General features: G+C 64.8%; 29 protein-coding genes. 10 read left to right on the plus strand and 19 right to left on the minus strand.

From position 1 onward, the window contains the following. The first annotated feature begins 315 nt into the window (after window positions 1–315). On the plus strand, window positions 316–1,071 hold the full coding sequence (locus D2E24_RS09035; RefSeq protein WP_125969017.1) for an SIR2 family NAD-dependent protein deacylase: 756 nt from the start codon (window positions 316–318) through the stop codon (window positions 1,069–1,071). Window positions 1,072–1,453: 382 nt separating this feature from the next. Here the strand turns inward: D2E24_RS09035 and ilvA are convergent, their stop codons facing one another. The 5 genes from ilvA to D2E24_RS09060 all read right to left on the minus strand — a co-directional run bounded on the left by ilvA (window position 1,454) and on the right by D2E24_RS09060 (window position 8,024). Continuing rightward, window positions 1,454–2,719 (minus strand): threonine ammonia-lyase, encoded by a 1,266-nt coding sequence (ilvA, locus tag D2E24_RS09040; RefSeq protein WP_125969018.1) that lies wholly within the window; start codon window positions 2,717–2,719, stop codon window positions 1,454–1,456. Window positions 2,720–2,842: 123 nt separating this feature from the next. Further along, entirely contained in the window at window positions 2,843–4,669 is a 1,827-nt protein-coding gene (locus tag D2E24_RS09045; RefSeq protein ID WP_125969019.1) for an alpha-glucosidase, read from the minus strand. Between the two features lie 210 nt (window positions 4,670–4,879). Next, window positions 4,880–5,749, minus strand: coding sequence for a carbohydrate ABC transporter permease (locus D2E24_RS09050; protein WP_125969020.1), 870 nt, complete (start codon window positions 5,747–5,749; stop codon window positions 4,880–4,882). A 2-nt stretch (window positions 5,750–5,751) separates the two neighbouring features. Then, complete coding sequence (locus D2E24_RS09055; RefSeq protein ID WP_125969021.1) at window positions 5,752–6,675, minus strand: carbohydrate ABC transporter permease; 924 nt, start codon at window positions 6,673–6,675, stop codon at window positions 5,752–5,754. 11 nt (window positions 6,676–6,686) lie between these two features. Beyond that, the gene (locus D2E24_RS09060) at window positions 6,687–8,024 is read right to left on the minus strand and encodes an ABC transporter substrate-binding protein (protein WP_125969022.1); all 1,338 of its coding nucleotides are present in this window, start codon (window positions 8,022–8,024) and stop codon (window positions 6,687–6,689) included. 338 nt (window positions 8,025–8,362) lie between these two features. On the opposite strand from D2E24_RS09060, the gene D2E24_RS09065 reads away from it, so the two are divergent. Beyond that, window positions 8,363–9,562, plus strand: a complete 1,200-nt coding sequence (locus D2E24_RS09065) for an ROK family transcriptional regulator (protein ID WP_164521079.1) — start codon at window positions 8,363–8,365, stop codon at window positions 9,560–9,562. A 118-nt stretch (window positions 9,563–9,680) separates the two neighbouring features. On the opposite strand, the gene D2E24_RS09070 is transcribed toward D2E24_RS09065, so the two are convergent. Continuing rightward, window positions 9,681–11,909 (minus strand): alpha-galactosidase, encoded by a 2,229-nt coding sequence (locus D2E24_RS09070; RefSeq protein ID WP_125969023.1) that lies wholly within the window; start codon window positions 11,907–11,909, stop codon window positions 9,681–9,683. 168 nt (window positions 11,910–12,077) lie between these two features. Beyond that, window positions 12,078–12,509 carry a nucleoside deaminase gene (locus D2E24_RS09075; RefSeq protein WP_125969044.1) on the minus strand — a complete coding sequence of 144 codons (432 nt, stop codon included), beginning with the start codon at window positions 12,507–12,509 and terminating at the stop codon, window positions 12,078–12,080. A gap of 184 nt (window positions 12,510–12,693) precedes the next feature. Between D2E24_RS09075 and D2E24_RS09080 the strand changes: the two genes are divergently transcribed. Next, complete coding sequence (locus D2E24_RS09080; RefSeq protein ID WP_125969024.1) at window positions 12,694–14,769, plus strand: Na+/H+ antiporter; 2,076 nt, start codon at window positions 12,694–12,696, stop codon at window positions 14,767–14,769. A gap of 112 nt (window positions 14,770–14,881) precedes the next feature. Here the strand turns inward: D2E24_RS09080 and D2E24_RS09085 are convergent, their stop codons facing one another. Both D2E24_RS09085 and D2E24_RS09090 read right to left on the minus strand, forming a co-directional pair. Further along, complete coding sequence (locus tag D2E24_RS09085) at window positions 14,882–15,712, minus strand: alpha/beta hydrolase (RefSeq protein WP_125969025.1); 831 nt, start codon at window positions 15,710–15,712, stop codon at window positions 14,882–14,884. A 1,040-nt stretch (window positions 15,713–16,752) separates the two neighbouring features. Continuing rightward, window positions 16,753–17,547, minus strand: coding sequence for a rhomboid family intramembrane serine protease (locus tag D2E24_RS09090; RefSeq protein ID WP_125969026.1), 795 nt, complete (start codon window positions 17,545–17,547; stop codon window positions 16,753–16,755). 199 nt (window positions 17,548–17,746) lie between these two features. On the opposite strand from D2E24_RS09090, the gene D2E24_RS09095 reads away from it, so the two are divergent. Beyond that, window positions 17,747–17,980: a hypothetical protein gene (locus tag D2E24_RS09095; protein WP_125969027.1), complete on the plus strand. Its 234-nt coding sequence runs from the start codon at window positions 17,747–17,749 to the stop codon at window positions 17,978–17,980. Window positions 17,981–18,467: 487 nt separating this feature from the next. Here D2E24_RS09095 and D2E24_RS09100 read toward each other — a convergent pair whose 3' ends face one another. Beyond that, complete coding sequence (locus D2E24_RS09100; protein WP_125969028.1) at window positions 18,468–20,924, minus strand: glycogen/starch/alpha-glucan phosphorylase; 2,457 nt, start codon at window positions 20,922–20,924, stop codon at window positions 18,468–18,470. A 408-nt stretch (window positions 20,925–21,332) separates the two neighbouring features. Here D2E24_RS09100 and D2E24_RS09105 point away from each other — a divergent pair, with 408 nt between their 5' ends. Next, window positions 21,333–21,740 carry a sterol carrier family protein gene (locus tag D2E24_RS09105; protein ID WP_125969029.1) on the plus strand — a complete coding sequence of 136 codons (408 nt, stop codon included), beginning with the start codon at window positions 21,333–21,335 and terminating at the stop codon, window positions 21,738–21,740. A gap of 186 nt (window positions 21,741–21,926) precedes the next feature. Here the strand turns inward: D2E24_RS09105 and D2E24_RS09110 are convergent, their stop codons facing one another. Beyond that, window positions 21,927–22,334: a DUF3073 domain-containing protein gene (locus D2E24_RS09110; RefSeq protein ID WP_125969030.1), complete on the minus strand. Its 408-nt coding sequence runs from the start codon at window positions 22,332–22,334 to the stop codon at window positions 21,927–21,929. 157 nt (window positions 22,335–22,491) lie between these two features. Between D2E24_RS09110 and trpS the strand changes: the two genes are divergently transcribed. After that, window positions 22,492–23,592: a tryptophan--tRNA ligase gene (gene trpS, locus D2E24_RS09115; RefSeq protein WP_125969031.1), complete on the plus strand. Its 1,101-nt coding sequence runs from the start codon at window positions 22,492–22,494 to the stop codon at window positions 23,590–23,592. Window positions 23,593–23,759: 167 nt separating this feature from the next. Continuing rightward, window positions 23,760–24,689, plus strand: coding sequence for a hypothetical protein (locus D2E24_RS09120; RefSeq protein ID WP_125969032.1), 930 nt, complete (start codon window positions 23,760–23,762; stop codon window positions 24,687–24,689). A gap of 702 nt (window positions 24,690–25,391) precedes the next feature. Here D2E24_RS09120 and D2E24_RS09125 read toward each other — a convergent pair. After that, window positions 25,392–27,257 (minus strand): threonine/serine exporter family protein, encoded by a 1,866-nt coding sequence (locus tag D2E24_RS09125; protein ID WP_125969033.1) that lies wholly within the window; start codon window positions 27,255–27,257, stop codon window positions 25,392–25,394. A 21-nt stretch (window positions 27,258–27,278) separates the two neighbouring features. Here D2E24_RS09125 and D2E24_RS10375 point away from each other — a divergent pair, with 21 nt between their 5' ends. Together D2E24_RS10375 and D2E24_RS09130 are read left to right on the plus strand one after the other, a co-directional pair. Next, window positions 27,279–27,452, plus strand: a complete 174-nt coding sequence (locus tag D2E24_RS10375; RefSeq protein ID WP_164521080.1) for a hypothetical protein — start codon at window positions 27,279–27,281, stop codon at window positions 27,450–27,452. Between the two features lie 166 nt (window positions 27,453–27,618). Then, on the plus strand, window positions 27,619–30,375 hold the full coding sequence (locus D2E24_RS09130) for a phosphoenolpyruvate carboxylase (RefSeq protein WP_125969034.1): 2,757 nt from the start codon (window positions 27,619–27,621) through the stop codon (window positions 30,373–30,375). Between the two features lie 311 nt (window positions 30,376–30,686). Here D2E24_RS09130 and D2E24_RS09135 read toward each other — a convergent pair whose 3' ends face one another. Together D2E24_RS09135 and ahpC are read right to left on the minus strand one after the other, a co-directional pair. Continuing rightward, window positions 30,687–32,456: an FAD-dependent oxidoreductase gene (locus D2E24_RS09135; RefSeq protein WP_420897490.1), complete on the minus strand. Its 1,770-nt coding sequence runs from the start codon at window positions 32,454–32,456 to the stop codon at window positions 30,687–30,689. Between the two features lie 12 nt (window positions 32,457–32,468). Further along, complete coding sequence (gene ahpC, locus D2E24_RS09140) at window positions 32,469–33,032, minus strand: alkyl hydroperoxide reductase subunit C (RefSeq protein WP_125969036.1); 564 nt, start codon at window positions 33,030–33,032, stop codon at window positions 32,469–32,471. Window positions 33,033–33,389: 357 nt separating this feature from the next. Between ahpC and D2E24_RS09145 the strand changes: the two genes are divergently transcribed. Beyond that, the gene (locus tag D2E24_RS09145; RefSeq protein ID WP_164521081.1) at window positions 33,390–34,019 is read left to right on the plus strand and encodes a carbonic anhydrase; all 630 of its coding nucleotides are present in this window, start codon (window positions 33,390–33,392) and stop codon (window positions 34,017–34,019) included. Window positions 34,020–34,078: 59 nt separating this feature from the next. On the opposite strand, the gene D2E24_RS09150 is transcribed toward D2E24_RS09145, so the two are convergent. The 5 genes from D2E24_RS09150 to D2E24_RS09170 form a co-directional block, all read right to left on the minus strand. Then, complete coding sequence (locus D2E24_RS09150; protein WP_125969038.1) at window positions 34,079–35,218, minus strand: ATP-binding protein; 1,140 nt, start codon at window positions 35,216–35,218, stop codon at window positions 34,079–34,081. A gap of 434 nt (window positions 35,219–35,652) precedes the next feature. Next, window positions 35,653–36,780, minus strand: coding sequence for a glycoside hydrolase family 172 protein (locus tag D2E24_RS09155; RefSeq protein ID WP_125969039.1), 1,128 nt, complete (start codon window positions 36,778–36,780; stop codon window positions 35,653–35,655). A 116-nt stretch (window positions 36,781–36,896) separates the two neighbouring features. Beyond that, entirely contained in the window at window positions 36,897–37,775 is an 879-nt protein-coding gene (locus tag D2E24_RS09160; protein ID WP_125969040.1) for a carbohydrate ABC transporter permease, read from the minus strand. Window positions 37,776–37,827: 52 nt separating this feature from the next. Beyond that, a complete protein-coding gene (locus D2E24_RS09165; protein WP_206430960.1) occupies window positions 37,828–38,769 on the minus strand; it encodes a carbohydrate ABC transporter permease in 942 nt (313 codons plus the stop codon). Between the two features lie 145 nt (window positions 38,770–38,914). Next, a complete protein-coding gene (locus D2E24_RS09170; protein ID WP_125969042.1) occupies window positions 38,915–40,219 on the minus strand; it encodes an ABC transporter substrate-binding protein in 1,305 nt (434 codons plus the stop codon). Window positions 40,220–40,582: the final 363 nt, after the last annotated feature.

The raw sequence follows: 40,582 nt of genomic DNA on the forward strand, positions 1-40,582 counted from the left end.
CTTGAGTTCTCAAACCACCACCACGTCAGCAGGGCGACACTCTAATCAAGGAGAAGAACCCCGCCGCGCTGAGCGGCAACAGATGAGTAATTTACACACCCCCGGCCCCCAACGCAAATCGGGCCCGTAGAACAGGGCCAAAACCGTTGAAAACACAAGCATCCATCGGCGTGTCGCACACAGCGAAAATCGGCGAATGAGAAGACCCGGCAGACCGAAGAGAACAGGATACGCCGGCAACATCGCCTATAGAGAAACGTAAGGAATGCAGGAGGGACGGCGTTCCGGACGGATACGGCGGGTATACCTGTGCATATGACGAAGAAGATCGCAGTACTCACCGGCGCGGGCATCTCCACGTCCGCAGGCATCCCCGACTTCCGCGGCCCCGACGGCGTGTGGACCAAGCATCCCGAACAGATGAGCGTCTACGACATCGACGCGTTCCTGCACGACCAGGAGGAACGCGAATACTCGTGGCGCTGGCAGAAGGAATCCCCCGTGTGGAACGCGAGGCCGGGCGCCGCCCACGCCGCACTCGTCCGCCTCGAACAGGCCGGCATGCTCACGCTCCTCGCCACGCAGAACTTCGACGCCCTGCACGAGAAGGCCGGCAACACGGCCGACGTCATCGTCAACCTGCACGGCACCATCGGCACGTCGCACTGCATGCGATGCCACGCGCGCTACGATACGGCCGACATCATGGCCGCGCTCGACGAGACCCCCGACCCGCACTGCCGCAGGCGGCTGCCGTACCGAAACGACATGCCGTGCGGCGGCATCATCAAAACCGACGTCGTGTACTTCGGCGAGATGCTGCCCGATGGCGCGATGGAGACGTCGATCGAACGCGTGCGCGAAGCCGACGAATTCTGGGTCATCGGGTCCACGCTCGAAGTGTTCCCCGCCGCGTCGCTCGCACCCGTCGCCGCCGACGCGGGCGTGCCGATCACCATCATGAACATGGGCCGCACCCAATACGACCGTCTCGCGACCCGGCTCATCCACGACGACATCGCCGTCGCCCTCCCGCAGCTCGTCGACGAAACGATCGCCGCCGCACAGTAGGGGAGTCGCCCAACCACACGAGACGAAGCGACGCAACCGGCAACGGTCGAAACCAAAACAGAAGACAACGCGCGAACAATCGAACTCCGCGCCCCAGCAGTGATGCAGCCAAACGGAAAGCGACGCGAAAAAACGAGCGAAGGGACGGGATATCCCGTTCCCGACCGTAGGCTTGGCCGAACGGCCTTGAGTGTGTCGGGAATGGGATATCCCGTCCCTTCGCGGACGTTGCACCCGTCGTATCGGATGCAATCATCCCGCCCGCAGACAACACACAATCGGCGCGCCGGAACGACAACGAGGTGCCGCAACCGGGGACGGGCTGCGGCACCTCGTGGAACGTCAGCGGACGTCGCAATCAGCGCACAAGACGGAAAACGCGTCAGTAGATGCGCTTGGGCTGGAAGCCCTCCTCGCGCAGGGCGGCGAGGATGCGGTCGATGTGGTCGGGGCCGTTCGTCTCGATGGTCACGCCCAGCGACACCGCGTTCGTGTACACGCCCGACGCCTTGAACTGGTCGTGGTCGAGCGCGATCACGTTCGCGCGCTCGCGCGCCAGCAGCGACGCGACCTTGACCAGCTGGCCCGGCGTATCCGGCAGCTCCACCTCGAAGTTCATGATGCGGCCGCGCGCAATCATACCCTTCTGGATCACCGCGCCCATCGTCACCGTGTCGATGTTGCCGCCCGACATGATCGGCACCACCACATGCTCGCCGCCGGCCGATGCGAACTTGCGCGAACGCAGGTTCAGATGCTCCAATGCGGCCAGCGCCACCGCGCCCGCCGCCTCGACGACCAGCTTGTGCTTCTCCAGCATGAGCAGGATCATCTCGTTGATGTCACGCTCCGACACCATCACCAGATCGTCCAGGAACTCGTTGAGCAGCGCGAACGTCAGATCGCCCGGACGCTTGACCGCGACGCCCTCCGCGGACGTGACGACCTGATCGGCGGGCACGACGCGGCCTGCCGCGAACGAATTGCGGAACGCGGGGCTGCCCTCCGGGATCGCGCCGATCACGCGCACCTCGGGACGGAACGTCTTGACCGCGAGCGCCACGCCGGCGCCCAGTCCGCCGCCGCCGAGGGGGACGACGATGTCGGTCACATCGGGCAGGTCCTCGAGGATCTCGAGGCCGATGGTACCCTGGCCGCACAGGACCTCGTAGTCGTCGAACGGCGGAACGTACACCATGCCCTGTTCCTCGCTGAGCTTGGCGGCGTAGGCGGCGGCCTCGTCGAACACGTCGCCGTGGAGGACCACGTCGGCGCCGTACGCCTTGGTGGCGTCGACCTTGAGCGGCGGGGTGATCTGCGGCATGCAGATCGTGGCCTTGGCGCCGCGTTCGCGGGCCGCGTAGGCGACGCCCTGCGCGTGATTGCCGGCGGATGCGGTGACGATGCCGCGGGCGAGCTCCTCGTCGCTCAGGGACGCGATCTTGTTGTAGGCGCCGCGGATCTTGAACGAGCCGGTGACCTGCAGGTTCTCGGGTTTGAGGAGCACGGTGTGGCCGGTCATCTCGCTGAGCGCCGGCGACTCGATGAGCTGCGTGTGGCGTGCGGTCCCCTTCAACCGCTCGGCGGCCTTCTCCAGTTCGGCCGCATGGTCACGCTGCAATGCTTTGAGGACGTCTTTCTGTTCCATGCCTGGTAATTGTAAGGGGACATCCCACCGGGCGGGCGGGATGTCCCCTATCTTGGACGGCCTGTCAAGGGCCGGGCCGGCGGGCGGCGACCCTCAGATGTCGTCCGCCGGTACCGTCGTCGCCTACAGGCGGATGACGACCGCCTGCCACGGTGCGAGCTCGTGGCGGGCGAGCGAGGCGGCGACGGCGGCGTCATCGTAATTGGCGATGACCACGGCCGGTTCGATGCCGTCGGCGAGCGCGTCGACCATCGCGGCGGATTCTGCCGGCACGTCGATGGTGCGGCCGGACAGGTTGACGAGCGTCAGCAGACGCTCGCCGTCGAGTTCGCGGACGAATGTGTACGCGTGCTCGTCGTCGGCGTCGACGAGCGTCCAGGAGCCGGCGGAGACGACCGGGTTCTCGTGGCGCAGGGCGATGAGTCGCTTGTAGAACGAGTACACGGAGTCGGGGTCGTCGAATTCGCCGGCGGCGTTGATGGACGCGCAGTTGGGGTTGACGGTCAGCCACGGTTCGGTGGCGGCGTCGGGGGCGGTGAAGCCGGCGTACTTGGATGCGTCCCACTGCATCGGGGTGCGGGCGTTGTCGCGGCTGATGAGTTCCAGCGATGCCATCATCGACTCGGCGGACTGGATCTTCGCTTCCTCGACGCGCTGGCGGAACGCGTTGATGGATTCGAGGTCCTCGTACTGGTCGAGCGTCTTGAAGTGAGCGTTGGTCATGCCGAGTTCTTCGCCCTGGTAGACGTACGGGGTGCCGCGGTGCATGTGCAGGAGCAGACCGAACGCCTTGGCGGAGCGCACGCGGGCCTCTTCGGTGGTGTCGTCGCCCCAGCGGGATACGACGCGCGGCTGGTCGTGGTTGCAGAAGAACAGGCTGGCCCAGCCGGCGTCCTTGACCGCGGCCTGCTGGTTCGCCAGCGTGCCGCGCAGCCACGGCACACGGAACGGGACCAGATCCCACTTGGAGCGGCCTTCGCCTTCGCCCATGTGGTCGAACAGGAACAGCATATCGAGCTCCTTGTTCGCCGGGTTGGTGATGTGCTCGTTGCGCTCCGGGGTGATGCCGGGCGCTTCGCCGACCGTCAGGAAGCCGTCGCGGCCTTCGAACACTTCGCGGCGCATCTCGGCGAGGAACTCGTCCTGACGCGGACCGTCGGCGCAGAACGGGTTCGGGTTCGAGTAGCCCTCCTCGCCCACGGGCAGGTCGGCGAGTTCGGAGTCGATCTCGCCGGGCAGGCGGCCGGCGGCGTCGGTGCGCTTGGAGATGAGCGTGATCACGTCCATGCGGAAGCCGTCGATGCCGCGATCGAGCCACCAGTTCATCATGTCGTAGACCGCGCGGCGCACGGCCGGGTTCTCCCAGTTGAGGTCGGGCTGCTTCTTCGAGAACTGATGCAGGTAGTATTCGCCGCGCTCCGGGCAATACTCCCATGCGGAGCCGCCGAAGTAGGAGCCCCACTCGTTCGGTTCGGCGCCGGGCTCGCCGGGGGTCTTGCCCGGGCGGGCGGGACGCCACCAGTACCAGTCGGCGTGTTCGTCGTCCTTGTTCTTGGACGCCTCGAACCAGGCGTGCTCGTCGGACGTGTGGTTGACGACGAGGTCCATGACGATCTTCAGGCCGCGCTTGTGCGCTTCGGCGAGCAGTTCGTCCATGTCGTCGAGCGTGCCGAACAGCGGGTCGATGTCCTGATAGTCGGAGATGTCGTAGCCGTTGTCGTCCTGCGGGGACTTGTAGACCGGGCTGAGCCACAGCACGTCGACACCCAGGTCGGCCAGATAGTCGAGGCGGGACGTGATGCCCTTGAGGTCGCCGAAGCCGTCGCCGTTCGTGTCCTGGAACGAGCGCGGGTAGATCTGGTAGACGACGGCGTTGGCCCACCACGGGTTCGGGGTGGCTCCGTTGGTGCGCACGGAATCCGGCAGGTCGGTCCGGTTGAAAGCAGTCATCGTTGGCTCCTATACGTTGTGCGGTTGTGTGGTTTGGTGGTTTGGTTGTGCGCCCCAGCGTACCGGCGCGCGCTTTACTTTCCCATTCGCCCGATGCGCGGGTGTGGCGGAAAGAAATAGGGCCGGCGGGGGAGTCATCCCCGCCGGCCCCGGCCGGATCGATGCCATGTGGCAGAAGGCAAGCCCATCGGGCTTCCCGTTACTCCGCCCTTACTTCACCGCGCCGCGCATCACGCCGCCGATCACCCACTTCTGGGCGAAGACGTAGACGATGAGCACGGGGGCCATGGCCATCAGGTAGCTGGAGAACGCCATCGGATAGTTCGACGTGAACTGGCTCTGGAACACGTACTGGGCCAGCGGGATCGTCTGGTTCGACTGGTCGGTGAGCGTGATGAGCGGCAGCAGGAAGTCGTTCCACGCCCACAGGGCGGTCAGGATCGCGATGGTCGCGTTGATCGGTCCCATCAGCGGGAAGATGATCGTCCAGAAGATGCGCCACGTGCCGGCGCCGTCGATGCGCGCGGCCTCCTCCAGCGACACCGGGATCGAGCGGATGAAGCCGATCGCGATGAACAGGTTCGTGCCCAGGCCCAGGATCGTGTACAGCACGATCAGGCCGACCTGGTTGTCCAGATGCAGCGAGCCCATCTCCTTGGCGATCGGCAGCATGATCACCGTGAACGGGACGAACATCATCGCGAGGAAGAAGTAGTACAGGAAGCGGAAGAAGCGCTTGTCCATGTTGCGGGCCACCGCGTACGCGACGAACGTGTTCGTCAGCAGCGTCAGCACGATCGCGGCCACGGTGATGATCGCCGAGTTGAGCGCGGCCTTCGGATAGTTGACCTTGTTCCACGCGTCGACGAAGTTGCCCCACTGCCAGGAGGACGGCAGGGCGAATCCGCCGGCCTCGGCGGGCGTCTTGAGCGCGGTGACGATCGTGAAGTACAGCGGGACGAGCACCGTCAGCGACAGCACCGCCACGACGGCGGTCAGCCACCAGTTGACGGTGTGGTCCTTGCGGATCTTTCCGGACGCGGCCGAATCGAGCGGCCGGGAATCAGTGGTATGCGACATGATCAGACCTTTTCCTTATCGCCGAAGAACTTGAGCTGGACGAACGCGAGAACCGCGAGGACGATGAAGAACGTGACCGCGTTGGCCATCTGGTACGAGTATTCGCCGTTGCCCAGGCCGTTCTTGAAGATCAGGTAGGAGACGGTCTCCGTCTTGGAGTCGGGGCCGCCGCCGGTGAGCGCGACGATCTGGTCGAACGCGCCCAGCGAGTTCTTCAGGCTGAGCACCATGTTGATCGTGAAGAACGGGCCGATCAGCGGGAACGTGATCTGCCAGAAGTTCTGCCACGCGTTCACGCCGTCGATCGCGGCCGCCTCGTACACCTCGGTGTCGATGGTCTGCAGGCCGGCCAGGTACAGCAGCGTCGAATACGCGGTGCCCTGCCAGACCGACAGGAACACGATCGGGATCCACGCCAGATCGGGGTTGGAGATCAGCGACGTCGACAGCCAGTCGATGCCCAGCGCCTGGCCGAGCGCCGGCAGCGGCGTCATGAAGATGTACTTGAACACGTAGCCGATGACCAGCACCGACAGGGTGTACGGGATGAAGAAGATCGCACGGAACGCGTTCTTGAACGCGATGCGCGAGTTGAGCAGCACCGCCAGCACCATGCCGATCATGTTCGTGCCGATGGTGATGAGCACCGCGATGAAGATCGTGAACAGGTAGGCGTGGCCCACGCGCGAATCCTGGAACATCGCGATGTAGTTCTTGATCCCGATGAAATCCCACGAGCCGTAGCCCTGCGAGTTGGTCAGCGAGTAGAACGCGCCCTGCAGGAACGGCCAGTACAGGAACACGCACACGAGGATCGCGGCGGGCACGGTCATCCAGTAGAACGCCGGATCGACCTTGCGCGACGAGTAGCGGGACACCTTCCGCTTGGAGGACCGGCCGCGGCCGGCATCGTTGGCGTTTGTCATGGTTGCCTCCCTCACTTCCGGAAGTTCCTGGCTTCGATCTTGTCGTATTCGGTCTGCATGCTGTCGAGGAACCGGCCGGTGTCGCCGCTCGTGATCAGCGTCTGCAGGAAGCCGGCGATGTTGATGCTCGACGGCACGTAATGGTCGCAGAAGTCGGTCAGTCGGCCGGCCTGATAGAAGTCGAGCACGCCTTCGAGCGCATCGTTGCCCACGTACGTCTCCTTGTACGGGGAGAACGAGGACTGCGCCTTCGAATAGTCCTTGACGTTCTCGTCGTTCATCAGGAAGTCGACGAACTCGCGGGCCTCGTCATAGTGCTTCGTATGCGCGCCGATGGTGAGCATCACGTCGTCGCCGGCGGTCAGCAGCTGCTCGTCGGCGTCGTCGGTGGCCGGCATCTGCGCGAACCGCAGCTTGATGTCCTCGTCGATGAGCCGCACCTGCGGGATCGCGTACGTGCCCAGCGGCAGGATCGCGGCCTTGCCGGCGGCGAAGTCCTGCGTCGCCTGCTGGTAGGTGACGGCCGGGTTCGCCTGCACGTAGTTCTGGTAGATCTCGACCAGCTGGTCGCTGACCGTCGTCCACAGGTCGTCGAACGTCTTGGAGCCGTCCTTGAGCGACACGTACTCGCTTTCCGGCACGAGCGTCGAGTTGAGCGACGACAGCGGCGCCTGCAGGGTCCACGGGTCGGCGGTCGACGCCTCGACCGGGGTGATGCCCTTGCTCTTGAAGCGTTCCAGCAGTTCGATGAACTCGCTCCACGTGGTCGGCGGGTTGTACGGATCCTCGCCGGCCGCCTCCCACACGTCCACGTTGATGATGTAGCCGGACGCGTTGCCCGAATACGGGATCGCGTACAGGCGCTTCTTCGCCGGATCGGTGGTCTGCACCAGGCTCTTGGCGATGTTCACCATGCCCGGGTTAAGCTCGTCGACGATCGGGTCGTCGGTGAAGTCGTGGAACACGCCCGCCTCGGCCAGCAGGCCGAACGTGATCGCGCCGTTGACGGTGATGACGTCGGGTTCGCGGTTCTTCACCAGTCGCGTGCGCAGATCGGTGTCGGCGTCGGACGAGTTGTTGACGTTCACCTTGATGTTCTGATGGGTCTTCTCGAACTCGCGGGCCTTGGCGGTGAACCAGGCCGCGGCCTCGGACTTGTACTGGAAGAAATCCAGCGTGACGGTGCCGGCCGTGTCGGCACCGCAACCGGCCAGGCCCAGACCGACGGCGAGCGCGCAGCAGGCGGCGGACGCGCGCGTCAGCAGCGACTTCAGCCGCGGGCCGCGCGGACCGCGCAGGCGATGCGCGGCGCCCGGATCATGCCGGTCGATGGGGGAATCGCATTTCATTCGTTGACTCCTTAACTCTCGATGGGCCGCGGCTTCAGCGCCGCGGACGCACATCCGACGATAGGATCGGCCGGTTTTCATTCCAAGTCGTGCGGGCCTCGAATGCCAAGGAAAATAAAACTGGGGTATTTTGGAATGCAGGGCAACAAAAACCGCGCCGGAGCCACGGGTTGCGCACGGAAATCCCCATCAGATGCGATCCGTCACGGCTTCCGCCCGGCTCCCGCTCGACGATGGGCGGCGGCGCGCCGCATCCCCGCGCGGGGTCGCGATGCGCGCGCCCCGGCGACGATCCGACGGCGACACGACGACAGTACGACGATGATACGAGGTGAGGCATGGCCATGGAATTCCCGCAGTGGTTCACGGGATCGGAATACATGCATCGGGTCGCGCGCGCAATCGCCAAGCACGGGCCGATCGCGCGCACCACGCTCGCGCAGATGCTCGGCCTGTCGCAGGGCGCGCTCTCGCGCATCACCAGCGACCTGATCTACGCGGGCGTCATCGAGGAGCTGCCCGCCGACGCCGTCGCCCGCGGACCGCTGCCGCAGCGGTTCGTCCCCAAGGAGGGTTCGGAGCGGCGAGGCCGGCCGCAGACCGCGCTGCGGCTGTGCGCCGACGCGCGCACGTTCGTCGGCGTCAAGGCGCACGGCGGGTCGGCGATCGCGGCCGTCGTCAACGCGCACGGCGAGGTCGTGTCCGACTGCCACGAGGCGGCGTTCCCCGACCGCACGCCGCAGCAGGTCACGGCGACCATCGCGCGGCTCGTCGACGAATGCCAGCGCGACCTCGCCTCCGGTCCGCTGCCGCCGCCCACCGCGATCGGCATCGCCGTGGGCGGGCACGTCGAACAGGACTCCATCGTCACGTTCGCGCCGTTCCTGCGCTGGGACGAGCCGATCGACCTGCACGAACTGGTCGAGGAGGCGACCGGACTGCCGTGCGGCGTGTACAACGACATCGACTCGCTGCTCGTCGACGCCAGCTGGTTCGGCCCGGGCGTCGGACTGGAGGCGTTCGCGGTGCTCACCATCGGCGTGGGCATCGGCTATTCGCTCGCCGTGCGCGGCGAGCCGGTCAACTATCCGGACAAGAGCTACGGGCTGCTCGGCCACGTGCTCATCGACCCGGAGGGGCCGCGCTGCACCGCCGGCCACACCGGCTGCGCGCAGTGCCTGATCGACGATTCGATCGCCGACCAGTATTCGCGCATGGTCGGCCACGCGTGCACGTTCGACGATTTCGTCGCCGACGCGCGCGCCGGCCTGCCGCAGGCGTCGCGCCTGACCGACCTCACCTGCTTCCGGCTCGGCTCGCTGATCGCCACAGTCGCCAACATCGCGATGCCGACGACCGTGATGATCGCCGGCGAATCCGCGTTCCTCGCCAGGATGAGCATCGACTCGATCCGAGACGGCATCAACCGCTACCGGCACAACCAGGCCGCGCCGGTGCGGTTCACCGTCGCCGACCACGACTGGAAGCTGTGGGCCAAGGCCGCCGCGTCGCGCGTCATCACCCGCTACATCGGCTGAGCGGCGGCAGGGCGTCCGACGGCACGCCACCGCCATACGACGAATCGGGCCGACCCACGGATGGGCCGGCCCGATGGCTACAGGCGGGCGGAACCGGCCCGCCGACGCCGATGCGTCGTCACACGCGCTCGACGGCGAACAGGACCGCCTGCGCCGGATGCAGGGCCGGCGGACGCACGCCGTAGGCGCTGAGCGCCGCGCCCGGCAGGGTGACGCCGTCGGCGGTCCACCAGCCGAGTTCGGACTGGCCGCAGGCGATGCCGGACGGTTCCAGATCGACGTTGACCGACAGCGGGCGCACCCGGTACAGGGCGGTCGCGTCGAGGCCGGGCAGACGCACCGGGGCGGCCGGGTAGGTGGGCGACGTGGTCAGCTGCGTGAACCGGTAGACGGCGGTGGAGCCGTCGGCGGCGACCATGCCGTCGAGACGCACCGACGGGTCGGCCGCATCGCCGTGCACGCAGGTCGCGCCGGCGAACATCGCACGCTGCTCCTTGAACGCGGCGGTCCAGTCGGCGAGCTTGGCGAGCGCGTCGGCCGGCTCCTTGAGCAGGTTCCATTCGATGCCCATATGGCCGAAGAACGCGGTGGCCATGCGCATCTCCTGACTGGTGGCACGGTGCGTGGAGTGCGCAGGGCTGGCGCCCACATGCTCGCCCATCATGAACGGCGGGACGAGCAGCGACGTGTAGCGCTGGATGTCGGCGCGTTCGACCGGGTCGACGCAGTCGGACACCCAGATGCGGTCGGCGACCTCGAGGATGCCCAGGTCGACGCGGCCGCCGCCCGACGAGCAGCTTTCGATCTCCAGTCCCGGGTGCGCGGCCTTGAGGTCGGTGAAGATGCGGTAGACGGCGAGGGTCTGCGCGTGCACGGCGGGACGGCCGGAGCGCGGCGACACGGCTTCGGTGACGAGCTTGTTGTGGTCCCACTTGATGTAGTCGATGCCCAGTTCGCCGACGAGGCGGTCCATCGCGCCGTAGACGTGGTCGTAGGCGTCCGGGTTGGTCAGGTCGACGACCTGCTGGGTGCGCCCCTGCATCGGCAGGCGGTTCGCGGTGGGCTTGAGCACCCAGTCGGGGTGGGCGCGGAACGTGTCGGAGTCGGGGTTGATCATCTCCGGCTCGAACCACAGGCCGAACTCCATGCCCTTGCCGTGCACGTAGTCGGCGAGCGCCTTGAGGCTCTTGTCGCCGTCGGGCCACACGTCCTGGGAGATCCACCAGTCGCCGAGGCCGGACGTGTCGTCGCGGCGGGAGCCGAACCATCCGTCGTCGACGACGAAGCGTTCGACGCCGGCGTCGGCGGCCTTGTCGGCGAGCGCGGTGAGCGTGTCGTAGTCGTGGTCGAAGTAGACGGCCTCCCACGTGTTGAGGATCAGCGGGCGCGGCTTGGCGACGAGTTCGGGGTGCACGCCGCGCAGGTAGCCGTGGAATCGTGCGGCGACCTCGTTGAGGCCCGTGCCGTATGCGCCGTACACCCACGGGGTGGTGTAGTCGTCGCCGTCGGCGAGTTCGATCTCGCCGCCCATGAGGATCTCGCCGCCGCCGATGAGGCCCTGCGTGTACGGCAGGCGTTCGGCGGACAGGACGCTGTTGCCGCTCCAGCCGACGTGCACGGAGTACACGTCGCCGCGGGTGAAGCCGAAGCCGGGTTCGCCGGCGGACAGCAGCAGCGACGCGTCGAAGTCGGGGCGGCCGGTCATGGAGAGCTTCTCGAAGCGGCCGATGGTGAGCGGCTGGCGCTGCGGGTTGCGTTCGCGCAGGTGATGGCCGGTGGTGGTGAGGATCTCGACGCAGTCGGCGGGGACGGGGAAGCCGAGTTCGATGCGGCCGATCTCCAGCGCGCCGGCTTCCGGCGTGAGGTTGCGGACGGTGAGCCGCTGGCGGACGAGTCCGGATGCGGTCAGTTCGCCGCGCCACGTGATGCCGACGCCCTGTTCGGCGTCTTCGGCGGCGACGACGATCGCCGGGGCTGCGTTGTCGTTGCCGTCTTCGCCGTTCTCGATGGTCATGTCGGTGACGGTGAAGCCGCACATCAGTTCGACGCCGCCACGGCGCACCTCGAACCGGGGTGCGCCGATCCACGATTCCGCCTGCGTGGGCACGATGCTCGGCCACGGCGTGAAGTCGAGCGAACCGGACACGCGCTGGGGGCGCAGCGCGTCGTACAAGCCGATCGCGGCGGCCGGGTCGGCGAGCGGACGGCCCCAGTGGACCAGTCGGGGCAGCTCGCCGCCGGGGGACACGAGCGCGAACGCGACGCCCGCTTCGGGCCGTTCGGCGTAGGCGCAGGTCAGCTCGATGCCGTATGCGGAGGTTCCGGAGAAGAGTTCGATGCGCGTCATTGCACGTCCTTTGCTGGTCGGTCGGATGTTGCGATGTTCCGATCGTACGACGATGCGGTTTCCTTGCCATCATGCGGAGTGTTCGCGCATCTTGGAAAGAAAATGAAAATCATGCGGCGGGCGGGCCGTATCCGCGGCGGGCGGGACGGTCAGCGACGGGCTGACCGGTCAGCGACGGGCGGCGAAGAAATCGGTCAGGACGCGCGCGCAGTCGACCTCGCGCACCCCGCCATGCACCTCCGGCACGTGACCGACGTGCGGGTCGCGCGGAATATCCCATACGGAGCCGCACGCGCCCAGCTTCGCATCCCACGCGCCGAACACGATGCGTCCGACGTGCGTCTGCACGCACGCGCCCGCGCACATCGGGCACGGCTCCAACGTGACCACGAGCGTGCAGTCGGCCAGATTCCAGCCGTCCATGCGTTCGGCGGCCCGACGCATCGCCAGTACCTCCGCGTGCGCCAGCGGGTCGGAGTGCGTCTCGCGACGGTTGCGGCCCTCGCCCACGATGCGCCCGCGCGCGTCGACCACCACCGCGCCGACCGGCACCTCGCCGTCGGCCGCGGCCTCGCCGGCCAGCTCCAGCGCACGGGACATCGCCCGGCCGACCGCGTCATCCATCATGTCGATCATCATGCGGCCAGTGTATCCCGGCACGGCCATACGCGACCCGCCATCCGCGAAACGTAACATGTCGGAGTGTGGACGGCTGATAGGCTGAAAACGGCCGTCCGCACGGCCGCCAGACCCGACGAACACGACACGGGAAGAGGAGGAGTCCGTGGCTGTTTTTGAACTCATCCTATGCATCATCGCGGCGGTCGTGCTGTCGTCGTTCATCAGCCGCTTCATACCCAAGGTGTCGACGCCGCTCGTGCAGATCGCACTCGGCGCCATCGCCTCGCAACTGCCGTTCTTCCCCAACGTCGACCTCGACCCGGAACTGTTCATGGTGCTGTTCATCGCACCATTGCTCTACCTCGAAGCGCACGAGATCGACAAATCCGAACTCCTGCGCTCCATGAAGCTCTCCCTGTCGCTCGCCATCGGCCTCGCCATCGCCACGATGATCGCCGTCGGCTTCACCCTGCACGCGATATGGCCCACGATCCCGTTGGCGGCGGCGCTCGCGCTCGGCGCGGCGCTCGGCCCAACGGACGCGGTCGCGGTCAGTTCGCTCGGCAAGGAGGCGGCGCTCACCAGACGCCAGATGGGCGTGCTCAAGGGCGAATCCCTGTTCAACGACGCGTCGGGCATCGTCGGCTTCCAGTTCGCGATCGCGGCGGCCATCACCGGCGAATTCAAGGTGGGGGAGGCGGCCGGCGAGTTCGTCGTCTCGTTCATCGGCGGCGCGCTGTTCGGTCTGGCGATCGGCCTCGTCGCCAACTGGCTGTTCGAGACGATCCGTTCGCTCGGCTGGGAGACGACCACCACGCGCATCCTCATGGAACTGTTCCTGCCGTTCCTGCTGTACCTGTCCGCCGAGGATCTGGCGCACGTGTCCGGCATTCTCGCGGTCGTCTCCTCCGGCCTGTTCGTCCGCTTCGACCGCACCGGCATCGGGCCGAACGTGGCGCGCACGAACATCGTGTCGAACAGCGTGTGGGGCGTGCTGTCGTTCACGCTCAACGGCGCCGTGTTCATTCTGCTCGGCATGCTGCTGCCCGGCGCGATGGGCACCAGCTGGGACGATCCGGGCGTCAGCAACCTGATGCTGATCCTCGTCATCCTCGCCGTGTCGGCGATCGTCATCGCGATGCGGTTCGTGTGGGTGTCGACGATGCTGCGTCTCGCGCGCGACGTCAACACCGGCCGGCGTCGCCGGATGACCGGCGAACGCTGGCGGTCGGCCGCCGTCATGACGTTCGGCGGCGCGAAGGGCACGATCACGCTGTCGCTGATGTTCACGATCCCGTACGCGCTGTCGAACGGCCGTTGGTTCCCGATGCGCGACGAGCTGATCTTCGTCGCCAGCGGCGTCATCATCGTCACGCTGCTGCTCGCCAACTTCCTGCTGCCGCTGATCGCGCCCAACCGCGGCGGCGACGCGTCGCGCGAGATGAACGAGGTCACGATCGAGGTGCTGCGTCGCACGATCGAGGAGCTGACCGGGCGCGTCACCGACGAGAACCGCCGCGCCGTGCTCATGGTGATCGACTCGTACACGAAGCGCATCACGCGACTCAAGCAGCGCGTCGGCGAACTCGACCCGCAGGGGTACGCGCAGCTGCAGATCGACGCGCTCGGCTGGGAGAAGGACTACGTGAAGCGACGACTGGCCGACACGCGCTCCCGCACCGACATCACCGCCGCGAACCGCGACCTGGAGATCGAGGCATGCGAGCATCTGCTCGACCAGATCATGAACTCACTGCGCCACATCGACACCGACCGCCGGTCGGGCCGCGCCGCATGGCAGATCAAGGGCCGCATGCGCGCCCTCCAGCGCCGCACGATGACGCTGGTGCGCCGCGCCGGCAGCAAGATCCGCCGCACCACGCCGCTGCTGAGCGACGACCAGATCTTCGCCCACGCGCGCATGGTGCAGCTCGACGCGTTCGATTATGTGATCGAGCGGCTGTACGAGGAGATGCGCCGCGACACGTACAACACCGAGCATTGCACCGCGCTGCTGCTCGACTACCGTCGCGCCGAGGGCGCGCTGCGTGCGCGGCCGAACATGAGCGGCAGCGCACGCACGATCGGCATGGCCGAGGAGGTCAAGCGCGAAAGCTACGCGATCGAACTGGGCGTGATCCAGGACATGGTCGCCGCCGGCGACATCACGCGCGCGCAGGGCAAGGCGCTGCGACGCAACGTGTATGTGATGAGCGTCGACGCCGATTCGAGCCTGTAGCGGGGTGTCCGGCCGCGTCGGAGGCCGGTCGGCGCGGCCGCGACGATGCGGCTTCGCCGACCGGCCGACCGGCTGAACGGTTGCCCAGCCGACCGACTGACCGGCACCGGGGCTACAGCACGCCGGAGGTGAGGTCGTTGACGAGCATCCACTGACGCAGGTCGGAGAATTCGTCCATGCTCACCGCATGGTCGAGTCCGCGGTACGTCTTCTCGGTCAGCCACGTGTGCTCCTCCAGCCATGCGGCCAGCGCGTGCGACTCGTAGCGGGGGATGACCGGGTCATTCTCGCCGCGCCCGTAGAAGACGGGGATCTCGCGTTCCGGCAGCGTCTCGTCGGCGGGCGCGGTGCCGGCGACGCCGCCCGGCGCGAGGAATCCGGACAGGCAGACGGCCGCCCGGTAGCGGTCCGGGTGCACGCGCAGCAGGTGCACGGCCAGCAGGCCGCCCTGCGAGAAGCCGAGCGGCACGATGTCGCGGTCGGTGGGGACGTTCGCCTCGACCCACGCGTCGACGGCGACGGCGGCCGCGTACGCGTCATGGTCGAGGTCGTCGCCGGTGGGCACCGCGTCGTGGAACCACGAGTAGGCGCCGGGCATGTACCAGCCTTCCTGCAGGACCAGCGGCGCGCGCAGCGACGCGTAGTCGCTGTACGGCGCGACGTAGCGCATCATGCCGGCGAGGTCGTCCTCGTTGGATCCCCAGCCGTGCAGGCACAGGAACATCGGACGGCGCGGCGACGCGTTGCCGCCGCCGCGCGAGTAGGCGACGTGGGTGACGGTCAGCGGTTCGCCGAAGCGGCCGGGGACGACGGTCGATTCGCGGCCGATCAGTGCGGGACGGGGTTGCGATGATGCCGATGAGGCCGTTTCAGGACGGTTGTGCGGGGAGGATGCGGCCGACTCCGGTGATGCGGCCGATGCGGTGAGGTCGTCTTCGTTCATGACGCCCAATATACGCCGCGATGATGGCCGGGGAGCATGCGTATCCGATTGCATGATGGGGCGGTTCCGGCAAAAAGAAACCCCGGCGGGGGTGCCGCCGGGGAGAGAAAGGAGAGAGAAGAAGAAAGGGTTCAGTTGTCGGGAACTGCTGCTGTTCCTGGTCGGCTTTCGCTGACAGTTATTATGAAACCACCCAATCCTTGACGCTACGCCGGTTTTGTCTGGGAACTCGCTGGAAGTTTTGGGGAGTTTTGGCGCCGAGTCGTTTCTTCGGCGTCTGTTCGGGGCCACTGAGGCCTTGTCGGGACTTCAGATGCCGGCGGGGATGGCCGGAAACGTCCTTTTCGTCACGCAATCGAGACGTCTGCGTGTCGATTGTGAAGTTCGGCGGCCCTATACATTCGCAACGGACGCGCAGATCTTCTGATTGCGCGTCCGTTGCGAGGTTTTGATCATGCGCCGGCACTGTTGTTTCCACGGCACAGCATTGGTCAACACCGGCGGTGATTCAGCCGGCCGGAGTTTTACCCAACGTTCGATTATCCACAGGTCAAATCCCATGAAAATCAACGATTACGGTGACTTATGCACAAGTTATCCACCGGTTATCCACATCATGGGGATAACTTATCCACCAGCATCAGGTGTTTATCCACGGGTTTTCCACAGACTTATCCACAATTGGGGATAAGTTCGCACGGGACTTATGGTACGGATTGTGGATAACTCAAACCAGTAATCCACAATAATCAGAAATCCGCATCATTCTGCGGTTTTCAGCTATCCATGCTCGTATCTCAGCGTGGGTTATCCACCATCTTGCGGTAGTTATACCCAAGTTATCCACAAGGTTTTCCACAATTGTGGAAAACTACACGTGTGTAATTCCACTCGTGTAAGCCCGTCGGACGGGCGTCCTGACGTAGTCACGACGTTGGCCCTCCCGCAGGGGGAGGGCCAACAGAATATCGGCATCATCGCAGCGATGATCGCAGACCGACCGTGCCATCATCGGAACGGACGATCCGACCGCGGGCGCGTCACCACAGCAGCGACGCCATCATGCGCGCGGGATTGGCGGCATCGCACAACGCGATCAGGACGACCATCACCGCCAGCACGGCCACACCGTACACGACGGTACGGTACTTGAGGCTCTTGCCGCGCAGCGCGTGCACGCCCGACACCAGCAGCCACGTGAACGCGCCGCCGATCAGGAAACCGCCCACATGCGCCTGCCATGCGATGTTGCTGATCACCACCGGCATCGCGAAATTGATCACCATCCACACCATCATCGAACTGATGTCGGCGCCGATGCGACGGTAGACGACCAGCATCGCCGCAAACAGGCCGAACAGCGCGCCCGACGCGCCGTACGCGGCCTGCAGCCAGCCGTAGCCGCCGGGGGCGAGCGCGGCCCACGCCATCATGCCCAGGCCGCCGCCGACGCCCGACAGCACGTACAGCGCGAGGAACGGCCAATGGCCCATCATGCGTTCCAATACGGGTGCCACCGACCACAGCGTCAGCATGTTGAACAGGATGTGCACGATCGACGTGGGCTGATGCAGGAACATCGACGTGACGAACAGCCACGGGCGGTGCGTGGCGAGCATCGGCTGGAACGCGCCGGCGCTCAGCAGCATGGACAGGCCGGCCGGCCACACCAGGGACAGCAGCAGTTCGACCACCCAGACCGCCACGCACATCGCGAGGATGATCGACGTGATGACCGGGCCGTTGTCGCGCCACTGGTAGCGGATCGCGCGCCTGTCCAGCAGGTCGCGCAGCGTGGGGGAGGAGGGGAAGAGACTGAATCGACGATATGACATGCCTTCACTCTATCGGCAGGGCGGGTGCCGGGTGCCGACAGCCGGTCCCCGGACTCGCCGTACGGCGCGTAAATCCACCCAATCGTCACAAAAACCGGCCTATGATGGAGAAAGTTGGCTTGGACGGGCAGGCCACCTGCATGGCATCGTGCATGATCCGCGTGCATGGCCTACGTGCATGACATAGAAAGGAGCCGTCATGGAGAACAAGTCCTCTAACGGTTGGAAGTTCTTTGCGCTGCTGTTCGGCGCGCTGCTCGCCGGCGTGGTCGGCCTGTACATCTACAAGCAGCAGAATCCGGATTACGATCCGTGGGAGGAGCCGTGGGAGAACAGCTCCTCGCCGGTCGACCTGGGCCTGACCAAGGCCGAGGAGCCCGAGGAGGCCGAAGACAAGCCGGCCGTCGAGGAAGCCGCTCCGACCGCCGCCTGACGACAATCGACATACGACATACGAAAGCCCGGTATCGCAACGTTCCGCGATACCGGGCTTTCGTCATATCATGACCATTCCGGAAACTGGCCGGTGCCCGAAGGCCAGTGCGGGATCGTCTCATGACGGCACCGGCCCGTCATCTCGTGGATTTGTATGCGGCTGGACGATGGTGCCGCATGCAAATCCACGAAAAGACCGGGCGAATCGTGGACTTGTATGCGACGGCTTCGTCGGGACGCATACAAATCCACGATGCGATGAAGCATCGGCACGATTCGGCCGACATCCGGCCATCATTCCCCGTATACGAGATGTCCCGCCCGGAACGATCCGGGCGGGACATCATCACGCGGCGCACTGGCCCGTCGTCAGGCGACGGGCGGACGCAGTCCGATGGACTGATGACGTGTGCGGAGACCGCCGTCCGAACCCGAAGGCGTGCTTCGCACGTCGAGGGTGAGGAAAGGCGGTATACGCTCCGTCATCAGGCCAGCGGGCCGGTGTGCCAGATGCGCTCGAGGTAATCCTCGATCGAACGGTCGGAGCTGAAGTAGCCGGAGTTCGCGACGTTGAGCAGGGCCTTGCGGTTCCACTCGAGCGGGTCGCGGTAGAGGGCTTCGATGTCGGCCTGGATCTCGGTGTACGCGGTGAAGTCCGCGAGGGTCATGAACCAGTCCTTGGTCAGCCAGTCGGCGACGAGCGGCGCGTAGGTGTTGCGGTCGCCGTTGGAGAAGGTGCCGTCGGAGACCATGTCGATGGCGGCCTTCAGGCGCGGGTCGGCCTCGTAGTACTTGGCCGGCGAGTAGCCGTCCTCGTAGAGCTTGTCGACCTCGTCGACGGTCATGCCGAAGAGGAAGAAGTTCTCGGCGCCGACGCGCTCGCGGATCTCGACGTTCGCGCCGTCGAGGGTGCCGACGGTCATCGCGCCGTTGAGGGCGAACTTCATGTTGCCGGTGCCGGAGGCCTCCTTGCCAGCCTGCGAAATCTGCTCGTCGAGGTCGGTGGCCGGGATGAGGTGCTGGGCGAGGCGCACGTTGTAGTTCCACGGGAAGTACACGTTGAGCTTGCCCTTGACGTCCGGGTCGTTGTTGACGACGCGGGCGACGTTGTTGATGAGCTGGATGGTCATCTTGGCCAGGTAGTAGCCCGGGGCGGCCTTGGCGCCGAAGATGACGGTGCGCGGCAGGACGTCGTCGGCGGAGATGCGGCCCGACTTGATGTCCGCGTAGCGGGCGATCAGGGCGAGGATCTTCAGGGACTGGCGCTTGTACTCGTGCAGACGCTTGACCATGGTGTTGAACATGGTGTCCGGGTTGAGCTCGAAACCGTACTCGCGCTTGGCGTAGGCGGCGAAGTCCTCCTTGTTGGCGCGCTTGACGGCGGCGAACTTCTTGACGAATTCGTCGTCCTGGGCGAGCGGCTCGAGGCCCTTGAGCATTTCGAGGTCGCTGAGCCACTTGTCGGTGCCGAGGCCTTCGGTGATGAGGGCGCTCAGACGCGGGTTGGCGAGGCGGATGAAGCGGCGCGGGGTGACGCCGTTGGTCACGTTGGTGAACTTGCCCGGGTAGATGTCGGAGAAGTCGCGCAGGGTGACGTCCTTGAGCAGCTCGGAATGCAGCTCGGCGACGCCGTTGACGTGGGAGCCGCCGGCGGAGGCCAGGTAGGCCATGCGGACCTGCGGGTTCTCGCCTTCGGTGAGGATGCGCATGCGATCGATCTTCGCCTTATCGAGGGTCTTGGTGGCCAGCTCGGCGAGGAAGTTGGTGTTGATCGCCTTGATGATCTCGAGGTGACGCGGCAGCAGCTCGCCGATCAGGTCGGCCGGCCACACTTCCAGCGCCTCCGGCAGCAGGGTGTGGCAGGTGTAGTTGAACGTGCGGGTGGTGATGTCCCACGCGGTGTCCCAGTCGTAGCCGTATTCGTCGATGAGGACGCGCATGAGCTCGGGGATGCCGATGACCGGGTGGGTGTCGTTGAGCTGGAAGCAGATCTTGTCCGGGAAGGTGGTCAGATCCGGCTTGTCCTGGCCCGGGTAGAAGACGCGGATCGCGTCGTGGATGGACGCGGCGACGAAGAAGTACTGCTGTTCGAGGCGCAGCGCCTTGCCCTGCGGGGTGGAGTCCTCCGGATAGAGGATCTTGGAGATGTTCTCGGCGGCGACCTGCGGGGTCACGGCCTCCATGTACTCGGAGCGGTTGAACGCGGCGAGGTCGAACTCGTCGTAGGAGCGGGCGCTCCACAGGCGCAGCGTGTTGACGCGGCCGGACGCGTAGCCCGGGACCATGTAGTCGACCGGCACGGCGCGCACGGACCAAGCCGGCTGCCATTCCTTGGAGCCGTCGGCGTGGGTGATGACCTTGCCGCCGAAGTTGACGCGCTGCGAACGGTTGTAGTCGACGCGGCCCCACGGCTCCTCGTTGGCGAGCCAGTATTCGGGCTTCTCGACCTGCTTGCCGTTCTCGTCGAACTCCTGGCGGAAGATGCCGTACTTGTACTGGATGCCGTAGCCGAAGGCGGGCACGCCCAGGGAGGCGAGGGAGTCGATGAAGCAGGCGGCGAGACGGCCGAGGCCGCCGTTGCCGAGGGCCGGCTCGTATTCGGCGTCGATGACGTCCTGCGGGTTGAAGCCGAGGCTTTCGACGGCTTCGTCGAACTGGTCGAGCATGCCGGCGTTGAGCAGGGCGTTGCGCATCTGCTTGCCCATGAGGAACTCGGCGCTCAGGTAGCCCACGGCCTTGGTGTTGCCGTTGACCATGTCCTGCTGGGTCTTGAACCAGGCGTCCTGCAGGTAGTGGCGCACGACGAGCGAGGCGGCGACGTAGACGTCGGCCGGGGTGGCCTGCTCCGGGGTGACGCCCTGCGCGTACTTCAGCTGTTCACGGATGCCGTCGGCGAACTCGGCCGTCGTGACCGGCGACTTGGGTGCGGTGATTTCGGTCATGTCTTTGACTCTCTTTCCGGTTTGTTGTCCCTGCATCATTATGCGCCGCCACGCTGACCTCGCGTAACGATGCAGGACGAACGCTGCCTTACGTTCTCTGCAATCGTTTGCACAACGATGCCCATGATAGCGCATCGCGCACAACACGCAATTTCCCCATAGTACGACCCCCGCAAGAACGAAACTCGAACCGGTTCGAGGACCGGACGTCGGCGTCGCTTGAATGAGATATCGATGCCGCATCCCCACCGAAACCCGACGCCGCACGGACGCCGGCGGCCGAAGCAATTGCGACCGTCGGCGCGGCGATCATCGACACACGCACGCGCACCGAACGGCCGACACGGGCAGGGCGGACGACGCGTAAATCGGACGACACTGCCCGACCGACCGCGGTAGGGTGGTGGCATGGCCGTGATACGAGAACAGGACATCGACAAGGGACGCGACGCGTGGCGGCGGTGGGCCGACGCCGCGCGCGCACAGCGGGACGCCGGCACGGACGCACTGGACGTACGCCCCGACCTGCCGAGGCCCATGTGGGCGATGGCGGTGCGCTACACGCTGCACCTGCTGGAACGCAAGGCGCCCGGCCCCGGCGTCGAAGTGCGCGTCGCGCCGTGGGGCGCCGTCAAGATCCTCGACGGCCCCGAGTCCGACCCGCACAACCTCACCCCGCCCGACGTCGTCGAACTCGACCCGGACGTCTGGCTGCGCGTCGCCGCCGGCATCACCGCATGGGACGACGAACGCGACGCCGGGCGCATCGGCGCGATCGGCGAACGCGACGACCTGGGATGGCTGCTGCCGCTGTGACGGACGCGACTGGCCGGCGGACATGACGGCCGCAACGGGGGGAATCGGCAGGCGCCAATCAAGCCAATCATGACGATCGAACCGATCAATACGACGACGGGCCCGACTTCCATATAAGGGAGTCGGGCCCGTCCTGCGTTCGTCTGGTTCGTCGCAACGCGTCACGGCGAACCGGGTGAACGGAAGCTACTGCTTGGGCTTGAGCGCGGCCGGCATCGGCATCGGAATCGGACGACGCGGCATCGGCTTCGGAGCCGCCGGCTTGGCCGACGTCACCGGGAACTCGCCGCTCGTCGCCTTCGCGGCGGCCTCGGCGGCCCACTTCGCATACTCGTCGAGATCGTCGTCGATCGACGCGGACTCGACCGGCTCGTCCGCAACGGACGGCGCGGCCGCCTCGACATCATCGACGGCATCCGCATCATGGTCATGCGCATACTGCGCCTCGATATCGGAGAACGGATCAAACGAACCGACGCCGGGCTCCTGCGCCCCCAGCTCCTTCGCGAGCTCGTCGTAATCAGTATCGGTGGTCAAGTACTTGAGCTTCCGGGCAATTTTCTGCTGCTTGGCTTTCTGACGTCCGCGGCCCATGTGACCCCCTGAAAAAATTACTGTACGTATCGATTCATCACATAAGAGAGTACCACCTGATGCGCACGTTCGGCTTGTCGTCTCGGACTTTTACGATAAAAGCGATATTTTCAGGCGTTTCAACACGCGAGGGACAGTACACGCAAAGGCGGGAACAATGACGGACGAATCCCAGGAACAGCAGCTGACCGCGGCCGGCAACGAAATGAGCGCGAGCTTCCTCGCCGCCAAGAAGCGTTCCGACGCGACCCTCGCCAAGCTTGAGGAGAACCCCGGCAAGTTCACCATGCTCACCGGCGACCGCCCCACCGGGCGCCTGCATCTCGGCCACTACTTCGGCTCCATCCGCGAACGCGTCGCCATGCAGGAACGCGGCGTCAACACCAACATCATCATCGCCGACTATCAGGTCATCACCGACCGCGACACCACCGAACACATCCAGGACAACGTCCTCAACCTCGTGCTCGACTACATGGCCGCCGGCATCGACCCGGCCAAGACCATGATCTTCACCCACTCCGCCGTGCCGGCCGAAAACCAACTCATGCTGCCGTTCCTGTCGCTCGTCACCGAAGCCGAACTTCACCGCAACCCGACCGTCAAGTCGGAGATGGAAGCCTCCGGCCACGCGCTCACCGGCCTGCTGCTCACCTACCCGGTGCACCAGGCGTGCGACATCCTCTTCTGCAAGGCCAACGTCGTGCCGATCGGCAAGGACAACCTGCCGCACGTCGAAATCACACGCACCATCGCACGCCGCTTCAACGAACGCTACGCGAAGAAGCACCCCGTATTCCCCGAGCCGGCCGCGATCCTGTCCGAAGCGCCGGAGATCCCCGGCCTCGACGGCCGCAAGATGAGCAAGTCGTACGGCAACTCGATCATGCTCGGCGCCACCGCGGAGGAGACCGCCAAGCTCATCAAGAAGAGCCCGACCGACTCCGAACGCCGCATCACGTTCGACCCGGTCGCCCGCCCGCAGGTGTCCGCGCTGCTCACCACCGCCGGCCTCGTCACCGGGCGCGACCCGAAGGACATCGCCGCCGAGATCGGCGACTCCGGCGCCGGCGCGCTCAAGGCGTACGTCATCGAATCCGTCAACACGTTCCTCGCGCCGCACCGCGAGCGCCGCGCCGAACTCGCCAAGGACATGGATACGATCCGAGACATCCTCAACGACGGCAACAAGCGCGCCAACGCGATCGCCGAGGAGACCCTCGAGCAGGTGCGCGAGGCCATGGGCATGAAGTACTGATCGCCTGCGGCGTCTTGTCTCGCAAATGAAAAGCCCTGGACTACGGTTCAGGGCTTTTCGTTTTCCGACAGAAAAGTTCCCGGTGAAAATCGAACTATTCCGCCCACTTATCCACATGCGCGCGTGAGACAGTGGCAACAGGCATGCTTTTTCCGTAGGTTCGAGGCATGACCGAAGAATCACTATCGCTCAAAGCACTCACCGAGCTCAAGAATCTACGCATGCAGTCATGCTCGGAACTGCTGGGAAGCACCAAGTCAAAGCTCATATTCTCCCGAACCACGGCACTGGAGCTCCTGGCCATAGAGAAGCCGCGGCTTCCAGTGGACAAAGGACGGGATAGACAGTTCTACGCCATCGTGCCGAAGCTCAACAAGCGCGGCAAGGTACCCGGCGTACAGTATCTGGTGTGGAGCGGCCCCATCGAGACGCAGGTCGTCAACCGAAAGTTCGAATGCACTACGCCCGTATGCACATGGGCCCATTTCGCGCCGGTCCTGACGATTGAGGAACTCATCGTATTGGGAGAGTCCATGATGCGCCGCAACAGGAAGCTCAAAAGGGCCACCATCGACGACTTCCGGTACTACATAGACAATGCCAGCCGTTTCGAAGGCATCACCAAGTGCCGTCTCGCATTGCGCATCATGCAGGAGGACACCGATTCGTCGCAGGAGACGCGCACGCGCCTCGCGCTGATGCGATACGGGCTGCCGTCACCCGAGGTGAACTATGAGCTGCATATACCCAACACCGCCAGAACTCTTGTGCTGGATATGGCCTACCCGAATCTGAAGATCGCAATCGAATACGACGGCGCGTATCATCGCCACAGCGCCCAGCAGGTACTGAAGGACGACAAGCGGCGGGAGGAGATAGAGTCCGCCGGATGGGCGTATGTCAAGGTCACGCTGGTGGACCTCAAGGACAATGCGGCACAGGAAGAACTGGCCCAGCGCGTCGCCACGAAGATGGAGCTGGCACTGGGATTCCCTGTGCCGCTGGAACCTCGACTGGAGATCGAGCAGATCTGCAACGGACATCGTCGTCGACGCAAGACCATCTGGGACAAAGCCACGAATCGATCAGCCAACTGATCGACCGGCTGCGGGGAAGAGCAGAATCTTGAACCATGTCTTCGACCGAATGAGGGGAAGAACGCCCCTGCATGCAGCTTTCTCCCAAGTGAGGGGAAGGAACGAGACCTTGCGCACTTCTTTCGGCCTTCTGAGGGGAAAGGCCACGCGGAATCCTTGGCTAGGCTAAGCCCTTTTGGGCGGAAACCCTTGAATTCTCGCCTTCAGATCGGAGAAATCTTTCCCCTCACATGGCCGAAAGAAGCGTGCAAGGGCCCTATTCTTCCCCTCAAATCGGAGATTCCCGCCGTCGTACCGAACGGCTCGCCCGATACGTCCATTCTTCCCCTCCAAATTGGAGATTCCACCAGTCGTCTTGGGATGGCGGAGGTATCAACCTCGATGTCTTCACCTCAAATCGAAATTCATACGAGTCAACCGGCAAACGGCTTTCAAATCGCAGGCCTCATTCCGACACCGAGGTGGGCAGAACACACTCATACCCGATCGTTCGGGCCGACCCGGGATGCTTATAGAAAGTAGACAGCCGGTGTCCCATCTCCCTCGGACAACCGGATGGGGGCACTCAAAACGCTTTGGCGATAAGCGGGGCAATGGACCTGGACCTCTCCGACTTCGGAGCACACGACTGAGACGACGAGAGGCCCCGGGCGTATGCCCGGGGCCTCTCTCGTCACGAGGTCGGATTCCTCACCGCCGCTGTCAGATGTCGTAGCGCCAGGACTTGTCGGTGATGACGCGGGCCATGGCCAGACCGATCGGCAGGCAGATGATCACCATGAACGCGCGGAACGCCCAGTCGAGCGCCAGCTGCGTGTCGAACTGGCCGAGGTGGAACATCGCCTGATACATGTACAGGCCGGGCACCATGATCACGATCGACGGCACGGTCAGGCAGATGCGCGGATAGTCGAGATACGGGGGCAGCCAGCCACGGCGCACCGACGAACGCCACGCGGAGGCGAGCAGACCGGCCAGCAGCGCGCCGATGAACGCGCCCGCCTCGGCCGGCACACCGGCGAAGTCGACCAGCTCAAGACGCAGCGTGTCCGTGAACGCGCCGATCACCGCAGCCGTCAGGCACATGCGCTGCGGCGAGTTGAACAGCACCGAGAAGCCCCACACGCCGCAGAACGCGGCCACGAACCGCAGCGCGCAGTTGAGCACCGGGTCAAGGCCGAGCGACTCGAAACCGGTCGGGTTGAGGTGCACGATGCACGCGACCATCCAGCCGGCGAGCGTGGCCATGAGCACGATGCACATCACGTACGTGACGCGCTGCACGCCCGACGGGAAGTCGATCTTCGCCATGTCGAGACCGCCCGTGATGAGTGGGAAGCCGGGGATGACGAACAGCATCGCGCCGATGTACGCGGTGTCGTGCTCGAGCGCCACCGGGTCGAACATGCCGATCAGTCGCAGCATGCCGGTGCAGGCGAGCGCCGCGACCGCCACGCACACGAACGTGACGAAGAACTGGTTGAGATGGTGGGCGAACAGCCGGCGGCGCAGCCAGTGGCCGAGGCCGGCGCCGACGAACGCGCCGACCATGTCGTACACGCCGCCGCCCAGCAGGAACACGAAGGACGCGCAGGCGACCGCCGACGCGAGGCCGGCGAACGCGGGGGAGTAGAGCGGCTTGCGCCGTTCGATCAGGTCGAGCCGTTCGTGGGCTTCGCGCACGGTGATGCGGTGGCCGCCGTGGTTGGATGGCGTACCGGAGGACGGGGTGGTCGATGCGGACGATGCGGCCGAGGCCGGCGCGGGGGATGCGGTACCGGTGGATGCGGATGCCGCGATGCCTGCGCCCGCGCCCGCGGCGACCGTCTGCATTGAGTCGACGCCGGCCGGATCCGCGGCTGCGGATGCAGCCGCCTTCGCCGCCGCGGCCGCCGGCGCATGATGGTCGAAATGCTCGGCGTACGACGCCGGCGGCCGGTGCGTCGCCGCCTTCGTCTTCGGGCTCGCGATCGGCCGGATGCCGATCGACGTGCGTTCCCGTCCGATGGAGCGCGGGTTCGTCGCGGGCGCGTCCTCGACGGCGGCGCTCGCGGCCGCCCCGGTGCCGTCGCCGGCACCGGCGACACCGGCTCCCTTGCGCCCGGCGTTTTCGAGCGCTTCGATGGCCTCGACCGCCTCGCGGTCCTTTTCGACGGCGCGCATCACCGAGTGGCGTGCGTCCGGCGAGTCGAGGTGTTCGACGAGTTCTTCGGAGATCGTGGACTGCGCGTGGTACATGGAGTCCTCGCCGAGGTTCACGTTGAACCAGTCGGCGAAGTGTTCGAGCAGCCAGATGCGTTCGGTGTTGACGCCCGTGGTGGGCAGGTCCACGACTTCGGTGATGCGGTCTTTGCCGTCGGTGCAGGCGGCTTCGATGTCGGTCAGGTTGACGTCGGCGCGCACGTGCACGCCGAGCGGGTAGGCGATGCGGTGCATCATCTCGCGTACGCGGAACGATCCGGTGCCGGCGCCCAGGTCGAGCATGCCGACGCGGACGATGACGCTCGCCTTCGCGGCGATGCCGGCTTCGGCGACCGGCTTGTCCCAGTCGCGTTCGATGTCCTCCATGTCCAGTGGGATGGAGTGGGTGTGGAAGTGCTGGACCGCGACGGCGCTGCTTTCCTCGCCTTGCGGATGCTGATGGGATTGCCCTTGCTGTTGTTCTCGACTCACGCCCTCTATATCTACTCCGTAGTCCTCCCGGCCCGTCCGAGCACGGCGGCCGCGGAGGCCCGTTTCGACCCTCGGGCGTTCGCCATGTGACCGATTGCGCCGGTTCGTAACGCAAACGTCGATTGGGCGGGCCTACAATGGGGCGCGCAACCGTTGAACCGATGGCTGTGGGCTCGCAACGGCCGGCTAACACAACTGCGGAGGAGCCGCAGATGGCCGGCAGACCGAGCAACCGGGAGTTCAAAAAGGAGGTCTGATGACATTACCCGATCAGCAGATCACGCCCGCGGACGCCACAATCGTGACGTCGGGACTCGGGACGAAGGGTCCCGAGGAGCGCGATCTTCCCGCTTCGCTCAAGCACGACATGGACCTGTGCCTGCAGATCCTGCGTGAGGTGCTTGACGAGTTCGACCCGAAGCTGCTCGCCAGCTTCGACAAGGTGCTGGGCTATGCAGTCGAAGCCAGCGCCGAACATTTCGAAGGCGCGATGACCGACCCCGATCCGGATCAGGACGGCCTCGCCAAGGCCGTGGAGACCATCGACGACATGCAGCTGCATGATGCGCAGCTGCTCGCCCGCGCGTTCGCCACCTACTTCCACCTCGCGAACCTGTGCGAGGAAAACTACCGCGTCTCCGTGCTGCACCAGCGCGAGGCCGAGGTCGACGACGCCCAGGCGGTCGACCCGGTCAACGAGATGACGTGCGCCTACCATCAGCTCATCAGCGAGATGGGCCCGGCCAAGGCCCAGGAGCTGCTCGAGCGTCTTGAGTTCCATCCGGTGTTCACCGCCCATCCGACCGAGGCCCGCCGCAAGGCCGTCGAGGGCAAGATCCGCCGCATCGCGGAGCTGCTCGAGGCGCACAAGCTGCTGGGCGGTTCGGACAAGAAGGAGAACCTGCGCCGTCTCTACAACGAGATCGACGCCCTGTTCCGCACCTCGCCGATCGCGCTCAAGAAGCCGACCCCGGTCGAGGAGGCCGACACCATCCTCGACATCTTCGACAACACCCTGTTCGAGACCATCCCGGCCGTCTACCGTCGTTTCGACGACTGGATCCTGGGCGACAAGGCCGGCCTCGTCGAGCCGGTGTGCCCCGCGTTCTTCCATCCGGGCAGCTGGATCGGCTCCGACCGCGACGGCAATCCGAACGTCACCGCGAAGGTGAGCCGTCTGGTCGCACGCAAGTTCTCCGATCATGTGATCGGCGCGCTTGAGGAGGCAACGCGCTCCATCGGCCGCAATCTGACGATGGAGACCGGCACCACGCCGGCCAGCGCCGAACTGCTCATGCTGTGGAACCGTCAGAAGGAGATGAGCGAGCGTCTGACCGACAAGGCCGCGCTGATCTCCGCGCAGGAGACGCACCGCGCCGTCATGCTCGTCATGGCCGACCGTCTGCACTACACGATCGAACGCGACGCGGACCTCATGTACCGTTCGGCCGACGAGTTCCTCAACGACCTGAAGATCGTGCAGCGTTCGCTGGTCGCCGCCGGCGCGAAGCGTTCCGCCTACGGCCCGCTGCAGGATCTGATCTGGCAGACCCAGACGTTCGGCTTCCACATGGTCGAGATGGAGTTCCGTCAGCATTCCGTCGTGCATTCGCGCGCGCTGGAGGACATCCGCGAGCATGGCCTGCACGGCGAGCGCGGCCCGCTGCAGCCGATGACGCACGAGGTGCTCGACACGTTCCGCGCGCTCGGTTCGATCCAGAAGCGCAACGGTCTGAAGGCCGCCCGCCGCTACATCATCTCGTTCACCAAGTCGGCGCAGAACGTGCGCGACGTGTACGAGCTGAACCGTCTCGCGTTCGCGCATCCGCAGGACGTGCCGGTCATCGACGTGATCCCGCTGTTCGAGCAGCTGGAGGATCTGGAGAACTCGGTCGACGTGCTCGAGGAGATCATCAAGATCCCGGAGGTGCAGAACCGTCTCAAGGCCACGCACGGCAAGATGGAGGTCATGCTCGGCTACTCCGATTCGTCGAAGGACGCCGGCCCGACCACCGCCACGCTCGCCCTGCACTCCGCCGAGCAGCGCATCGTCGCCTGGGCCGAGAAGCATGCGATCGACCTGACCCTGTTCCATGGCCGCGGCGGCGCCGTCGGTCGTGGCGGCGGCCCGGCCAACCGTGCGGTGCTCGCCCAGCCGAAGGGCTCCGTCAACTGCCGTTTCAAGCTCACCGAGCAGGGCGAGGTCATCTTCGCCCGCTACGGCAACCCGGTGCTGGCCGTGCGCCACGTCGAATCCGTGGCCGCCGCGACGCTGCTCCAGTCCGCTCCGAGCGTCGAGAAGACGAACACGGAGATGACGGAGAAGTACGCGGACATGACCGCCAAGCTCGACGAGGCCGCGCACAACCGCTTCCTCGACCTGCTCAACACGCCTGATTTCGCGCCGTGGTTCTCGATCGTCACGCCGCTGACCGAGGTCGGCCTGCTGCCGATCGGCTCCCGTCCGGCCAAGCGTGGTCTGGGCGCCAAGTCGCTCGACGACCTGCGTACGATCCCGTGGGTGTTCGCCTGGGCCCAGGCGCGCATCAACCTGGCCGCATGGTACGGCCTGGGCAGCGCGTGCGAGCAGTTCGGCGACCTGGAGACGCTGCGCAAGGCGTATCAGGAGTGGCCGCTGTTCTCGACGTTCATCGACAACATCGAGATGTCGCTCGCCAAGACCGACGAGCGCATCGCCCGCATGTACCTGTCGCTGGGCGACGACGAGGAGCTGTCCGCGAAGGTCCTCGACGAGATGGAGCTGACCACCAAGTGGGTGCTGCGCATCGTCGGCGACGAATGGCCGCTGCAGCACCGTCACGTGCTCGGCCAGGCGATTCGCATCCGCTCCCCGTATGTGGACGCGCTGTCGGTCACGCAGTTCCTCGCGCTGCGTTCGCTGCGTAAGAAGGTGGACAAGGAGGAGCTCAGCCAGAGCCAGCAGGCCGAGTTCATCTACCTGATCCTGTGCACCGTTTCGGGCGTCGCCGCCGGCCTGCAGAACACGGGCTGATCCGCGGTATCGCCGTATGACGGCGGCGCGTCGGCCGCGGACCTTCCGTCCCGCCGATCGCGCCGCCGTCCGGCCGATGACCGATGACCGATGACCGATGGCATCGCATAAGGGCGGGGTGCGTACGTCACGTACGCGCCCCGCCCTTTCGTCTGTCCGGCCGGCCGATTCCGCCCGTTTATATTCTTTTATATTCTTTTAGATTCTTTTAGATTCCGATGATTTCAGACTGCTGATGAAAAATGCTGAGGCCATGCATGCGATATGCACAGCCTCAGCATTAGCACTCCCCGCAAGCAAGTCCAGTCACGTCAGGCGCCGAGGAGCGTGAGCATCTGGGGGATGCTCTTGCGGCCGAATTCGACCTGACGCGTGCCGTCGGACTTCGTGACCACGATGCACGGCACGCTCATCGCACCGTAGCGGTCCTTGAGTTCCGGGAAGTGCGACACGTCGTACGCTTCGGCCCGCACGCGCGGGTTCAGCGACGCGATGCGCTGCGCGGAGAGCACCGTCTCCGGGCACATCGTGCATGTCAGCGAGACGAGGATCATGATGTCCGTCGGCTCGTCGATCGCCATGATGCGCGCACGCAGGTCGTCGTCCAGCGGCTGGCCGGGGCCGGCCGCGTTGTACAGGCCCAGCACGAACGAGTTGAACTCGTGGCCCGAGGGGACGCCGTGGAACGCGAGACCGGTCGGCTCGCCGTCCACCAGCACGCGCGCGCACGGGCGGGCCGTCGGCAGTGCGTCGTCCACGTCGAACACGGCACGGCCGGCGTCGTCCTTCGCATAGTCCGCCGCGGCGGTGCCGTCGGCGAGCGTCACCGTCAGCTTGCCGTCGGACAGCGCGGCCATCGTCTCGACGAAGCCGCGCAGCTCCGCCGACAGCGGCGTATCGTCCAGGTCGAGCGCGATCGCGGCCGGCTTGGCCATGCGGCCGAACACGACCTTGAGCTGCTGCTTGACCGCGTCGGAGAACAGTTCGCCCGGCTTGCGCGCGGCCGCGGCCGCGTCGGCGCTGCGCTTGACGGGCGCGGGGGAGGGCGTCGTGCCGGCGGCCTGCGCCGACGCGGCGGCCTGCGACGCCTGCTCGTACGCCGACCTGGTCGGCCGCGGCGGTGTCATGCCGGTCTTCTCGCTCATCGTCTTCGCGTAGCGTTCGAGTTCGACCGCGGCGATCGCGCCGTCGGCGGTGGCGGTGACCACCTGCCGCAGGTTCTTCACGCGCAGGTCGCCCGCAGCGTACACGCCCGGCACCGACGTCTCCAGATAGCCATGCGTCACCACGTAGCCCTGCTCGTCGAGTTCGACGACGCCCTTCACCAGGTCGGTCGCCGGCACGTATCCGGCGAACACGAACACGCCGAACGTCCCCTCGTCGGCCGGCTTCCACACGCTCGTCTCGCCGGTCTCCACGTCGCGCAGCGTCGCCTCGCGCAGGCCGCCCTGACCGGCGGTCACGCCGTCGAGGACGGTCCGGTAGCGCACGTCGATCTTCGGATTCGACTTCGCTTCGGCGGCGACGGACGCGTCGCACGTGAAGTCCTCCTCGCGCACGAGGATCGTGACCTTGCTCGCGTACTTCGTGAGGAACACGCTCTCCTCGGCCGCGGCGAACCCGCCGCCGACGACCAGCACCTCGCGTCCGGCGAAGAACTCGCCGTCGCAGGTGGCGCAGTAGGCGACGCCGCGGCCCGCATACTCGGCCTCGCCGGCGAAGCCCAGCTTGCGCGGAGACGCGCCGGTGGCGATGAGGATGCCGAAGGTCCGCAGGTCGCCGCGCGTGGTGTGCACGGTCTTCACGTCGCCGTCCACGTCGAGGCCGGTCGCCTCGGCGGACAGGAACTCGGCGCCGAAGTCCTTCGCCTGCCGGCGCATCGTCTCGGTGAGGGCGCGGCCCGTCGTGCGGCCGACGCCCGGATAGTTGACGACCTCGTTCGTGATGGTGATCTGCCCGCCGAAATCGTCCTTTTCGAGGACGAGGACGCGGTAGCGGGCACGCGCCAGGTAGAGGCCGGCGGTCAGTCCCGCCGGGCCTCCGCCGATCACGACGACGTCATACAGATCGTTGTTGTCCACGATCGCCGCCGATCAGAGCATGCCGACGAGGTCGAGGCTCGGCTCGATGGTCTCCTCGCCGGGCGTCCACTTGGCCGGGCACACCTGGTCGCCGTGCTCGTAGACGAACTGCGACGCCTGCACGCGGCGCAGCAGCTCCTCGGCGTTGCGGCCCACGTTGGACGAGATGACCTCGTAGGCCACGACCTTGCCCTCCGGGTTGATGATGAAGTCGCCGCGCTCGGCCAGACCGTCGGCCTCGCTGTACGTGTCGAGGTCGCGGGCGAGCAGCGCGGTCGGATCGGCCAGCATCGGATACTCGATCTTGGCGATCTTCTCGTTGGCGTCATGCCACGCCTTGTGCACGAAATGCGTGTCGCAGGACACGGAGTAGATCTCGCAGCCGATCTCCTTGAACTTCGCGTAGTTGTCGGCCAGATCCTCGAGCTCGGTCGGGCACACGAAGGTGAAGTCGGCGGGGTAGAAGAAGAACAGGGACCAATGGCCGAGCACGTCGTCCTTGGTCACCTCGCGGAATTCGTTGTTCTGGAAGGCCTGCACCTTGAAATCGGTGAGTTCGTGCTGCAGAAGGGTCATGATGGTTCCTTTCGATGATGGCGCCGATGGTTTCGGCCGCCGATTCCAGCATATCCGTTCCGCACCGCGCCGCGCCCGGACCACGCCGACGGCTGATTCCGTCGCCGGTCCGGCGGGGCGGCGTGCTACCCGGAGGCGTGCGCCGGCGGTCGCCGACGATCGTCCGTCATCGGCGACGATATCCGAAGGAACGTCCGCCATGTAAGATGACAGATGGAACCTACGATCGGACAAGGGAGTGGAATCATGACGGACGATCAGTTCGACGGCAACGCATGCGACGGCGCGCACGACGGCTACGACGCGGCAGGCGCGCAGGAATCCCACGAATCGACCGCGAACGCGACGTGGAGCCGCATGCTCGCCGGCAACCGTCGCTTCGCCGAAGGCAAGGCGGAGCATCCGTGGCAGGACCCGCAGACCCGCGAATCGCTGATCGACCGGCAGAACCCCGACGCGGCCGTGCTCTCGTGCGCCGACTCGCGCGTCTCGCCCGAAATCGTGTTCGACGCCGGTCTGGGCGACCTGTTCACGATCCGCACCGCCGGCCAGATCGTCGACGACGCGGTCATCGCCTCGCTCGAATACGCGGTCGACAAGCTGCACGTCAGCCTCATCGCCGTCATGGGCCACGAATCGTGCGCCGCGATCGACCTGGGCGCGCGCGAACTCGACGCGATGATCGCCGCCGCGACCGACGACGCCGACTGCTCGATCGAAGCCGCCGACCAGATGGCCGACCTCGACGAGCGCATCGCCGCCTCCGATTCGATCATCCTGCGCGAGGCCGGCATGTCCGTGTGGCAGGCGCGCGAGGCCGAACTCGACGACCACGCCGACTTCGAACGCGTACACATCGCCCGCACGATCGAGGAGATCGTCATGCGCTCCGAAGTCATCCAGGACGCGCTCGCGCACGACCGGCTCATGATCGTCGGCGCCCGCTACCAGCTCGAATCCGGCAAGGTCGAAGTCCTCAGCTTCTGACGTTTGCCGTCACTTCGTACGGCGCAACGTACGGCGTGACCGCGCGTGATCGCACACCGTCACGCGCGGTCACGCAGGTATTCGCCCAAGTGCGGCACGGCGAATTCGAGTTCGCCGTGGCCGGACGGGCGGATCAGCCGGTTCGCGATGAGCACCGCGCGATATTTGTTCACCCAGCTGCGGCTGCGCTTCACGCGCTCCGCGACGTCACCCACCTTGGTGGGGTTCGGCGCGTCCTTCGCCATCGCGTTCAGGAACAGTCGTTCCGCCGACGTGACGCCGTCGAGCGCGGGCGCGCAGACGGCGTCGTCGAACGCCATCAGGGCGTCCGCAATGCCGGCGGCGACGTCCTGTTCGCCGATCGCATCCGACCGACGCCGCTGGGCCGACTGCCACATGTAGTATCCGACGAGCTGCACCATGTACGGGTAGCCGTCGGATTCGCGCGCGGCGGCCAGCGCCGTCCGCTCGTCGATCGTCTTGCCCGAGGACGCCACCGATTCCAGATACGCGTTCTTCACGTCCGGCAGCGGCACGTTGTCGAGTTCGCGGCGCAGCGCACGTCGCAGGAACGTCGTCACCTCGTTGCCCAGCAGGTCGTTGAGCATCGCCGGCAGCCCGGCGAACACGATGGCGACGCCCCTCTTCTCCGCATCCGGCACGTCGGTCTCGTCCAGGTCGGTGATGACGTGCTGGACCGCCGTGGCGATCGCGATGAGGTCCTCGCGCGACGCCGCCTGCGTTTCGTCGATGGTGATGAGAATGCCCTTGCCCTTGCCGATCTTCTTGGAATCCAGCCGTTTGCGGATGGCGTTGCGCAGGGTGAGCGGGTTGGACGCGGTGGAGAAATGCGCTTGGCCGAGGCTCGCCGTCGCGATGCCGGCAATGCCGATCGACGGGCTGAGATTCGCCTGGTCGAATCGCATGCCGGTGGGGGAGAGCGCTTCGATCAGCCGCGCGACCAGTCCTTCCGACGCGGTTTCGGCGATTGTCTCCCACTGCTGGGCTTTGGCGATGCGCCGGAATTCGGTCAGCATGACCGTCTTGCCGAAACCGCGCTGCCCGGTGATCAGCATGATGCGGCCGGGCGCGCCCGCCCCGTTGGCCAGAGCTTCGGAGAAATCGTCGATGATGGACTGCCGTCCGATCAGAATCGGCGGCATCTTGCCCGCCGTGGGTTTGAACGGATTGATGGCCATGATGGGCTCCTTCCCTTCCCCGCGGAACGCCTGTCTTGTCGCAACGGCTCGAGTCGGCCGCGCCGATGCACGACGGTTCGTCTCATTGCGTGCGAATGTATACCATCGTACACGAAAGTACACCAACATACACCAACGTACACTGATGTACACCGCTGTTCAGAGAATGGCCGGCAACAATCAGAGACAAATAGAACCCACGCAGTACGCTACTGGGGCAGCTCAAGGCCAAGTCCGGCAAGATGACTCAAAGGAAAAGCCCATGAGGTTCTTGCTCCATGTAGGACAAGAGACTCATGGGCACAACGCGGGAGAGGTTCTGCGACATCCGAAGAACAGAGCGTCGGTCTTCCGGCACCGGAGCAGGTAAAGCCGGATGACGGAGAAGACGCAATGATGTCCGCGACGGTAGTGGTCGCAGACATCATCAAACGTCACCTCGGACGGCGGAACTTGCGATCTCCAATGGACGGGAACGGCTTGTGCGGTTCAGTCTGATACCAGTAGGCGACGGTCGCCACGTCGTCCTGACGTTCGAAGTTGCCGCCCTCCTCTGTACCGATCTGCTGCCAAGTGACGCGTAGGTTCTTCTCGAAGTACATCGGGTCGGGCAGGTGCCAGCGGTACAGGCCTCTCGTTACTGGCGTAGCGGTGTCCCAGTAATTGCTCTCGCGCCCGGCGAGGTTCTGCGAGTAGAACGGGAACCCGAGGTACGGTCCGGTGAACGTCTTCTCATACATACGGCCCTGATCGTTGAAGTCAGCGAAACTCCACGCGCCACCGAAATAGTCCTCGGCACCCGTACTGCACCATGTGGGATATTCGTTGTCGTCATCGATGTAGAACTTGAACTCGCCTTCGCCCCACCAGCGACTCTCCAGCGCAGTGAGTGCCAAGTACGTGCCGACGTAGGTGCCACGACCTTCGACGCCGTCGAGTACAACGTAGTCGTGGCCGAGTTCGGTGACACGTTCGCGACGCCACTGCGCGTGGAATCGCATCGCATCATCGGGCAGCTCATCATATTCGGTGTAATCAATCTGATAGAAGAATGCCGGCACATCCTCGTTGTGGTCGCTACGCAGCACTATGCGCGCATGCTCGAACGGCATTGCGAAGTAGCAGTTGAAGCCGCGGTTCGGGTTCACCATGATCGGAATCGAGTTGATGTCGCATGACTGCGCGTGACCGCAGCAGAAGAAATCTCCTATCGGACACTGCACGGAAGGCGTCTCCTCACCATCCCAGTAAAACTCAAGGATGAGGTTGCGCAGCACGTCCGGACCAGTGGGGGAAGTCTTGTCGGTCACGGTCATCCAGATATGGCGGATGACGCCCGGACCATCGACGTCCATCAGAGTCACGGATTCACCGGCCTTGACTGTGCGAATGCAGGGGCTTCCTTTACGAGAAGGTCCTAGAGCGCTCGCGGCCATCGCGGCACGTCCCTTGCCGCCATTCGGGTTCTCGGCATTGATGCAGCGTGTACGGCCCGGGGATTTCAGAGCTACGGCATCGAGGACGCCCTGTCCCAATCCGAGGTTCGCATTTGTATTGAACATGCGTTCACTTCCTTTCATGATGAGATGCCCGGCCCGTTCCGCATGTCGCGTCATGTGTGTTTCCCGGTAGCTTGCGGAGCGAGCCGTGGCATGTATCGGCTATACGGGTGACGCCGCTACTTCACAGCTCCGGCAGTGATGCCCTGGGAAAGTTTGCGCTGGAAGATGATGAAGAAGATGATGGTCGGGATGATGCTGAGCAACGAGGCGGACGCCAAAGTGGTGGCCTCCATCGTGTGCTGGCCCTGCAGTGTGGCAAGCGCCAATGGGATGGTCTGCACATCGTCGCCCATAAGGAACGCCATCGGAATCATGTACTCGTTCCAGGTCCACACGAAGAAAAACACGAACAGCACGCTGATGGTCGGCCAAGAGATCGGCAGCACGACCTTGCGCAGCACCTGCCAGCGTGAGGCGCCGTCAATCGCGGCCGCCTCGAGAATGGCCTGCGGGAACGTTCCATACACGCTGGAGAGCAGGTAAGTGCCGTATGCACTCTGGATGATTGTGAAAATGATGATGATTGCGAGCTTGGTGTTGTACAGACCGGCGGCCTTGAACATCGTATACAGCGGATAGAGGAGCGCCTCCTGTGGCATCATGTTGGCGAGCATGATGGCGAGTACGATCCACGTGTTGCCCTTGACTTTGCCGATGCCCAGCGCGAAAGAGTTGAGCACGGAAAGCACGACGGCGGCGACGGCCACGACAAGCGAGATGATCAGAGAGTTGAAGAACTTCAGCGGGAATTTAGTGGTCGTCCAGAAGGAGACGATGCCTTCCATCGTGAAGGTCTTCGGCAGACTCAGAGGACCGGTGGCATTATAGTCGGCCTGTGTCTTGAATGCGTTGACGGTGAGCACCAGCAGTGGGAACAGCACCACCAGCGCGGCGATGACGAGCAGGATGAGCGTCACCCAATCCCCCGCGGAACGTACGTGCTGTGTCTTGTGCGATGTCCTCTTCGCCGCGGCGACGGTCATTGATTGCGTCATGGTTCAGCCCTCAGTTTCAGTCTCGATGATTGTGTTCGTTGCGTTGTCGTGGTCAGACCAGATTCTTCTCGACGCGCTGCTGGATGATGGTGAACACGATGGAGAAGACGATGATCACAGCGGTCAGCGCAGTAGAAATGGCGGCACCATAGCCGACCTGCTGCACTTGGAAGAACTGGTTGTACGAGTAGTAGGAGGGGACGGTGGTCGCAGTGCCAGGACCACCCTTGGTGAGCAGGTAGACCGGAGCGAAGGTCTTCAGCGCGCCGATAGTGGCGGTGAGGATGACCACGAGCAGTTCGGGGATGATGGATGGCAAGGTGACGACACGGAACTTCTGCCACCAGTTGGCGCCGTCGAGGCTGGCGGCCTCATACAGTTCCGGGTCGACGCGCTGCAGACCGGACATGAAGATGACAATCGGATAGCCGAGCTGAATCCACACGAGGATGAACATGAGTACGGGCAGAGCACTGTCAGGACTGCCGAGCCAGTTGTGGGTCAGCGAACCAAGACCGATCTGTTCAAGGAGCGCGTTAACGGCACCGTCTTCGGGGCGGAAAATCCAGCCCATGATGATCGCGGCGACGGCGACCGGAAGCAGTTGCGGCAGGTAGAACAGTGCGCGCAGGAACGATGCGGTCTTGCCACCGAACTTCTTCTGGATGACATCGGTAAGCAGGGAAGAGATGAACAAGCCGAGGATGGTCGGAATGACCACGATGGCTACGATAATCCAGAACGAGTTGAGGAACGAGATCCAGAACGTGGAATCCTTGAACAGGCGCTGCCAGTTCTGTAGTCCGACGAATCGGACCGGGCCGACGCCGCGCCAGCGGGTGAAGCTTAGATAGATGTTCCAGACGAACGGGACGATGACGACGATGGTCAGGCCCAGGATGCCCGGGATGAGATAGGGCACGAATCGCGATGACTTGTTGCCGGGAAGTCGCGACAGCGATTCGTGATGAGCATGCTTGCGATTGCCTGCCATTGCTCTCTGCTCCTTCATATGCGTTGACGATGTCTTGATGTGTGTTGGACGAAGGTAGGAACAATTACGAACGGGGGACACACCCCACCATGACCGTTTTCGGCTGGGTGGGCCGGCCGATGCGACCGGCCCACCCGGTCTGCTATCAGTCGGCGAAGCCCATCTCCTCAACGCCGGAGTCGTACTTGGAGTGAATATCCTTGAGTACGGCGGAGGCATCCTTGGTTCCGTTCACGAGTTCCTGGAAGGAGGCCGGGATGGCATCGGTGAGGCTGGATGCGGCGTAGTCGGGGTAGTAGCTGAGCTTGCTCTCGCTGGCATAGGAGTCGTACTCCTCAATCATGTCCTTGCTCTTCTCATCGGTGATCTTGTCGGGGTCGGCAGCAACGGGGATGCCGCCGGCGTTGCCGAGGAAGTTCTGGACCTCATCGGAAAGCACATAGTCGATGAACTTGGCGGCGAGATCCTTGTGCTTGGAACGTTCGGGAATGACCAGCAGATTGCCGGCGCAGCCGACGGCGTACTCGGAGTCGGGCATGACGGCAGCGGTCCACTCGAAGTCCGTAATCTGCTCGACGAAGCGCCCCTGATTCCAGGTGCCGGTCTGGTAGATCGGATACTCGCCCTTGATGAACGCCTGAGTGGTGTCCTCGGCCTTCATACCGGTCGCGTTCTTGGAGATGAAGCCCTTGTCAAGCCAGTCACTAATGGTGTCGGTGGCGCCGGTGAGAGTCTCGGAGTCCCAGTTCACGTCGCCCTTGTACAGGTGCCAGTTATCCATGAACTCGGAGTCAGCGTTCTTGGAAACCAGCTGCCACCACAGCCACATCACACCGTACTCCTGAGCATCAGCGGCGATCGGGGTCACACCGGCATCGACGAACTTCTGGCAGGCGTCAACGAACTTGTCGTAGGTGGTCGGAATTTCAATACCATACTTGGCGAACAGATCCTCGTTATAGTAGACGCGCTGGAACTCGGCATAGCTGGACATGCCATACCAGGTGTCTCCACCCATGATGCCGTTCTCGTCATACTTGGCGGTTTCGGCGTTGGAGCCGGTGACCTTCTCGTCCCAACCATACTGATCGACATAGTCGCCAAGATCGGTGAGCAGGCCCATGGTCGAGAGCACTCCGGCGGAACCGTTGCCACGGTTGGATTCCATGAGGTCCGGGGCTTCATCGGAGTTGAGGAACTGGCTACCGTTCTGGGCGATCTGAGTGAAGGACTTACGTTCGAAGTTGATGGTGACGCCGGTCTCTTCCTTGAACATTTCGGCGGCCTTCTTCCATGCCTGGGTCTGACCGGCGTCTTCCTCCTCGTAGTACCAGAAGGACAGGCTGTCCGGGGTGCCCTCATCCTGCGCGGTATCGTTGCCGCACGCCGCCAGCGCCGTCACGGACATGGCCGCCACGGCCAGTGTGGCGAGACCTCGTTTGATGTTCATGGGTTACTCCTTTTCCTTTGGTTATTGCTTGCGCAACAGTTGCCTTTTAGTAATCGAATCGTTTCGATTACAAGAATGAGCGTTGAGTTCCTTTCATGTCTGTTACGAGCCGGCCGCCCTTGTGAGCAGAATGGCCATAGCTCTATCGAAACGTTTCGATTACCATAGCGGCGAAAGTGCGGCAGGTTCCTTCATCGGAGTCATACCTCGCTCTCAGCTAGGGAAATCTTTGGATAGGGGGGTGTTCCTATGTTTTTGTCAACTCTGTAGGTGGTCGACGTGTCGGTTCACGGACCGGGCGTTATGGGCACGCTCCGCCCTGCCGGCGGCGTCCGGCGTGTTCGTCGTGGCGCTCAGGCCGCC

The organism is Bifidobacterium samirii, assembly GCF_003952945.1.
Classification (GTDB): Bacteria; Actinomycetota; Actinomycetes; order Actinomycetales; family Bifidobacteriaceae; genus Bifidobacterium; species Bifidobacterium samirii.

Bases quoted from the DNA above. Each gene is read 5' to 3' on its own strand.
- D2E24_RS09120 (WP_125969032.1), top strand. From the start codon at position 23,760: ATGACCGAAGAATCACTATCGCTCAAAGCACTCACCGAGCTCAAGAAT.
- D2E24_RS09095 (WP_125969027.1), top strand. From the start codon at position 17,747: ATGGAGAACAAGTCCTCTAACGGTTGGAAGTTCTTTGCGCTGCTGTTC.
- D2E24_RS09170 (WP_125969042.1), bottom strand. From the start codon at position 40,219: ATGAACATCAAACGAGGTCTCGCCACACTGGCCGTGGCGGCCATGTCC.
- D2E24_RS09145 (WP_164521081.1), top strand. From the start codon at position 33,390: ATGCTCGCCGGCAACCGTCGCTTCGCCGAAGGCAAGGCGGAGCATCCG.
- D2E24_RS09055 (WP_125969021.1), bottom strand. From the start codon at position 6,675: ATGACAAACGCCAACGATGCCGGCCGCGGCCGGTCCTCCAAGCGGAAG.
- D2E24_RS09110 (WP_125969030.1), bottom strand. From the start codon at position 22,334: ATGGGCCGCGGACGTCAGAAAGCCAAGCAGCAGAAAATTGCCCGGAAG.
- D2E24_RS09065 (WP_164521079.1), top strand. From the start codon at position 8,363: ATGGCCATGGAATTCCCGCAGTGGTTCACGGGATCGGAATACATGCAT.
- ilvA (WP_125969018.1), bottom strand. From the start codon at position 2,719: ATGGAACAGAAAGACGTCCTCAAAGCATTGCAGCGTGACCATGCGGCC.
- D2E24_RS09130 (WP_125969034.1), top strand. From the start codon at position 27,619: ATGACATTACCCGATCAGCAGATCACGCCCGCGGACGCCACAATCGTG.
- D2E24_RS09165 (WP_206430960.1), bottom strand. From the start codon at position 38,769: ATGGCAGGCAATCGCAAGCATGCTCATCACGAATCGCTGTCGCGACTT.
- D2E24_RS09035 (WP_125969017.1), top strand. From the start codon at position 316: ATGACGAAGAAGATCGCAGTACTCACCGGCGCGGGCATCTCCACGTCC.
- D2E24_RS09070 (WP_125969023.1), bottom strand. From the start codon at position 11,909: ATGACGCGCATCGAACTCTTCTCCGGAACCTCCGCATACGGCATCGAG.
- D2E24_RS09060 (WP_125969022.1), bottom strand. From the start codon at position 8,024: ATGAAATGCGATTCCCCCATCGACCGGCATGATCCGGGCGCCGCGCAT.
- D2E24_RS09075 (WP_125969044.1), bottom strand. From the start codon at position 12,509: ATGTCCCGTGCGCTGGAGCTGGCCGGCGAGGCCGCGGCCGACGGCGAG.
- D2E24_RS09155 (WP_125969039.1), bottom strand. From the start codon at position 36,780: ATGTTCAATACAAATGCGAACCTCGGATTGGGACAGGGCGTCCTCGAT.
- D2E24_RS09160 (WP_125969040.1), bottom strand. From the start codon at position 37,775: ATGACGCAATCAATGACCGTCGCCGCGGCGAAGAGGACATCGCACAAG.
- D2E24_RS09150 (WP_125969038.1), bottom strand. From the start codon at position 35,218: ATGGCCATCAATCCGTTCAAACCCACGGCGGGCAAGATGCCGCCGATT.
- D2E24_RS09050 (WP_125969020.1), bottom strand. From the start codon at position 5,749: ATGTCGCATACCACTGATTCCCGGCCGCTCGATTCGGCCGCGTCCGGA.
- D2E24_RS09090 (WP_125969026.1), bottom strand. From the start codon at position 17,547: ATGTCATATCGTCGATTCAGTCTCTTCCCCTCCTCCCCCACGCTGCGC.
- D2E24_RS09105 (WP_125969029.1), top strand. From the start codon at position 21,333: ATGGCCGTGATACGAGAACAGGACATCGACAAGGGACGCGACGCGTGG.
- ahpC (WP_125969036.1), bottom strand. From the start codon at position 33,032: ATGACCCTTCTGCAGCACGAACTCACCGATTTCAAGGTGCAGGCCTTC.
- D2E24_RS09045 (WP_125969019.1), bottom strand. From the start codon at position 4,669: ATGACTGCTTTCAACCGGACCGACCTGCCGGATTCCGTGCGCACCAAC.
- D2E24_RS09100 (WP_125969028.1), bottom strand. From the start codon at position 20,924: ATGACCGAAATCACCGCACCCAAGTCGCCGGTCACGACGGCCGAGTTC.
- D2E24_RS09085 (WP_125969025.1), bottom strand. From the start codon at position 15,712: ATGAACGAAGACGACCTCACCGCATCGGCCGCATCACCGGAGTCGGCC.
- trpS (WP_125969031.1), top strand. From the start codon at position 22,492: ATGACGGACGAATCCCAGGAACAGCAGCTGACCGCGGCCGGCAACGAA.
- D2E24_RS09125 (WP_125969033.1), bottom strand. From the start codon at position 27,257: ATGGAGGACATCGAACGCGACTGGGACAAGCCGGTCGCCGAAGCCGGC.